We start from the raw sequence: 56739 nt of genomic DNA, 5'->3' as shown, positions 1-56739 counted from the left end.
AACTCCGGTCGGCTGGAGTCCTATCTGATCGAGATCACCGCCGAGGTGCTCGCGCACACCGACGCGGCCACCGGCAAGCCGTTCGTCGAGGTGGTCCAGGACCGCGCCGAGCAGAAGGGCACCGGCCGCTGGACCGTGCAGACCGCCCTCGACCTGGGAGTTCCGGTCAGCGGTATCGCCGAGGCGGTGTTCGCGCGATCGCTCTCCGGCCACGCCGACCTGCGCGCGGCGGCGCAGGGGCTGCCCGGACCGACCCGGAGCACGCTCGACGGGGACGACGCCGACCGCTTCGCCGACGACGTCGAACAGGCGCTGTACGCGTCCAAGATCGTGGCCTACGCGCAGGGCATCCACCAGATCCAGGCAGGCAGTGCCGAATACGACTGGTCGATCGACCCGGGTACGGTCGCCGAGATCTGGCGCGGCGGCTGCATCATCCGGGCCCGCTTCCTGAACCGGATCCGCGAGGCGTACGCGGCGGACCGAAAGCCCGACTCCCTGCTGACCGCCGAATACTTCCGCAACGCGATCTCCGGTGCCCAGGACGCGTGGCGCCGGGTGGTGGCCACCGCCGCCGAACTGGGCATCCCCACCCCGGGCTTCGCCGCCGCGCTGTCCTACTACGACGGCCTGCGCTCGCCGCGGCTGCCGGCCGCGCTGATCCAGGGTCAGCGGGACTTCTTCGGCGCGCACACCTACCGCCGGGTGGACCGCGAGGGCTCCTTCCACACCGAGTGGTCCGGCGACCGCAAGGAACACACGGTCTGACCCGAAGCCGAAGGCCGCCCCCGGCGGGGACGACACACGTCCCCGCCGACCGGCCGAGCCCGCCTTACTCCCGGTGCCCCGTACCCACGCGCGCCCGGCGCCGCCTCACTCCCAGCGCCCCGCCAACAACCGCGTCGTCGCACCGGTCAACACCCCGCGCAACTGCCGCCGCACCGGCGGAGCCAGATGCCGCAGCCACAGGTGCGCCGCCCGGTCACCCATCAACCCCGCACACAGCAACGGATCCTCGAACAGAAACGCCGGAGCGTGCCAGTTCACACACACGTCCGGATCGGGATCCACAGCCGGCACCCGACGCACGCCGACCGCGGCGAGGGCGGTCGTGCAGAGCAGACAGCAGCCGCTCGCGACATCGGTGAACTCGCCCGTCTCCAAGGGCAGTCCGAGCATTCGGGCCTGCTGGAGGCAATCCATCTCGGCGTGCAGTCCGCGCTTCGGCGAGCCCTCGAAGACCCGACGGCCGAAGCTCATCACGCAGTCCGCGCCGGGCTCGGCCGGCAGCGCCCGCCCGGAGGTGACGACCCGCGCCTCGGCGACCCGCGCCCACCCGACCCAGTCACCGGCGATCTTCGGCACGATCATCTCCGCGGGGGGCGTCTGCGCCCGGCCGCCGGAAACCTTCGGACAGTACTCGCAGTGCATGGCGCCTCCCCAGGGACGACATGCCGCAAGCTAGCGCGCGCGAGGTCGGGGTCGCCAGCACAAGACCGGCCGAAAATCACCGGAAAATCACCACTTGTGCGGCCGAAGGGACTCGAACCCTCATATCCTCTCGGACGGCAGGACCTAAACCTGCTGCGTCAACCAATTGCGCCACGGCCGCGCGCGACCGACCTGCGCGACAACGCCCCGAGGTCGACCAGGCTTCATGCTAGTGCCCGCCGCATCGAGCGGCCGGCACATATCCCCCCGCGACCAACCATCCGGCCGAGCCGGAGCCCGAGTCCGAGAGCCCGAGCCGACCCCCAGCCCGCCCCCAGCCCGAGGCGACCCCGGCCGCCCCCGAGCGATCCCCCGAGACGCCCCCTCAGCGAAGAAGCCGCCCGGTCGCCCGCCGCGCCATCGCCAACGCGCCGTCCCGAGTCGTCCCGCCCAACCGGAGCACCGTCCGCGTGCTCAGCCCCTCCAACAACGCGAGCAGCTCGGACGCCTCCGCGACCGGGTCGTCGATCACCAACACGCCCTTGTCCGCGCCCCGGACCAGGACGGTGACCAGGTCGTCCTGCCACCCCCGGTCGATCTCGTCCTGCGCGACCCGCAGTTCCGCGTTGCCGGCGGTCCGCGCCCACAGCTCCACCCACAACATCCAGCGCGGATCGCGCGGGCCGGCGGGCAGGTACAGGCCCAGGAACAGATCGAGCTTGCGGTCCGCCGGCACCCGGCGCGCGAGCAGTCGCGCGCGCTCCTCGGCCAACCGGTCCTCGCTCCAGCGCAGCGCGGCCAGCAGCAGCTGATCCTTGCTGCCGAAGTAGTACAGGATGTGCCCGCCGCTGGTGCCCAGGCGCTCCGCGAGGCCGGACATGGTCAGCTTGGCCAGGCCGTGCTCGGCAATCGCCGCTATGGCCTCCTCGAGCATCCGGTCCTGGGCGATCCGACCGTCGCTCCGCCTCGTGGCCACCACCGACACCCGCCTCTCGACCGCGCGGCCGACCCGCTCGCGCAAGGGCTCGACCCTATCCCGCCGGCGGCGTCGATCTTGAACAACAGTCAAATTCCGGTCCGATTCGTCACGAACTCTTGACACCTCGCCGACCCACAGCGCACCTTGAGTGGCGTTCAAAGTTCTTGAATGACATTCAAGCTTCCGGTCCGGCCGGCGCACGCCCTCGAAGCCGAACCGCACACCACGAAGAGGAGGTCCGGTGACCCTGCCCCACACGGACTCCGCGAGCGACACTCCGAGCGCCGCCACCAGCGCCACCCCGGCCGGCTTCGGTACGGGGGTCGCCTCCGACGAGCTCTTCCAGGTGGAGGTACACGGGATCGACCCGATCCCGGACGCCGAACGACACGGCAGTGCCAAGGATGTCTTCTGGCTCTGGTTCGGCTCGAACCTGTCCTTCACGTTCGTCATCAACGGCACCCTCGCGGTGATGTTCGGCCTGTCCTTCTGGGCCGCCATCGCCGTGGTCGTGATCACCGGCCTGGCCTTCTTCGCGGTCGGCGCGCTCGGCTTCGCGGGCGTCCGCACCGGCACCGCGACCCTGGTCATCTCGCGCGCCGCGTTCGGCGTACACGGCAATTTCCCGGCCGGCCTGCTCAACTGGGTCGTGGGGATCGGCTACACCATCCTCAACACCGTGGTCGGCACCTTCGCCCTGGAAGGGCTGTTCGGCAAGCTCGGCTGGGCCGGCGGCGACCTCGCCCGGGTGGTCGCGCTCGCGATCACCCTCTCGCTCACCTTCGCCGTCGCGATGTGGGGCCATGCCACCGTGCAGGCCGCCGAGCGCTGGCTGGCCTACGTCCTGGGCATCGGCTTCGGCCTGCTGATCCTGTTCGTCGTGCCGGGCCTGGAGACCGGGTCCGCGCCGGAGACCTCGAACAACTTCCACGCGATCTCGCTCGCCGTGCTCGTCCTGGTCGCCGGCCCGATCTCCTACCTGCCGATGCCCTCGGACTACACCCGCTATCTGCCCCGGGACACCTCGCTGCGCTCGATCACCCTGTGGGGCGCGGCCGGCGGCATGCTCTCCTCGGTGCTGCTGGGCGTGGTCGGCGTGGCCGCCGCCACCCAGGCGGACATGACCGACCCGGTGGCCGGCGTGGCCGGTCTGGTGCCCGGCTGGTTCGAGGCGCTGTTCCTGCTGCTCGTGGTGGGCGGCTCGATCACCAACTCGATCCTGACCCTGTACTCCTCCAGCCTGAACCTCCAGGTGCTCGGCATCCCGTGGTCGCGTGCCAAGGGCATCCTGGTCAGCACCGCGTTCATCCTGGTCGGCTCGTTGTGGGCGCTGTTCAACGGCAACTTCACCGACAACCTGACCAGCTTCCTGTCCGTGCTCGTGGTGGTGTTCGCGCCGTGGGGCGGCGTGTTCATCGCGGACACGCTGATGCGCCGCTGTCGCTACGACGACGCCGGACTGCACGACATGCGCGGCGGCGCGTACTGGTACACCAGGGGCTTCCATCCCGCCGGGATGATCGCGCTCGCCGCCGGCATCGTCTTCGCGTGCCTGACCGCCGAGTCCGCGCTGTGGACCGGCGCGCTGGTCGAGACCTTCGACGGCGACCTCACGCTGCTCGGCGCGGTCGTCTCCGGCGTCCTGTACTGGGCACTCGCCCGCCGCGAACCACAATTCGCCAAGCGCTGACCGACCGCGCGCGGCCCACCCGAAGACCCACCCCGCACCACGTTTCCGCACCACCCTGGAGTCACCGTGTCCCACACCGCCGATCTGGTCCTGCGCAACGCCCGCATCCACACCGTCGACCCCGACCTGCCCGAAGCCGAGGCGCTCGCCGTCCGCGCCGGCCGGATCGCCTGGGTGGGTGCGGACGCCGACGCGGCGGCCTGGATCGGCCCGGACACCACCGTGCTCGACGGCGCCGGGCGGCGGGTGCTGCCCGGCTTCATCGACGCGCACAACCACGTCCGGCTCGGCTCGGACGACGCGTGCGTGCAACTGGCCGGCGTGCGCACGCTCGCCGGCATCCACGAGCGGATCGGTGCGTGGCTGGCGGCCAACCCGGACGCCGAGTGGATCGAGGCCGAGGCGTTCGACTACTCGGCGATCCCCGACGGGCGGATGCCGCGCGCGAGCGACCTGGACCCGGTCACCGGCGACGTGCCCGCGTTCGTGCTCAGCTACGACGTGCACACCGCGTGGCTGAACAGCGCGGCGATCAAGCGCCTGGGGATCACCCGGGACAGCGACGTGCTGCCGTTCGGTCGGGTGGACAAGGACCCGGAGACGGGCGAGCCGACCGGCTTCGTCAAGGACTTCGCGATCCGCGGGCTTTCCCGCGAGGGGCACCGGGCACTGCGCGAGCTGGGCCTGCCGTGGGCCTCGGCGGACCGGCAGTACGGCCGACTGGCCAAGAGCCTGGACGACGCGATCCGGTTCGGCATCACCACCGTGGTCGAGCCGCAGAACTCGCTCGACGACCTCGCGCTGTACACCCGCGCCCGGCACGAGGGCCGACTGCGCTCGCGCATCGTGGCGGCGCTGTTCCACCCGCGCGGCACCACCGCCGCGGACCTGGACGAGTTCGCCGAGGCGGCCCGGGCGCACAACGACGACCGGCTGCGGGTGGGCCCGCTCAAGCTGTACATCGACGACGTGGTCGAGCCGCGCACGGCCGCGCTCCTGGAGCCGTACCGCGGCTGCGCGCACCACCGGGGCGAGACGTTCTACCCGGCCGAGGAGTTCGCCGGCCTGCTCGCCGAGTTGGACGGCCGGGGCTTCCAGTGTTTCGTGCACGCCACCGGCGACCGGGGCATCCGCACCGTCCTGGACGCGGTCGAGCACGCCCGTACGGTCAACGGCGCACGCGACGCGCGCCACCAGGTCGTGCACGTGGAGTGCCTGGACCCGGCGGACGTGTCGCGCTTCGCCGAACTGGGCGTGGTCGCGTGCATGCAGCCGCGGCACTGCGCGCCGGAGATCGCCGGGCCCGGTCAGGACTGGGCCGAGAACGTCGGCGAGGAGCGCTGGCACAAGGCGTGGCCGATGCGGAGCCTGCATGCCGCGGGCGCCGTGCTGGCGCTGTCCAGCGACTGGAACGTGGCCGAGATGGACCCGATGGTCGGCGTGTACACCGCGCTCACCCGGGCACCGCTGGCCGGCGGCCCGTCCTGGATCCCGACCGAGACGCTCGACATCGAGACCACCGTGCACGGCTACACGATGGGCTCGGCGTACGCGAACTTTTTGGAGCATGAGCGCGGTTCGCTCACCGTCGGCAAGCTCGCCGACTTCGTCGTGCTCTCCCGCGACATCATGGGCATCGCGCCGGCCGACATCCCCGGCACGGTCTGCGAGATCGTCGCGGTCGGCGGTGAGGTCGTGCACACCGCATAGCGTCGTCGGTCGGGATCACCGCTGCGCGGCGACCAGTTCCCGGGCCTCCTCGACCGTCTCCACCGCCGGTGGCGAACCCATCAGCGGCTTGCGGGCCGTCTCGGCCATCGTGAGCGCGGCGGCCAGGCCGACGGCCGCCGCGAGCATCATGTAGAAGGCCGGCATGTAGTCGTTGCCCGTCCCGTCGACCAGCGCCTCGGCCACGAACGGGGTGGTGCCGCCGAACAGCGAGACCGAGATGTTGAACGAGACGGACAGCGCCCCGGAGCGGATCTCGGTCGGGAACAGGGCGGGCAACGCGGCGGACATGGTGGCCAGGAAGCAGACCAGGACCAGGCCCAGGATGAGCAGGCCGATGAAGATCGGTACCAGGTCGCCCTGCTTGATCAGCACGAAGCACGGGATCGGCAGCACCATGAAGCCCACGCACCCGGCGATGATCACCGGCTTGCGGCCGATCCGGTCGGTCAGCCCGCCCAGCGGGTGGATCACCGCGAGCAGCACGATCATCACCACGACGATCTGCAGCAGGCCGTGCGTCTCGTTGTAGCCGAGGGTGTCGGAGAGATAGGTCGGCATGTACGACAGCAGCATGTAGTCGTTGATGTTGTACGCCGCGACCAGCGCGATACAGATGACCATCGCCCGCCGTTGCCCGAGGAAGATCCGCTTGAACTCGCGCACCGTCTCGTTCCCGTGCTCGCCCCCCTCCGCTTCCGCCTCGGTCGCGGCCGACTGCTCCATCACCTTCGCGAACGCCGGCGACTCCTCCAGCCGCAGCCGCAGGTACAGCCCGATCACCCCGATCGGGCCCGCCACCAGAAACGGGATGCGCCACCCCCACGTGCGCATCTCGTGGTCGCTGAGCACCGCCGTCAGCAGGGTGACCAGGCTCGCCGCCAGGATGTAGCCGATCAGCGTGCCGAACTCCAGGAAGCTGCCGTAGAACCCGCGCCGCTTGTCCGGCGCGTACTCGGCGATGAACGTACTCGCGCCGCCGTACTCGCCGCCCGCCGAGAATCCCTGGAGCATCCGGAACAGGACCAGCAGGATCGGCGCGACGAAGCCGATCGTGCCGTAGCTGGGGATCAGGCCGATGCACAACGTGCCGCTCGCCATCATCAGCATCGTGATCGCGAGCACCTTCTTGCGCCCGATCCGGTCGCCGAGCGGCCCGAAGAAGAAGCCGCCGAGCGGCCGGACCAGGAAGGCCGCGGCGAAGGTCGCGAACGAGGACAACGTCTGCGCGGTGTCGTTTCCCGAAGGGAAGAACACCTTTCCGATCGTGACCGCCATGTAGGCGTAGATGCCGAAGTCGTACCACTCCATGGCATTGCCGAGCATGGTCGCCTTGACCGCGGTGTCCACGGTCTTGGCGTCGACGACCGTGATGTCTTCCTCGCGCACCTGTCTCCCTCGTCCTGGAACCACCCCCGCGCTCCAGGTTGGGGCAGGTGGTCACGCGAAAGGGGACACGACACAGGCTTCCACGCAAAAAGCCCCGATCCACCCGAAGATCGGGCGAATCGGGGCTCGTGGACCCCCGAGCGGAGCGGAGTGTGCCCTCAGGCCGCGTCGAGCTTGAGGTCCTTGATCAGCTTGGCCACGTGGCCGGTCGCGCGGACGTTGTACAGCGCCCGCTCCACCTTGCCGTTCTCGTCCACCACGAACGTCGAGCGGATCACGCCCTTGACCGTCTTGCCGTACATGGTCTTCTCGCCGAAGGCGCCGTACGCCTCCAGCGTGCTCTTGTCCGGGTCGGCGACCAGCGTCACCGTGAGGTTCTCCTTCTCCCGGAACTTGCCGAGCTTCTCCGGCTTGTCCGGCGAGATGCCGACCACGTCGTAGCCCGCGCCCGCGAGCAGGTCCAGGTTGTCGGTGAAGTCGCACGCCTGCTTGGTGCAGCCCGGGGTCAGCGCGGCCGGGTAGAAGTACACGATGACCTTGCGGCCCGCGTAGTCGGACAGCGAGACGTCCTTGCCGTCGGCGTCGGACAGGGTGAAGGCGGGGGCGGTGTCGCCCGCCTGAAGACGGTCGCTCACGAAGAACTCCTCGGATCGCTCGGCACGTACGCCGCAACGCTAGCGCTGCGGTCGGACCCGTCCGGGCCCGGAGCCGCTCGGCACGCACGCGCGTCCCACCGGCGCGTCATTCGTCAACGCGAGGCAAAGAAGCATGCGCGCGCCCCTCTGTTGCCACCATCACCCAATTGCGAGGCTTTTGCAGTTGCGGCCGAAGGCCATAAAATCCCACAGCCGAATCCGGCATTTCGGGAGGGCCACATGCACATACCCAACGGGTTCATCGACGGCCCCGTATCCGCGGGAGCGGGCGTCGTCGCGGTCGCCGGGATCGCCGTCGGCCTGCGTGGCGCACGTCGCGAGCTGGACGAACGCACCGCGCCCCTGGCCGGCCTGGTCGCGGCCTTCGTCTTCGCCGTCCAGATGCTCAACTTTCCGGTCGCCGGCGGGACCAGCGGCCACCTGCTCGGTGGCACCCTGGCCGCGATCCTGGTCGGCCCGTACACCGGCATGTTGTGCGTGGCGGTGGTGCTGCTGATGCAGGGTCTGTTCTTCGCCGACGGTGGCCTGACCGCGCTCGGCCTGAACATCACCATCATGGGCATCGTGACCGTCGTGGTCGGCTACGGGCTCTTCCGCCTGGCGCTGGGCCTGCTGCCCGCGCGGCACTCGTCCGTACCCGTGGCCGCGTTCGTCGGCGCGCTGGTGTCGGTACCGGCCGCCGCCTGCGTGTTCACCGCGTTCTATGCGATCGGCGGGACCACCGACGTGTCGATCGGCAAGGTGGCCGGCGCGATGATCGGCGTGCACGTCCTGATCGGCATCGGCGAGGCGATCATCACCGCGGCCACCGTCTCCAGCGTGCTCGCGGTGCGACCCGACCTCGTCCACGGCGCGCGCGGCCTCGCGCGCCCGCTCGAACTGCGCTCGGCAGGGGGACCCCGATGACCCGCGTCCGTACCCGCACGTTGCTGATCGCGGGCGTCCTGCTCGCCCTGGTGCTGGCCGGCTTCGTCAGCTACTACGCGAGCCAGAGCCCGGACGGCCTGGAGAAGGTGTCCGCCGACAAGGGCATCGACACCAAGGAGCGGGACCACCAGTTCAAGGACGGCCCACTGGCCGACTACAGCGTCAAGGGGGTGCACAACGAGCGGCTCTCCGGCGGCCTGGCCGGCGTGATCGGCGTCGGCGCCACGCTGCTGGTGGGCACCGGCGTGTTCTGGTTGGTCCGCAAGCGCTCCACCGGCACCGACCCGGCGACCGCGCGCACGGCCGACTCCGCCGCCGGTTCCGGGGCCTGACCATGGCGGCGGGACACGGACATCGGCTCCACCGACCCGGCGACTCGCCGATCCACCGGCTGCCGCCGCACTGCAAGCTCCTCGCGCTGGTCGGTTTCGTGGTGGCCACGGTGTCCACGCCCCGGGATGCCTACTGGGCTTTCGCCGGGTACGCCGTGCTGCTCGCCGCGGTCGCCGCGCTCGCCCGGGTGCCCGCCGGATTCCTGCTGCGTCGCCTGCTGGTCGAGCTGCCGTTCGTGGGCTTCGCCGTACTGTTGCCGTTCGTCGCGAACGGGCCGCACGTCGAGGTGCTGGGCCTGTCGCTCAGCCGGGACGGCCTGCTCGGCGCCTGGAACATCATGGCCAAGGGCACCCTGGGGGTGGTCGCGGGCGTGTTGCTCGCGGCCACCACCGAACTGCGCGCCCTGCTCCTGGGCCTGCAGAAGTTGCGGATGCCGCCGCTGCTGATCCAGATCATGTCGTTCATGCTGCGCTACGGCGCGGTGATCACCGCCGAGATGGGCCGGATGCGGATCGCCCGCGAATCGCGCGGCTTCCTCGCGCGCGACCTGCGCCAGACCCCGGTGGTGGCCAAGTCCGCCGGCGCGCTGTTCATCCGCTCCTACGAGCGCGGCGAACGGGTGCACCTGGCGATGCTCAGCCGGGGTTACACCGGGACCATGCCGGTGCTCCTGGACACCCGGGCCACCCGCGCCCAGTGGGCCGCCGCCGCGGCACTGCCGGCGGCGGCGCTCGCGGTGTGGGCGGCGGCGCTGACCCTGTGAGGCGCCGACCCGATGTGCCGACCGACGGCGCCGACCCGATGAACGGAGTCCCCAGGTGAGTGACACCCCGGCCACCGCCCCCTCGCTGGTCGTCCGCGGCCTCGCCTACGCCTACCCCGACGGCCACCAGGCGCTGTACGGCGTCGACCTGACCATCGCGCGCGGCGAACGGGTCGCGCTGCTGGGCCCCAACGGCGCCGGCAAGACCACCCTGGTGCTGCACCTCAACGGCATCCTGACCGCCGGGGCCGGCACCGTCGAGGTGGCCGGTCTGCCGGTGGCGAAGGAGCATCTGCGCGAGATCCGCCGCCGGGTCGGCATCGTCTTCCAGGACCCGGACGACCAGCTCTTCATGCCCACCGTCCGCGAGGACGTCGCGTTCGGCCCGGCCAACCTGGGCCTGCGCGGCGCCGCGCTGGAGGAGCGCGTACAGGACGCGCTGGCCCGGGTGGGCATGGCCGGCTTCGCCGATCGGCCGCCGCACCACCTCAGCTACGGCCAGCGCCGCCGGGTCGCGGTGGCCACGGTGCTCGCGATGGAGCCGGAGATCCTGGTCCTGGACGAGCCGTCCTCGAACCTGGACCCGGCGAGCCGGCGCGAACTGGCCGAGGTACTCCGTTCGCTCGATGTCACCGTACTGATGGTGACCCACGACCTGCCCTACGCGTTGGAACTGTGTCCGCGCGCGACGGTGCTGGCGGGCGGCGTCGTGGTCGCCGACGGCGGCACCCGCGAGCTGCTCCTGGATCGCGACCTGATGGCCGCCCACCGACTGGAACTGCCGTACGGGTTCGACCCGTCGTCGGTCCCGGCCTGACCGCTCCCGGGCCGCCCGCCGGCGCCACGACACCCGGTTGACACGGGTGCGGGGATGTACCTGACAGACTTGGGGAACACACGAGCGCAGGGGCCGGAGAGGACGGGTTGTGAGCGACCACGGGCGGGAACTGTCTCCGGCGGAGTTGGAGCGGGAAGGCCGGGCGGCGTTGGGCCGTCCGGTGACGGCACACGCTGAGCGGAGTCGGGTGGAGTCGGTGAACGGTGCGCACAAGGCTGACGTTTCGAACGCCGAGCACAAGGACGGGAAGGCCGCCGACAAGCACACCGGCGGCGACCAGCCGGACCGGCGCTCGCCGCAGCAGATCGAGCGGGACATCGAGGCGGCCCGGGCCAGCCTGGCGGTGACGCTGGACGAGATCGTCGACCGGGTGAAGCCGGCCAACGTCGCGGCGCGCGCGAAGGACAAGGTGCGGGCCCAGTTCATCGACAGCGACACGGGCGCGCCGCGCAAGGAGCGCATCGTGCCGCTCGCGGGTGGGGTGGCGGGGCTGCTCCTGCTGGTCGTCCTGGTGAAGAGCCGGGGCAAGGCGGACAAGAACGTCAAGCCCGGCAAGGGCAAGAAGAAGCGCTGAGCCCGGGCGCGTCGACCCCGGGCACGTCCGCCGGGTCCGGTCCGGGACCGACCCCGGGCCCGGCCGAGGCCGAATCGACGCCGAACGGATCGGAACACCACACCTCCCGGTGACGCACGTTCGGCGTCGGACGGGTAGCTTGTCGAAGCGTGAGTTCCGACAGGTCCCAGTCTTCGAGCAACACCGCCCACCATCTCGGCGAGAAGCTGCCCATCCGCATGCTGCACGACCGTGTCCTGGTCCGCCAGGACGCGGCGGAGGGTGAGCGCCGCTCCGGCGGCGGCATCCTGATCCCCGCGACCGCACAGGTCGGCAAGCGGCTGGCGTGGGCCGAGGTGGTCGCGGTCGGCCAGAACGTCCGCACCGTCGAACCGGGCGATCGTGTCCTGTACGACCCCGAGGAGCGCGCCGAGGTCGAGGTGCGCGGCGTCCCGTACGTCCTGCTCCGCGAACGCGATCTGCACGCGGTCGCCGCCGAGCGCATCGAGGTCTCGGGCGAGGCCACCGGCCTCTACCTCTAGAACAAGGCCCGGTACCCCGCCCCAGCCCTGGGAACGACCACCGCACGGGCGCCACGAGAGCACCGCCGCATGACCGCCGAGAGATCTCCGAACAGCCGTACCGCCGGGTGGTGAGCCGACTCGCCACCCGGCGGTTTTGTCCTCCGGCGGCGCTTTCGCACGCCCGGAACGCACCCACTCGCACCGAGCGACTCACCCCTTGGGATGAACTCTTCTGCCAGGATGACCCGATCCGCACGAAGAGCCGGCCATGAGGAGAGGGACAGATGCCGCGACGTCGGATCTGGATAGCGGCGCTGTGCGCGGTCGCGCTGATGGGTTTCCTGGGCGGCGGCCTGGTCGGGGTGTTCGGCGGTGGCGACGGCAAGGCCGCCGGCGCGTCGGCGACCACGCCCGGCCCGAGCGGCTCCTCCCCGAGCCCGCCCGCCGCGGTCGCGGCGCAGATAACCACGGCGCCGCCGACCACCGCCGCGCCGACCTCGGCGTCACCGTCGCCGTCCAAGAGCGCGTCCGCCAAGCCGGTCCTGGCCTCGGGCAAGCGCTACGTGCTGACCCTGGCGGACGGCCGGGCGATGGACGTGAGCGGCGGCAGCGACCGGGATCGCGCACCGGTGATCGTGTACCCGGCGGGGCCGGGCAAGGCGAACCAGCAATGGGTGGTGCGCGACGCCGGCGACGGTTTCGTCCGGTTGCAGTCGGCGGACTCGCACAAGTGCCTGGAGGTGGCGGACGGTCGAGGGGCCCGGGCCTATCAGGACGACTGCGGCCGCGGCGACACCCAGTTGTGGAAGCCGCAGACCAGTGGCTCCGGGGTGGTGCTGCTCGCCCGCAACGGCTCCGCGCTGGGGCTGGCCGACCAGGTCAAGGGCCAACAGAGTCTGGCCCTGGTGCCGGCCGGCTCGGGAGCGGTCTGGCAGGCCGGCGCCGCGTGACCGGGCGCCGGACGGCAGGCCGGAATCGGCCGAGCCGCGCCGGCGATCGAACATGCCGAGGGACCGCCCGGGCCGGGCGGCGCCTGGGTGGTTCGCCCGGCCCGAACGGCGTCAGCCGCCGTTGAAGCCCTTCGAGACACGCGCGCCCAGGTCGGCGTCGACCTTCGTCCAGTAATCGATCACCCGGGGCAGCACCTCGGCGCTCACCGGCCCATCGCTCTTCATGTGCCCGACGATGTTGGCGACCAGGTGCTCCCGGTCCGTCTCGGACATCACGTGGCGCCACAGCGTGCCGGGCTGACCGAAGTCGTCGTCCTCGGCGTGCGGCCTGTAGGCGGAGCGCATGATCTCGCCGGTGACCGCGTAGTTCTCGTCCGTGTACAACTCCGGATTCGCCACCGGGCCGCCGTAGCTGTTCGGCGCGTACACCGGGTCGCCGTAGTTCTCGAACCGCATCGCGCCGTCCTTGTTGTACGAGTGGACCGGCACGATCGGGCGGTTGATCGGCAGCTGGAGGTAGTTCGGGCCGATCCGGTAGCGGTGCGTGTCCGGGTAGCTGAACAACCGGCCCTGGAGCATCTTGTCCGGGCTCGCGCCGATCCCGGGCACCAGGTTGGCCGGTTCGAACGAGGCCTGCTCGACCTCGGCGAAGTAGTCCGAGGGGTTGCGGTTCAAGGTCATCCGGCCGACCTCGATCAGCGGGTAGTCGCCGTGCGGCCACACCTTGGTCAGGTCGAACGGGTTGAACCGGTAGTTCGCGGCGTCCTCGAACGGCATCACCTGTACGTGCAGCGTCCAGGACGGGTGGTCGCCGCCGGTGATCGCGTCGCGCAGGTCGCGGATGTGGAAGTCGCGGTCCTCGCCGGCCTGCGCGGCGGCCTCGGCGTCGGTGAAGTTCTCGATGCCCTGGTCAGTCAGGAAGTGGTACTTGATCCAGAACTTCTCGCCGCCGGCGTTGACCCACATGAAGGTGTGGCTGCCGAAGCCGTGCATGTTGCGCCACGTCCTCGGGGTGCCCCGGTCGGACATCAGGAAGGTGACCTGGTGCGCGGACTCGGGCGAGAGCGTCCAGAAGTCCCACTGCATGTTGTGGTCGTGCAGGTGGGTGTCCGACCGGCGCTTCTGCGAGTGGATGAAGTCGGAGAACTTGCTCGGATCCCGGATGAAGAAGATCGGCGTGTTGTTGCCGACCAGGTCGTAGTTCCCGTGCCGGGTGTAGAACTTGATCGCGAAGCCGCGCGGGTCGCGCACGGTGTCGGGGAACCCGAGCTCACCGGCGACCGTCGAGAAGCGGATGAACATCGGCGTCTCGCGACCGGGCTGGAACAGGTCCGCCTTGGTGAATTGGCTGACGTCCCGGGTGACCTGGAAGATCCCGTGGGCGCCGCCCCCCTTCGCGTGCACCACCCGCTCCGGCACCCGCTCACGGTTGAACTGCGCCATCTTCTGGATGACGTAGTGGTCCTGGAGCAGCAACGGGCCGTCGGGTCCGACGGAGAGCGAGAACTCGTCGCTCGGGGCCGCGATACCCGCGTCGGTCGTGGTGGTCGGGCGTTCGGTCATCGCCAGTGTCCCTTTCGTGTGGTTCACGTGCCGGGTCTTGGAGCGCCGATTCCAACCTGGGTCCGAAATTGGAATGGGTCAAGACCTGTATGGCATCCAGTCCATGATCTTTCCGACTGTCCTTTATGCCCCGTGTGATCGTCTGCACGCCTGAGCCCTGGAACAGCGCGCAGTGCCCGCGGGTTGCAACTCAAAGCACCGGAGCGCAATCGGGTGGGCGGGAAACGGGCGAGAAAGAGGGACGCGGAGTGGACGCTGTGAAGTTGTCGGTACTGGACGTGGCGCCGGTGGGAACCGGGTACTCGGCGACCGAGGCGCTGCGTACGAGCACCGAGTTGGCGAAGCTGGCCGAGCGATGGGGATTCCACCGGTTCTGGGTGGCGGAACACCACAACATGCCCGGCATCGCCAGTTCGTCGCCGCCGGTGCTGCTCGCCCACCTGGCCGCGCACACCTCGACCCTGCGGCTGGGCTCGGGCGGCGTGATGTTGCCCAACCACGCGCCGCTCGTGGTCGCCGAGCAGTTCGGCACGCTCCAGGCGCTGCATCCCGGGCGAATCGACATCGGCATCGGCCGGGCCCCGGGCACCGATCAGGTCACCATGCGCGCGCTGCGGCGCGGCGGCGGGGCCGAGTCGGTCGAGGAGTTCCCGCAGGCGCTCGGCGAGCTGATCGGGTTCGTCACCGGGTCGTTCGCGGCGGACCACCCGTACGCGCGGATGCACGCGGTGCCCGGTCCCGCGTCCGGGATCGAGGCGGGAGGCGAGTTCGCGTCCGCCGAGGCACCGGTGTGGCTGCTGGGGTCCAGCGGCTACAGCGCGCAGTTGGCCGGGATCCTGGGCCTGCCGTTCGCGTTCGCGCATCACTTCAGCGGGCAGCACACGCTGCCCGCGCTCGAGTTGTACCGCGAGTCGTTCCAGCCCTCCGAGTCGCTCAAGGAGCCGTACTCGATGATCGCGGCCGGGGTGATCGCGGCCGACACGCACGAGGAGGCCGAGCGGCTCGCGTTGTCCCAGGCGTTGTCGATGTTGCGGCTGCGCGGCGGCAACCCCGGTCGGATGCCGTCGCCGGAGGAGGCCGAGGCCTACCCGTGGACGCCCGCCGAGCGGGAGTTCGTGGCGAACTACCGGCGCCAGCACATCTCGGGCGACCTGGCCGAGGTGCGGGCCGGCATGCGCGAACTGCGCGAGCGCACCAAGGTGGACGAATTGATGGTGATCAGCAACGTATACGGCCACGACGCGCGGATCCGCTCGTACGAGCTGATCGCGAAGGCGTGGGGACTGATCGAGGAGTGAGCGGCACCGGCCGGGTCGTGGGGGCGACCCGGCCGGTATCGGTGGCCTTCCCCGAAGGGCCCGGCCCGCCGCGGCGTGGTTCGCGTCGGGCGGCCCGAAGTCGCGCCGTTCACCGCACCGTGACGCCGATCCGGTGGTAGCCGGTCGCGCCGTCGGGGACCACGTCGGCGTTCTTGGCGGTCTGTACCGCGCCGGTGCCGTCCGTGGCCCGCACCCGCAGTACGTGCCTGCCCGGCGTCGCGTCCCACATCCAGCGGTATTGGCGCCAGGTGTCGGTGGTGGTCTGCGGCGCGAGCTCGGCGGGCTGCCACGGGCCCTCGTCGACTTGGATCTCGACCGCGGCGATGCCCCGGTGTTGCGCCCACGCGACGCCGGCGACCGGGACCCGGCCGGCGTTCACGGTGCCCCCGTCCCTGGGCGTGTCCAGCCGCGACTGGGTCTTGATCGGGGCCTGCCGGGCCCAGCCGAGCTTGACCCAGTAGGCGCTGAACGCGTCGAACCGGGTCACCTCGAGGTCCACGATCCACTTGCACGCGGACACGTAGCCGTACAGTCCCGGAACCACCATCCGGACCGGGAAGCCGTGCTTGATCGGCAGCGGCTCGCCGTTCATCGCGTACGCCAGCATCGCGTCACGCCCGTCGAGCACCTCGCGCAGCGGCGTGCCGATCGTCATGCCGTCCGGCGATCTGGAGACGATCTGATCGGCACCGGGCCGGATTCCCGCCTCACGCAGCAGGTCGGCCAGTGGGGTGCCCAGCCAGCGGGCGTTGCCGATCAGGTCGCCGCCGACCTCGTTGGACACGCAGGCCAGCGTGATGTCCCGCTCGATCGCGAGGCGGGCCCGCAACTGCGGGTAGTCCAGCCGGATTTCCCGGTCCACCAGGCCGTGGATACGCAACTGCCAGTCCTCGGCCCGAAGCTGCGGCACGGTGAACGCGGTGTCGATCCGGTAGAAGTCGGCGTGCGAGGTCAGGTACGGGGTCAGGCCGGGCTCGATCAAGCCGGGGCCGGCCGGCGCGGCCGCGCTGATCGGCGCGGGCAGGTTCCCCGCGACGGACGCGCGGGACCGCTCCGCGTTGAACCGGGCGTGCTGGAGCATCCGTCCGCCGAACCCGGTCACCGCGGCGACCGCGGCGGCGCCGACCAGGATCACCGTACGGCGCGAGGTGTCCGGGGCCGGTTCGCGCACGTCGTCCTCGGACGCGCCCGGCAGCGGGCGGGCGAGCGGGCGTCGGTCGACCAGGTCGGGCCGGGTCGACAGGATCAGCGCGAGCATCCCGAACAGCGTGCCGACCAGCACCGGGGCCAGGTCGGCGGGTGTGTACGAGGGGCGGTCGACGGCGGTCCAGGCCACGAAGGCACCGAGCGCGAGCACGCCGACGATCCCGTAGCGCAGCCGCCGGGCGGCGAGCGCACCGAGTCCGGCGGCGAACAGCGCGAGCAGCACGGTGATCACGGTCAGCAGGAACGCCTTGTCCGCGGTCCCGAAGGTGCGGATCGCCCATTCGCGCGGCCCCTGCGGCGCCCGGTCGGTGACCGCGCCGCTGATCGTCACGAACGGTGTGGCCTCCGGTCGCACGAACGCCGCGATCGCCTCGGCCACGCCGACCGCCACGGCCGCCGAGAGCACGCCCGCCAACGCGGCACCGGGCCATCCAGAACGCCGCACGACGCCACCTCACGCTCGGGAAAATCGGTTCGCGGAACAGCTCCTCCATCCTGACCCGCACGTGTCCTGGACGGGGGAATCCGCTGCTTACCGTTGTATGACGAAGCGTCAGGAGTCTGCCGGCCTTATTGCAAGTCGCTTGCAATACGCTTTCCGGGTTCCAGTCGCCGATCCGTCGGGAGAAGCCGTGAGCACCATCGACCGGGAGCGGTCCATATCCACCGCCGAACTGATCCGGGCCTGGGTCACCGGTTGGGCGGCGGCCCGATCGGTACCCGCGCCGGTCGAGGCGGCGGGCGGCTTCCGGCTCGACGTCGGATTGCCCGAGCACCGCGTGCGCTACGTGTTGCACGACGTCGGGCACGTGGCCGAGACGGCCCGGACCCGGACCGATCCCGGCACCTGGATCAAGAGCTTCGGCCCGCCCGAGCGGATCGGCCCCGAACTGACGCCCGCGTGGACGATCGGCGATCCGGAGTACGTGATGACCGGGCCCCTGCGGCAGGCCGCGGTGCTCCCGCCGAGCGGGTACACGATCGAGGTCGAGCCGGTGGGCGCGGTCGTGTTCGTGCGGTTGCTCGCCGGCGACGGCGCGGTCGCCGCGAGCGGGCGAATCGGGGTCACCGGGGAGACAGCCGTGGCCGACCAGATCCGGACCGACCCGGCGCACCGGCGTCGAGGACTGGGCAGCGTGCTGATGACCGCGCTCGGCGACGCCGCCGCCGAGCGCGGCGCCCGCACCGGGGTGCTGGTCGCCACCCCTGCCGGCCGGGCGTTGTACACCCGCCTGGGCTGGACGCTGTACGGCGTGCTCACCCCGGCCTGGATTCCGGAACCGGCGATCGCACCCGAGGCGGGGGTACCCGCCGCCGAGCCGAGCCTCGCGTCCTCCCCGGTTCAGGCCCGGCCCGCCCGGTAGGCCCGCTTCACCTCGGCCCAGCGTTCCCGGTCCGCCGGGCCGAGCAGGCCGCGCAGTTCGGCCAGCTTGAGCAGGTTGGCCTCGGCATCGGTGGTCAGCGTCTGTGCCTGCGCCGTGTAGTGGTCGTCCACGAGTGTGTCGACCTCGGCGTCGTCGAGCACCCGCAGGAGCCGCTCGGCCGGTCTGTTGGTGTCGTCCGGCCACGGGAAAAGCGCGGTCAAAGCGGAGTACTGGGCCAGCCCAGGATCCGGGCGCCCAGCGCGGCGGTCTCCAGGGTGTAGCGCTGGATCGCGTCGCCGGGGTCGTATCCGGTCAGCGTCCGGATCCGCTCCAGCCGGTAGGAGAGTGTGCGTACGCTGATCCGCAACCGGCGCGCGGCCTCGGCGTTGACGTAACCCGCCGCCGCACACGCGGTGATCGTCTCCAGGAGCGGGACCGCGCCGCCACGCGCCTGCACCAGCGGCCCCAGCGCGCTGCGAACCAGGTCGGACATCGCCGCGCGGTCGCGCATCAACACCGGGAAGACCAGCAGATCGGCCGCGTCGAGCACGGTCCCGGGCAGATCCAGCCGCACGGCCAGGTCGAGCGCGCCCAGCGCCTCCTCGTAGGAGAGCACCACGCCGCCCGCACCGGCGTGCGGCCGGCCCAGTGCGACCCGGTCGGCGCCCTCGCGGCCCGCGCCGCCGGCCGTCGCGTACTTCGCAAACGCGGTCAGCACCGACTGCTCGTCGTCCGCCGCGACGCACACGAGCCGGCCGTCCTTGGTGGTCAGCAACACGTCCCGTTCGCCGAACCGCCCGATCAGCTCGCGCTCGACCCGGCGGACCAGGGGGTGCGCCTCGTCATAGTCCGTCCCACCCACGGCGACCGCGACCACGTGCGTCCGGGCCAGCCGCAGCCCGAAGCGTTCGGCACGCTCGGCCAGCCGACCCAGGTCGCTGCGCCCGTACAGCAGGTCGTCGATGAACTCGCGCCGCGCGGCCTCCTCCTGGCGGACCGCCAGCCGTCGCGCGTGCTCGTGGCCGGCGCCGAGCGCGGCGATCGCCGCGTCCAAAGCGGCCAGCGCCGCGTCCCCGCCCCGGGCCGCCTCGGTCACACTCGCCGCCCGACCGATGCCCGGCAGCGTCCCCCAGGCCCGACGCGTCTCGCGCAGATACAGCCCGACCAGCGGACGCCAGTCGTACCCGGCCTCCCCGGCCCGCTCCCCCATCTCGGCCAGCGCGTGCAACTCGGCCCGCCGCAGCAGCCGTCCGGTCGCGGAAACCTCCCGCAACAACTCGGCCCATCCACCCACGAACTCGACGGGTATCCCCTCGTCGCTCTTCACGCCGCGTCCCCCCGAGGCCCCACCACGTTGCCGAATAGCAGCCAGGAAAACGCTACCAACCTTGCCGATTCCCGGCAGAGCGATGGCGATGGGGCAGCGGGGCACGCACCGACACGGTCCACGCGCGGATTGCCTCGACAGCGCGGCTGGGGCGACGCGCATTCCGGAGCGGCGGGCCGAACATCGAAGTGGTCGCCGAGACGGGCGACAAGAGGGCGACGAGACAGGCCACCCGACCACGACGCCGGCGTCGGCGTCGGCCTCGGCGCAGAGGTCGGATTCGGCGCGACCCGTCGGCCCGACCCCCGCCCGGTCGTCAGCCGATCAGTTCGGAGACGATCGGCGCCAGGGCACGAAACGCCTTGCCCCGGTGGCTGATCGCGTTCTTCTCGGCGGCGGTCAGCTCGGCGGCGGTGCGAGTGTCGTCGGCGACCAGGAGGATCGGGTCGTATCCGAAGCCGCCGGTGCCGCGCGGCTCGCGGGTCAAGGTGCCTTCGAACCGGCCCTCGACCACCCGCTCGGTGCCGTCCGGCAGCGCGAGCGCCGCCGCGCAGGCGAACCACGCGGCGCGGTGTTCGTCCGCGATGTCGGACAGTTGCGCGAGCAGCAACCGCAGGTTGGCCGTGTCGTCGCCGTGCGTGCCGGCCCAACGCGCGGAGAAGATACCGGGCATGCCGTTGAGCGCGGCCACGCACAGGCCCGAGTCGTCGGCGATCGCCGGGAGCCCCGTGGCCCGCGCGATGGCGTGGGCCTTGAGCAGGGCGTTGGCCGCGAAGGTGAGGCCGGTCTCGGGCACGTCGGGGACGTCCGGGTAGGCGTCCATGCCGACGAGTTCGACGTCGAGCCCGACGTCCCGGAGGATCTGCTGGAGCTCGACGACCTTGTTGGCGTTGCGGGTGGCGAGTACGAGACGGCTCATACGGCAAGCCTAGGACTCGTGGCGGCCGCGGATCGAATCCGGGCCGCCCTCGCGGACCGGTTACTTGACGCAGATCGTGGTCAGGTTCTTCGCGCCGTTGATCAGCGGCTGCACGTCGCTCGCGCCCAGACTGTCACCGTTGGCGGCCTTGGTGCTGAGCTGGGTGATCACGTCGCCGAGGCTGTTCGCGGCGTTCTTGGCGTCGTCCGAGTCCAGGTCCTTGGTCTTGTCGTCCAAGGTCTTCTGCAGGTTGTCGAGCGACTTCCGGGCAGCGGCCGGATCGTTGAGCACATTGCTCAGGTTGGAGATGTCGTTGGTCAGGTTGGTGGCCAGTTCGGCACACGAGATGGCCTGCTGCGCCTGCTCGCACGCGACGGTGGCGAACAGCGCGCCCGCCATGGCGGTGGCCGCGATCGTGGTGCGCAGGACCCGGCGGGGACGGAACGTGGCGCGGAACATGGAGCTCCTCGTCAGGGACGGGCTGATCGGCCCGGTCGTGGCGGGTGCTGATCGGGATGACCAGATGCCATGACCGTACTGGTGACCGGGCCCGCGCCGGGCCGACCGTGGCACACCCGGTGCGTGCCGGTTGCGCGTACGTGACACTCGCAACCGGCACGTGACCACCATTTGCAGTGGTATGCCCGGGAAAGCGAATTCGCGGTCGCGCCCGGACGGTTGCCGTATCGGTTCGGCTCAGGACTCCAGCGCGAGCTGCTGAAGCACCGTCAGTTCCTCGCAGCCCCGCGCACCGAGGTCGAGCAGGTTGTTCAGCAGCGCGCGATCGAAGGGCTCCTTCTCCGCGGTGCCCTGCACCTCGACGAAGCGTCCGTCACCGGTGCACACGATGTTCATGTCGGTGTCGGCCCGAACGTCCTCCTCGTAGGGAAGGTCGAGCATCGGCACGCCGTCGATGATCCCGACGCTGACCGCCGCCACCGAACCGACCAGTGGGTTGGCGCCTTTGCGGGTGAGCTTGTGCTCGCGCGCCCAGGTCACCGCGTCGGCCAGCGCGACGTACGCGCCGGTGATCGCCGCGGTCCGGGTGCCGCCGTCCGCCTGGAGCACGTCGCAGTCGAGGTGGATCGTGGTCTCGCCGAGCGCCTTGGTATCGATCACCGCGCGCAGCGAACGGCCGATCAGCCGCGAGATCTCGTGTGTACGCCCGCCGATCCGGCCCTTGACCGACTCGCGATCACCGCGCGTGTGGGTGGCGCGCGGCAACATCGAGTACTCGGCGGTGACCCAGCCCTCCCCACTGCCCTTGCGCCAGCGCGGCACGCCTTCGGTGACGCTCGCGGCGACCAGGACACGGGTACGGCCGAACTCGACGAGGACCGAGCCCTCGGCGTGGTCGAGCCACTTGCGCTGGAACGTGACGGGGCGAAGCTGGTCGGGGGTACGGCCGTCTACTCGTGACATGGACCCAGCCTAAGCGGTGGCACACACCCCTTCGGACCGGACACCCGGGCGGGCTCAGACCGTGTGCGAGGCGTCCGGCAGGGCCAGCTCGACGGCGCCGGTGAAGGTCTTGCGGGCGTCCTCGAGATTGCGCCCGCGGCTCGTCCACGGCGGGATGTGGGTAAGCAACAGCCTTCCCACGCCCGCCCGTTCGGCGTGTTCGCCGGCCTGGCGGCCGTTCAGGTGCACATGCGGCAGATTCTCCCGGCCGTGCTCGAACGACGCCTCGCACAGCAGCAGGTCGGCGCCGCGCGAGATCCGGACCAGGTCGTCGCTGACCCCGGTGTCGCCGGAGTAGACCAGCGACCGGCCGCCGGCCTCGATCCGGTAGGCGTACGACTCCACGGGATGCGGCATGCGGTCGGCGGTGATCCGGAACGGGCCGACCTCGAAGGTGCCGGTGACCACCGTGCGGAAGTCGAACACGTCGCCCATCCGCCCGTTGTCGATGGCGCCCTCGACGTCGTACGCGCGCGCGATCCGCTCGTGCGTGTCGGCCGGTCCGTACACCGACAGCGGGGGCAGTTCGCCGGACGGGCAGTATTTGCGGGCCACGAAGTAGCAGGCGAGGTCGAGGCAGTGGTCCGCGTGCAGATGGCTGAGCAGCACCGCGTCGATCGAGCCGAGCGTGGTGTGCCGTTGCAGCGCGCCGAGCGCGCCGTTGCCGAGGTCGATCAGGATGCGGACCCCGTCGGCTTCCAGGAGGTAGCACGAGCAGGGACTGTCCGGTCCGGGGAAGCTGCCGGAGCAGCCGACGACGGTGAGTTTCACGTGAGGGCTCCGAGCGCGTCGACGTGCGCGAGTTCGGGGCCGAGGAACCGGCGACCCACGTCGCGGAACTGGGCGGGATCGCCCGTGGTGAGGAATTGGTGCTCGGGCGCGGCCCGTCCGGTGTCACGCATCAGGCCGCCGGCCGCGAGTGCGCGGTAGACGTCCTTCGCGGTCTCCTCCGCGCTGGAGATCAGCGTGACCTGCTCCCCCACGACGTAGGAGATGACACCGGTGAGCAGCGGGTAGTGCGTGCAGCCGAGGATGAGGGTGTCCACGCCCTCGGACACGACCGGGTCGAGGTAACCCCGGGCGACCTTGAGCAGTTCGTCGCCGTTGGTCACCCCGCGCTCGACGAACTCGACGAAGCGCGGGCACGCCTGGGTGGTGAGGTTGATGTGCGGTGCGGCGGCGAACGCGTCCTCGTAGGCCATCGAGGTCTTCGTGGCCTGGGTCGAGATCACCCCGACCCGCCCGTTGCGAGTTGCCGCCGCGGCACGCCGGGTGGCCGGCTTGATCACCTCGACGACCGGCACCGCGTACCGCTCGCGCGCGTCCCGCAACATCGCGGCGGACGCGCTGTTGCAGGCTATGACCAGGAGTTTCACGCCCTCGTCCACGAGCCGGTCCAGGCATTCCAGCGCGTACCGACGAACCTCCGCGATCGGCCTCGGCCCGTAGGGCTGCCGCGCGGTGTCGCCGAGATAGCGGATCGGCTCGTTCGGAAGCTGGTCGAGCACGGCCCTGGCCACGGTCAGGCCACCAAAGCTCGAGTCGAAAATCCCGATCGGCGCGTCGTTGGATGCGAATGCCACCCCCTGAGAGTACGCAGAGGAGGGGTACGTCCCGGTGCACAACGGGCATGGGGGTGACCGACGTCATATCCAACCGCGCTGCGCGCGAGGCGGCTTCGCCACGCGGCCTCCGGCCGCCTGATCAAACGCGCTACGCGCGAACCGGCGGTTCCACCGCTCGTGGGCACGGATGAACGCGCTACGCGCGAACCGGCGGCCCCGCCGCTCTCTTCGCAAGCTCGTCGATCACTGGTCGACGATCAAGTCGTCGGCGCTGACGCGCCGGGGGGTGTGCCGAGTTGGCGTCGCGGTCGGGGCGGCCGCGTGTGTGGGCGGCCGCCCCGTCGTTTCGGCGTCGCCGGCCGGCAACGGGGCGGGCCGGTGGACGAGTTGTCGCGATGTCCAGAACGAACCGGTGACCCCGCGGTGGGTCGGCCCGTTGCCCCGACGCGCGAGCGGCTCAGCCGGCGTTGATCGCGCCGGCGGCGAATACGCGGGCGGGCGGACGGGAGAGCCACCACGCGGAAGCGAGGTGCACGGTCGCGCCCAGGCTGCCGCCGATCGCCATGCCGGTGATGCCCTGTTCGATCCCGATCATCGCGTCGCCCAGTTGCGCGACGCCGGCCACGACCAGGATCGGCGTCAGGCCCCGGTCGGCGCGCCGGGCGAGGAGGTAGAGCAGGCCCGCGGCGAGCGGGACGGCGCGAACGCCGTACGCCTGCGCGTACATGTGCATTCCGTCGCTCACCTCGGTCCCGGGCACCGACAGGATCCCCGGGTCGACCATGCCGAGCACCGCCGAGCCCGCCGAGCCCAGCGCCATCACCGCATTGAGAAGCAGCACCGCACGCCGCATGACTTCACTTCCTGAATGATTCGAACTCTGAATGATTCTCCCAGGTTATTATGCAAACCATGAAAGATGTCAAGGGTCAGGGTCCGCTGACGAGCACGGTCACGTTCCGCCTGGGCACCATCGGCGCGATCGTCACCGAGCGCTTCACCGAACAGGTCCAGGCGTACGGCCTCAAACCCAAACAGGTCGGCCTGATGGCGGTCCTGGCCGCCGGCGCCGCCGACTCACAGCAGGAGATCGCCCGCACGATGGGGGTCGCACCCAGCCTGGTGGTCAGCCTCGCCGACCAACTCGAAGAGCTCGGCGCGATCCGCCGCGAACGCGACCCCGCCGACCGCCGCCGCCAAGTCCTGACCCTCACCGACCACGGCCATACCCTCCTCGCCGAGTGCACCACCGCCGCCCACATCCTCGACGAGGCCCTCACCGCCCACCTGACCCCCGCCGCCCGTCAGGCCCTACAGCAGGCCCTGACCACCCTCGCCGCCCAATCCGGCCTCCCCACCTGACCGATTCCCAAGCGCCTCGCGCTCCAGGAGTGCCATGCGCAAGTTCGTCGCCGCCCCCGACATCACCGAGTTCTTCAAACTCGGCGATGAACCGCGACGACATCGATGAGCATGCGACGCGGGGGGACGCCGGTATGGGCCTCCGCCGATGCAACGACCTTGCGCACGACCGGCGGCACGCAGACCGTCCGGCACGGCCCACCCACCGGCACGTCCTGGCCCGTCCCCCCTGAACCCGGGTCCGCCCGTCCCGGATGCCCCATCGGCCGCGAGCAGCCGTCCCCCGCACGACCCGAAGCGATCCCTTTGTCGCTGTCCACCACCCGATGCGCCTCAACCGCCTCCGTGAGCGGCAGCCGCACGTGCGCGTGCCCCGCAGCCAAACCCGCCGGAGCGCGCCACCACGGCCCACCCGCGGCACACCCCCGAAAAACCGAACGCCCCCGGCGCCCGAAGGCGGCCCGGGGGCGATCGAAGAAGACCCGGCACGAAGAAGACCCGGCACAAAGGCTCAGTCGGAGCCTCGGACCACGCTACTCAAGCCCAAAGCTGACCCTGAAGACCCTCCACCGCGGCCTCCGTGCTCTCGGCCGTGTAGATGCCGGTGGACAGATACTTCCAACCCGCGTCCGCGATCACGAAGGCGATGTCGGCCGACTCCCCCGCCTTGACCGCCTTGCGCGCGATCCCGAGGGCCGCGTGCAGCACCGCGCCGGTCGAGATGCCCGCGAAGATGCCTTCCTTCTCCAGCAGTTCCCGGGTACGCCGGACCGCGTCGGCGGAGCCCACCGAATAGCGCGTGGTCAGCACGTCGGCGTCGTACAGCTCCGGCACGAAGCCCTCGTCGAGGTTGCGCAGGCCGTACACGACGTCGTCGTAGCGCGGTTCGGCCGCCACGATGGTCACTCCCGGGACCTTCTCGCGCAGGTAGCGGCCGACCCCCATCAGCGTGCCGGTGGTGCCCAGACCGGCCACGAAGTGGGTGATCGTGGGCAGGTCCTCGAGCAGTTCGGGGCCGGTCGTGGCGTAGTGCGCGTCCGGATTGGCCGGATTGCCGTACTGGTACAACATCACCCAGTCGGGATTCTCGGCCGCGAGTTCCTTGGCCACCCGGACCGCCGTGTTGGAGCCACCCGCCGCGGGCGACCCGATGATCCGCGCGCCCCACATGCGCAGCAGTTCGCGGCGCTCCTCGGAGGTGTTCTCCGGCATCACGCAGACGATTTGATAGCCCTTGAGCTTGGCCGCCATCGCCAACGCGATGCCGGTGTTGCCCGAGGTCGGCTCCAGGATCGTGCAACCGGGGGTGAGCAGCCCGTCGCGCTCGGCCGCCTCGATCATGTGCAGGGCCGGACGGTCCTTGATCGAACCGGTCGGGTTGCGGTCCTCCAGCTTGGCCCACACCCGCACGGTCGGCGACGGCGACAGCGTCGGCAGGCCGACCAGCGGGGTGCGGCCGACCGAATCGAGCAACGATTCGTAACGCATCAGATCGCGCCGCCGGCGACCGCCGGAAGAATGGTGACCGTGTCGCCGTCGTCCAACTTGGTGCCGAGGCCGCCGGTGAAGCGCACGTCCTCGTCGTTGAGGTAGACGTTGACGAAGCGGCGCAACTCGCCGTTCTCCTCCACCAGTCGTCCCCGAACTCCCGGGTGCCGGGCCTCCAGGTCGACCAGCAGGTCGGCGAGGGTGGCACCCGCGCCGGGCACCGCCTTGGCGCCGTCGGTGTAGGTACGAAGGATGGTCGGGATGCGGACCTCGATGGCCATGGATGCGCTCCTCTGGTGGTGACGCGTACGGAGAGAACGCAGTCCGGACGCGGGCCGCACCCTTGACGCTCCAGCGGGGACGGTGGAGACCGTGGGGCGGGGATCGTTCGCGTGCGCCGGTGCTGCGGGACGTGCCTGCTGCCTGGGGTGCCTGGTGGGCCGATCCGGTAGCGGATCAGCTCACGCGCGCAGCGCGACAGAGGGCGCTGGAGAGTCGGCACAGATCGACGTGCAGGCGTGCGACGAGAAGCGCGCCCGGGGCACCGCCCGCTACCGCTTCCGTCATATTCACGCCCGCATAACGCATATGGTCATGCTAGCCATTCCATCGAGAGGCTCCGATGTGATCTCGCATGCCGGAACATGCCATACCGACAGGTGAGACACAGCCCGACGGCAATACCCGACGAATCGGGCATTCGCTCCGAAATAACCCGTCCCTCGGCCTTCGAACAGTCGCCGAACAACCCGCGAAGGGCCGTCGGCCGGATCAATAGGCCTCGACCACGTTGACCTCCTCCTCGGTGATCACACCGTCGACGATCCGGTACGACCGAAACTCGTACGTCTCCTCCTCCCGCGTCGACACGAGCACGTAGTGCGCGTTGGGCTCGGACGCGTACGACACGTCCGTGCGCGAGGGGTACGCCTCGGTCGCGGTGTGCGAGTGGTAGACGATCACGGGCTCCTCGTCCCGGTCGTCCATCTCGCGGTAGAGCTTGAACAGGTCGGCCGAGTCGAACTCGTAGAACGTGGGCGACCGCGCGGCGTTGAGCATCGGGATGAACCGCTCGGGGCGGTCGGTGCCCTCGGGGCCCGCGACGACGCCGCACGCCTCGTCGGGGTGGTCGGCACGGGCGTGGGCGACGATCCGATCGCGCAGGGCTGCGGTGATGGTGAGCATGCCCCGAGCGTACTGAGCGGCTTTGGGACCCGCGCGACACCTCACCCCGCCCCACCCCACGCACCGGGCCGGCCCGTCCGCCGCTCAGACCCTCACCGGCTTCCCGCGCCGCGCCGAGACGTACGCCGCCACCAGGAACGCCACCCAGATCGGCACCACGTACAGCGCGATCCTGGTGTCCGCCGAGAACCCGAGCAGGACCACCACCATCAGCAGGAAGGCCAACACCGCCCAGCCCGTGTACGGCGCGCCCGGCATCCGGAAGCCGTGTCCCGCCAGCCGTCCCCGGTTCACCGCGCGCCGGTAGCGCATCTGGCACGCGACGATCATGCCCCAGGTCCACAGCGCGCCCACGGTGGCCACCGAGGTGATGTACATGAACGCCTTATCCGGCACCAGCGCGTTGATCAGCACGCCGACGCCCATCACGATCGCCGACACGGTGACTGCCATTGCCGGCACCCGATGCGAACTGAGGGTGCTCACCTGCGACGGCGCCTGCCCCTCGACCGCGAGGGTGCGCAACATCCGGCCGGTCGAGTACAGGCCCGAGTTGCACGAGGACAGCGCGGCGGTGAGCACCACGAAGTTGATGATCGCAGCCGCGGCCGGGATGCCCACCCGGTCGAAGACGAGCACGAACGGGCTCTCCTTGGCATGGAAGTCGGTCCACTGCGCGAGCGAGAGGATGATCACCAGGGCGCCGATGTAGAACAGCCCGATCCGGAACGGGATGGTGTTGATCGCGCGCGGCAGCACCTTCTCCGGGTCCTGCGCCTCCCCCGCGGTGACACCGATCAGCTCGACGCCCAGGAACGCGAACATCACGATCTGGAGCACCATCAACGTCTCGCCGACGCCGTTGGGCGCGAACCCGCCGTCCGACCACAGATGCGAGACGGACGCCTGGTCACCGGCCTCGCCGAAGCCGAAGATCAGCACCCCGATGCCGACCAGGATCATCCCGACGATCGCGGTCACCTTGATCATCGAGAACCAGAACTCGAACTCGCCGAACAGCTTGACCGAGATCAGGTTGGCGGCGAACAGCACCAGCAGGACAGCCAGCGCGGTAACCCACTGCGGGATCCAGGACCACCAGTACTGCACGTAGACGCCCGCCGCGGTGATCTCGGCCATCCCGGTGACAACCCACATGATCCAATACGTCCACCCGGTCACGAACCCCGCGAACGGCCCGAAGAACTCCCTGGCGTACTCGGCGAAACTGCCCGCCACCGGCCGATACATCAGCAGCTCGCCCAGCGCGCGCATGACGAAGAAGATCAATACACCGGCCACCGCGTAGGCCGCGATCAACGACGGCCCGGCCTTCTCGATCGCGCCGCCCGCGCCCAGGAAGAGCCCGGTGCCGATCGCGCCGCCGATCGCGATCATCTGGATCTGACGGCCGTTCAGTCCCCGTTCGTACCCCTCGGCGTCGACACCCGGTTCGACCGCCCGCGCGCTCGACTCGGCCTTGATGTCCGTCATGATCGCTCCCGTTCGTTGGTACGGAGGCCGTATTACCAACGAAAACGAGCGGAAACCCGAATGCCGAACGATCCGGCGTGTCCCTTTCGCCGGATGTGCTCCTGCGGTACGGCGCTACAGCGCCCCGAGCAGCGAGTCCTGCAACCCGCCCAGCCAGTGGAAGACCGCGAACAGCCAGCGTCGCGGATCGTCGTCGGCCAGTTTGGCCTCGAATTCCTCCATGTCCTCGGTGACTTCGAGCCGGGTACCGATCACCAGGCGCAGGTCGTTGAGCGTGCCGAGCCAGGCCTGGATGCCCTGCTCGTCGAGCACCACGCGGTGTTCGCCGCCCTGCGCGCGCAACTCCTCGGCGCCCGGCGGTTCGGTGAGGTCGACCAACTCGGCCAGGTCGGCCAGCACGATCCGCGCGTTGTCGCGCTTGCGCAGCCGCAGGTCGGTCTCGGTGTAGCGGCGGAACTCGGCCGCCGCCTCGGCGTCCTCGGCGTAGGCGTCCGGCAGCAGGCGGGCGAGCGCGGGGTCGTCCGGGGTGACCGGTGTGTCGGTCGAGCCGAGCCCGGTCAGGCCCAGCTCGGCGGCCAGCGGGTCGCTCGCCTCGTCGTCGGGCGAGACCATCTCGACCAGTTGACCGCACAGATCGGCCAGCACTCGCACGTGCATGTCCTCCAGGACGATCTCGGGTCGTCCCGAGCGTCCGCGCATGAAGAGGCCGTTCACAGGCTGTGCAACTCCCGGGGAATATGGGGCGGAAACCGGAGGGGCCGGCCGGGCCGAGCGAACCGAGCGGGTGTCACTTGTCGTGCTGGATGGTGGCCCACAGGCCGAATCCGTGCATCGCGGTGGTGTCGCGCTCCATCTCCTCGCGCGTCCCCGACGAGACCACGGCCCGACCCTTGTTGTGCACGTCGTGCATGAGCTTCTCCGCCTTCTTCTTCGGATAGCCGAAGTAGGACTGGAAGACGTAGGTCACGTACGACATCAAATTGATCGGGTCGTTCCAGACGATGCACACCCACGGGGTCTCCGCCCGGACGTCCTCTTCGGGCTTCTGCTTCTCGACCTCGATGGGAGCGACACTCATGGGTCCCATGCTGCCATCAGCCCAGGGCCCGGGCGAACCGGCTCGGCGGTGGTGTTCGGGCCCGGATGTGACCCGGGGCGTACACGTCACCCCTCCGGTACGGCAAAATCCCGCCCATGTCCTCTGCACCCGCACCGGGTTGGTACCCGGATCCGGAGATCACCGGCCACATCCGCTACTGGGACGGCGGTGCCTGGGTGCCGGACAGCAGCCGACCGGCCGAGGAACCCGGCCGGCCCGCCGCCGAACAACCGGACCGGGCCGGAGAGTCCGGCGGCCCCGAGGCGATCGAGCAGGGCGGCCGGGTGATCCAGGGCGAGGTGTTGTCCGCGCGCATCGGCGCTCCGTACGACATGTCCTCGACCGGCGTGTACGCGCCGCCGGCCGGCTCACCCGGCCCCGGTGCCGCCGGCTCGTCCGACGCGGGCCCGTCGTGGTCCGGCCCGACCGCCCCCACCGGCCCGGCGGGCGGCGCGACGCCGCCACCGGCGGGCGGGGTGCCGCCACAGCGCGCGGCCGAGGAGCCGGGGCCGTGGCGACCGGTCCAGGCCGACATCTTCGGCAGCAACGAACGGCGCCCGGCGAACCTGGGCCGACGGCTGCTGGCCCGGATCGCCGACGCCCTGGTGCCGCTCGCGGCCGGCGTCGCGGTCGGCATCCCGCTCGTCCCGGACGCGGTCGAGCACATCCGGGACAAGATCGACCGGGCCCGCTACGAGGGCCGCGACACCACGGTCTGGCTGATCGACGGCACCACCGGGACCGCGATCGCGATGGTGCTCGGCACCGTGCTCGTGGCCGCGCTGCTGTACGAGGCGCTGCCCACCTGGAAGTGGGGCCGCTCGCTCGGCAAGACCCTGTTCGGCCTGCGCGTCGCGGACCTGGACAGCCACGACACCCCCTCGCTGTGGCAGTCGGTGCGACGCTGGCTGGTCCTGTACGTACCGGGCGTGTTCGTGGTCGGCGTGCTCGGCGCGTTGTGGGGTCTCTTCGATCGGCCGTGGCGGCAGGGGCTGCACGACAAGGCTGCGCGCACGTTCGTCGCCCGCGACTGACGCCGGGCGCGGCCCGCCCGCCACCCGGTCCCCACCCCGTCACCCGTACAGACGCGACACGACCGGATTGGTCGAACACGTCACGGTCGCGTCGCCTTATGTCCGGTTTACTCGGCTTTATGACAGGTAGTGCACCGCCTCCGCCGCCCGACCCGTTCGGAGACGACCCCTCGGGTCGAAACCCCTACGGGCAGCAACCACCGCCCGGTCAGCCGCCCCACGGACAGCAGCCGCCGTACGGCGGGCAGCAGCCGCCTCCCGGATCGGACCCGTCCGGACGGGGGCAACCTCCGTACGGCGGGAATCCCTCCGGGCAACCGCCGTACGGGCAGGACCCGACCGGGCAGTATCCGTACGGTCAGGGCGGCCCGTACGGCCAAGACCCGTCCCACGGCACGGGTGGCGGCACGGGCGGGTACGGGGCCGGGCCGGAGCTCGGCGGCCCGTGGCGGCGGCTGCTCGCGCGGATCATCGACAGCATCATCGTCGGCGTGGTCGCGGGCCTGCTCTCGTGGCCGGTCACCGACTACGACTACGACGACATGAGCTTTGGCTCTCAGTTCACCTCGGGTCTGATCTTCTCACTGCTGTACTTCCTCTACGAGGGCTTCCAACTCGACCGCTACGGTCGCACGCTCGGCAAGCGCGTGCTGCGCATCCGGGTGGTGCGGGTGGCCGACGGCGGGCCCATCGCCGGATCGCCCGCATGGACCCGCGCCGGCGTGTTCACGCTGCCCCCGATCGTGCCGTGCCTGGGCACGATCTTCTGGCTGGTCAACGTGTTGTGGCAGTTCTGGGATCAGCCGTGGCATCAGTGTCTGCACGACAAGGCGGCCAAGACCACCGTCATCCGCGGGTCGTGACCCGAGGCTGGTGATGCCGAGCGCGAATGCCGAGCACTGCCGTCGTCGTGCCCAGCGCGACCCCGATGCCCATGGCGACGGCAGCTCCCGCCACGGTGCGCGGCTCCCAGGCCGCCAATAGTGAGACCGTCAAGACGATCGTGACGAATACGCCGTAGCCGAGTCGGAAGAAATCTCCTCTTGCCACGACGCACCACCTCCCCTGCACCCCTTTGTGCACGCCCCCCGCTCTCACGCTACTGCTCACGCCGCGCAATGTAACCAGTCGATTGCGATCGGGATTTATCGGTCCCGGCTCCGGGCACCCTCCCGCGACGGTCGGAGCACCGATCCCGCGCATGAAGACAGCCCCAGGACCGCCCGCCCCGGAGAGTCCACGTGAACCGCAGGCACGTCACCCCCGTCGTCACCGCGTTGTGCGCACTGCTCGTGCTGGCCGCCGCCCCGGCCGCGCCGGGCCGGATCGCGGACGTCCCGGGCGAGCGCACCGAATCCGGCCCCTTCGTCGAACGCGACGACGACCTAACGCACCCCTTCACCGAGCGGCGCAGACAACGACGCGACGCGGCGGTACGGGCGATGACCGAGGACCCGGCGCTGACGGCGCGCACGGTGCCGGCCGGCGAAGCGGGCGCCGCGGAGACCCGGCCACCCGCCGAGGCGCGGGTGTTCGTGGTCCTGGTCGAGTTCGGCGATCGCCTCGACGCGCCGAACGGGCATCGCTACAGCTCGCGGCCGGGTCCTCGACACGGCACCATCCCGGCGCCGAACCGGGCCGAGGACACCACGACGCTGTGGCGATCGAGCTACGAACGCGACCACTTCCGGGACCTGTTCTTCGGCCCGGGCACCGACTCGCCCTCGTTGGCCTCGTACTACCGCGCGCAGTCCTCGGGCCGCTACTCGCTCGACGGCGAGGTCACCGAGTGGGTCCGGGTGCCCTACAACGAGGCGCGCTACGGCAACGATGGGTGTGGCCGCAACGTGTGCCAGGACGTGTGGGCTCTGGTCCGGGACGCGATGAAGGTCTGGTACGACGGGCGGATCGCCGGGGGGCTGACGGCCGCACAGGTCCGCGACGAGCTCGCGTCGTTCGACCGCTGGGACCGGGACGACTTCGACGGCGACGGCGACTTCGACGAGCCGGACGGCTACCTCGACAACCTGGAGATCGTGCACGCCGGCGTGGACAAGGCCCAGGGCGGCGGCGAACAGGGCCGGGGCGCGGTGTGGTCGCACCGCTGGTACGCGTACGCCGACCGGGTCGGTCGCACCGGGCCGACGAGCAACCGCGCGGGGGGCACACCGATCGGCGACTCCGGGATCTGGGCCGGGGACTACACGATCCAGTCGGAGAACGGCGGACTGGGCGTGATCGCCCACGAGTTCGGTCACAACCTGGGCCTTCCGGACCTGTACGACCGAGGCAACTCGACCGACGGCCCGCCGGGGTTCTGGTCGCTGATGGCGCTCGGCGGCTACCTCGGCGACGAGGACGGCGCGGGCTCACTGCCGGGCTCGCTGTCCGCGTGGGACAAGCTGCAACTGGGCTGGCTGGACGTACGCATCGTGGACCCGACCCGCAAGACCGTGGCCCAACTCGCGCCGAACCAGTCCACGGGCGACCCACAGGCACTGCTCGTCCCATTGCCACCACGCCGCGGAAGCAACGCCAAACGCTGGTACATCGTGGAGAACCGGCAATACGTCGGCGCGGACACCACCCTCGTGAACGGCCCCTACCAAATCACCGGCAACAAACGCGTGGCCGCCCACTTCCCGTACGGCGAGGGCGTCCTGATCTGGCTGTGGGACACCTCCTTCACCGACAACGACGTCTCCCGTCACCCCGGCGAGGGCCTGATCCTGCCCGTCGACATCCACCCGGACCCCCTCCTGGACCGGACCGGAAAACCACTCCCCGCCCGCTTCCAGACCGCCGACGCCGCCCTGACCTCCACCACGGAAGAAACCTCGGCGATCACCCTGGGCCGCCTGGGCACCTTCCCCTCCCGCCCAGGCGTCCCCACGTTCACCGACAGCGCCGAGTACTGGTCCGCCGCGTCCCCCAACACCGGCGTAAAAGTCCCCCACACCGGCACCACAATCACCACGGAAGGCCCCACCCGCACCGGCACCGCCGCCCGAGTAACAGTCGGGCCCACCACCCCCTGATCACCGCCCCAGGCCACCCTCAACAAACACCACACCCCCACAACCAGCCCCCACGCCACCCTCAAGACCCAACCAGGCAAACCCAACAGCCTGCCCGGCGCTTGAGGGCAACCAGCCCGGCCGGCGCTTAAGGCCACCCAGCCCGCCCGGCGTTTGAGGCCACTCAGCCCGCCCGGCGCTTGAGGGCAACCAGCCCGCCCGGCGCTTGAGGCCACCCAGCCCGGCCGGCGCATGAGGCCACCCAGCCCGGCCGGCGCTTGAGGCCACCCAGCCCGGCCAGCGCATGAGGCCACCCAGCCCGGCCAGCGCATGAGGCCACCCAGCCCGGCCGGCGCTTGAGGGCAACCCAGCCCGCCCGGCGCATGAGGGCAACCAGCCCGGCCGGCGCTTGAGGCCAAAAAAGCCCACCCAACCACCCACGGCCCGCCCGGCCTCAGGGCAATGCCGGCTCGCCCACCAGAACCGCCCCCGCCCCCCGAAGCTCGGCGAGCGCCGAAGAGGTCGTCCCCGCCGCCACCCCCGCCGTCAGCCCCAACAACACCCGCGTCGCAAACCCCTCCCGCACCGCGTCCAACGCGGTCGCCCGCACGCAGTGGTCCGTGGCGATCCCCACCACGTCCACCTGGGTGACGCCGCGCTCCCGCAGCCACTCGGCCAACGACGTCCCGTCGGCCGCCGCCCCTTCGAACCCGCTGTACGCGGCCGCGTGTGCGCCCTTGGAGAAGATCTCCTCGACCCGCCCCGACTCGACCGCCGACGCGAACGCCGGGTGGAAGCGCGCGCCCTCGGTACCGGCCACGCAGTGCGTCGGCCAGGTCTCCTCATAGTCCGGCGTCGCCGAGAAGTGCGCCCCGGGATCCACGTGGTGGTCCCGCGTGGCCACGATGTGCGCGTAGGCCGGTGTCTCCGCGTGCACGGGGTCCGGCGGCTGCTCGGCCGCGTTGGCCGCGATGTGGTGTCGGATCGCCTCGGCGACCGCCGCCCCGCCCGCGACCGCGAGGCTGCCTCCCTCGCAGAAGTCGTTCTGTACGTCGACCACGATCAATGCCCGGGTCATCGCCGCCTGCCTCCTCGTGGCGGGTCCGTCGAGTCCGACGAACCGCTCGCGTCTACTCGTAGATGGTCGGAAGTACCGGTTCCCCGCGCGAGAGCTGCGTAGCCGAAAGCGGCAGTTCCTCACGCGAACGCGCGTGTCGGTCCCGCGCCGCCGACAGCGGCTCGCGGCCCACGATCTCCCCGTTCACCACCAGCGGGACCAGCAATTCCCGCTCGCCCGGTACGACTTCCGCGTCGGCCCGGAACGGCCGCAGCACCTCGGCCTCGGCCACCCCGTCCGCGTCGTAGCGCCGCACGGCGCTCTTGCGGCCGCCGTGGCTCGGCTTGCCCGGCGACTTCTTGGCCACCGGCACCAGCGGCGCGTCCGGCGCGTCGCTCATCGCCCGCGCGACCAGCTTGTACACCAGCGACGCGGTCGGCTGCCCCGAACCGGTGACCAACTGGGTGCCAACCCCGTAGGCGTCCACGGGAGCCGCCCGCAGCGAGGCGATCGCGTACTCGTCGAGGTCGCTGGTGACCACGATCCGGGTTTTGACCGCGCCGAGCTCGTCGAGTTGCGCGCGCACCCGGTGGGCGAGCAGCAGCAGGTCGCCCGAGTCGAGCCGGACCGCCCCGAGTTCGTGCCCGGCCACCTCCACCGCCGTGCGTACCGCGCTCGCCACGTCGTAGGTGTCCACGAGCAGCGTGGTGTCCGCGCCGAGCGCGGCCACCTGCGCCGCGAACGCCTCGCGCTCGTCGTCGTGCAGGAGCGTGAACGCGTGCGCGCTGGTGCCCCGGGTCGGGATGCCGTACCGCTGCCCGGCGCGCAGGTTCGAGGTGCTCGCGAACCCGCAGATGTACGCGGCGCGCGCGGCGGCCACCGCGGCCTCCTCGTGGGTGCGGCGCGAGCCCATCTCGATGCACGGCCGCCCGGCGGCGGCCGAGGTCATCCGGGAGGCGGCGGCGGCCACCGCGGCGTCGTGGTTGAGGACCGACAGGATCAGCGTCTCCAGCACCACCGCCTCGGCGAAGCTGCCCTCGACCACGATCAGCGGCGACCCCGGGAACCAGCACTCGCCCTCGGCGTAGCCCCAGATGTTGCCGGTGAAGCGGTAGCCGGCCAGCCAGTCCAGCGTCGCCGGGCCGACCACGCCGGCCTCCTCGAGGAAGCGCAGCGTCTCGTCGTCGAAGCGGAAGTTCTCGATGCCGTCGAGCAGCCGCCCGGTGCCGGCGGTCACGCCGTAGCGCCGGCCGTCCGGCAGTCGGCGGGCGAAGACCTCGAACACCGAACGGCGGTGCGCCGCACCGCTGCGCAGTGCGGCTTCGAGCATCGTCAGCTCGTAGTGGTCCGTCAGCAAGGCCGTGGTTGCGGTGTCCATGTCGTCAGCATAACACGATTACTCGTCAGTTTGACGATTACTCGCAAGGGTGGTGGGCGTCACGGGATTTCGACCGATTATGACCGGATATCCAGGACATCGACGGCTAGCCGAGCCGATCCTCCTCCGGCGTCGGCGCCCAGGTCGACCCGTTGATGTGCGTCCCGCCGCCGACGAACAGCGTGTTGCCGGTGACGTAGCGCGCATCGTCACTGGCCAGGAACAGCGCCGCCCCGCCGATGTCGGTCTCCGGGTCGCCCATCCGACCCATCGGGTTGGCCGCCTCGGCGGTCGCGGCGGCCTCCGGGTTCACCCTGGCGAAGGCGGCGAACGCCTCCGTCTTCGCCCCCGGGCAGATGACGTTGGCCCGGATCTGATGCGGCGCCCACTCGCGCGCGGCCGAGCGGGTGAGCGCGCGCAGCGCCTCTTTGCCGACGTTGTACTCGGCGGTGAACCGGTGCGCGTTGACCCCGTTCAGGCTGGCGATGTTGATCACGCTGCCGCCACCCGCGTCCCGCATCGGCTCGAACGCCGCGCGCATCGTCCACCACCCGGCCCACAGGGCCATGTCCAGACCGTGCCGGAACATCTCGTCCGTCTTGTTCTCCAAGCGGTTGATCCGCCCACCGCCCCACGCGTTGTTCACCAGCGTGTCCAATCGGCCCCACCGGGCCAGCGCGGCCTCGACCAGACCGACCGCGTCCGCCTTGACCGTGACATCGGCGACGACCGCGAACGTCTCGACACCGAACGCCTCGGTGATCTCGGCCGCGACCCGATCCGCCGACTCCGCTTTGATGTCGTTGACCAGGATCCGGCACCCCTCGGCCGCGAACCGCCGGGCGATCCCGCGCCCGATGCCCGCCCCGGAGCCGGTGATCACCGCGACGTGGTCCTGAAGACGTCCTGCCATGGCGCTGCCTCCCACGTTGATCGTTCGACCTCGTGGGTATCCGCAACAGCCATGGAAAACAAGGGCTCCCCGGCCCGACAAGACCCGGGCTCCCCTGTGGAACCGCAGGTCAGCTCGGCCGCCACTGATGATCACAGTCCCGGCACTTGCGGTCCCCGTACGGCATCGAGGACACCTTGCCCGAGCCGCACTCCGGGCACGTGGGACCGTCCGCGGCGGTCGGCGGACGCCAGCGCGCGGCGCACGAGCCGCACACGTAGTCACCGACGATGTCGGTGCTCACCTTGGTCGAACCGCACTTGCCGCACTGCACCTCGACGTGCCGGCGCTTGCGCGGCGCGGCCCGCCCGATCGCCGCCTGGCGTTCGCGCTGCGCGGAGAAGCCCCAGTAGGAGCGCAGCCGATCGGCCATGTCCGGACGCAGGTCGGCGCCCGGGCCGACCGGTACCTCACCGCGTGGCTGCTCGCTCATGACCGTCACGGTAGGGCATGCCGGCCGGCGCGCGGCGCGGGTGCGCGGCGCGGAAATCCACTCGACTCCGATGCGGGGTCGGGTATCGTCGAGGCATGCGGATCCACGGGCAGCGAGCTACCGGCGTCGGGCCGGCAAACCGAGCGCGATAGCGCGGCTCGGCCCGGCTCGGCGTGTGTGTACCCCCACCGCCCGCTGCTCTCGCGAAGGCCGATTCGCCATGCTCTCCCCACAGATCCGTTCCACCTTCCTCGATTTCTTCACCACGCGCGGCCACCGCCTCGTACCGTCCGGGTCGCTGCTGCCGCCCGATCCGAGCCTGCTCGTGTCCAACGCGGGGATGAACCAGTTCAAGCCGTGGTTCCTGGGCGACGTCGAGCCCGGATTCCCCCGGGCGACCTCGGTACAAAAGTGCGTGCGCACCGTGGACATCGACAACATCGGGCACACCCGCCGGCACTCGACCTTCTTCGAAATGCTCGGCAACTTCTCCTTCGGCGACTACTTCAAGGAGGAGGCGATCGGGTTCGCGTACGACCTGCTGACCGGACCCTTCGACCTCTCCCCGGACCGGCTGTGGATCACCGTGTACGAGGACGACGACGAGTCGGCGCGGATCTGGCGCTCGGTCGGCGTCCCGTCCGGGCGGATCCAACGCCTCGGCGCGGCGGACAACTTCTGGTCGATGGGCGTACCGGGACCGTGCGGACCCTGCTCCGACGTCACCTACGACCGGGGCCCGGCGTTCGGGCGTGAGGGTGGACCGGCGGTCGACCCCGAGCGCTTCGTCGAACTGTGGAGCCTGGTCTTCATGCGCAGTGTGCGCGGCGAGACCGAGCCCGGCGGCGGCTTCCCGGTACTGGGCGACCTCCCACGCACCGGCGTCGACACCGGCCTGGGCCTGGATCGACTCGCGACCGTACTCCAAGGCGTCGACGGCGTCATCGGGACCGACCTGCTGCGCCCCACCCTCACGAGCGTGGAGGAACTGGCGGGCCGGGACCACTCCCGCCTCGACCGCGACGACCCCGGCCGAGTGTCCTTCGAAGTGGTCACCGACCACGCCCGGGCGATCGCGTTCCTCCTCGCGGACGGCATCCGACCGAGCAAGGAGGGCACCGGCTACGTGCTGCGCCGGCTGATGCGCAGAGCGATCCGACACGGCCGTCGCCTCGGCATCCAGGGCCCGATCCTGCCGCCGACCACCGCGAGCGTGGTCGCGAACCTCGGCCCCACCTGGCCCGAACTCAGCCAAGCGGCGTCCCTGATCGAATCCGAGACCACCCGCGAGGAGGATTCCTTCGACCGCACCCTCACCCGAGGCACCCGCCTCCTCGACAAGGCAATCCGCCGCCGCCTCGAAGCGGGCGAACCCGACCTCCCCGCGGAAACGATCTTCACCCTCTACGACTCACACGGCTTCCCACCCGACCTGAGCATCGAAGCAGCCCAGGAATCCGGCCTGACCGTGAACCGATCCGACCTGACCACCCTCCTCCCGCACCACCCCTGACCCCACCCCGAGCACCCACCTCAGCCCGCCCGGGCACCGAACAACTCGGCCCGGGCGGGGCGTGAGGCCACTCGACCCGGCCGGCGCATGAGGCCACCCGGTCCCACCGGCGCTTGAGGCCAACCGCGTCACTCGACCCGATTCGCATCCGGGGCCACCGCCCCGAACAAGACCTGCACGCCCACCACCCGCAGCAACGCCAACCGATCCGCCGCCGAACTCCCGGGCGCCGCCGTGTACACGACCATCCGCTGCGCCGCCTCCACGGCATCGAGCACCTGGCACCGCAAGGCGATCTCCCCGACCTCCGGATGCCGAATCGTCTCCTCCGCCTCACGCCGCCCAGCCACCCCACGCACATCCGCCCCGGGCGGCCACGCCCGCCCCGCATCCCACAGCGCCGCGAACTCCGCCGACTCCGAGCGCAATCGCGCCACCAGCGCCGCCGGCCGAGCGCCGTGCCTCCGCAGCTCACCCGCGGCGCGCAGATCCGCCACGTAAGCCCGGGACATCCCCTCCACGTCCACCGCCCGATAGCGCACCCGCGAAGCCGGCTCGGTGAACCACCGCACCAGGAGGTTGCGCCCGACGTTCGGCCCCATCAGCGCCATCGCCATCGCGTTCTGCGCCAGCACGTCGCCCAGATCCGACAGCACCTGCGCCGGTACGTCGTGCAACCGGTCAAGCATCAGCAGCAGCGCCGGCGACACGTGCTCGTCGCACCCCGACGACCGTCCCGGCGGCACCTGCCCGGCCAGGTGGAAGAGATGATCGCGACCGGCCCGGTCCAACCGCAGCGCGCGGGCCAGCGCGGCGAGAAGTTGCGGCGACGGGTTGGGACCCCGGTTCTGTTCCAGTCGCGCGTAATAGTCGACCGACATCCCGGCAAGTCGCGCGACCTCCTCACGCCGCAGCCCGGCGGTTCGCCGTCGGGCCCCGTCGGGCAGCCCCACATCCGCCGGGGAGAGCCGGCCGCGGCTGCACACCAGGAAGTCGGCCAGTTCGCGTCGATCGTTCATGCCCTCAGGATCGGCGCTCCCGAGCCCGGTAACCAGGGACCACTTGTCCCTGGATCGGCAGTCCCCGGTTGAGCGATCCACAGGGACGCACGCGGTGATCGAAGGCCGCATGCATGCGCCGTGATCGCGCGGCCCGGTCCGGGATCAGGCGGCGCGGCGGATCGCGGTGACGAGTCGGGCGGTGGCCTGGGCGCGTGCCTGTCGACGCCGGCGCAGCGCGATCGCCGCGACCCGTACCTCTCGACTGTCCCGCTTCTCCACGACCGCCACCTCCATCCGAACCCGCCCCGCCCGAGAGGGCGGCACCGTACGCCCCAACAGGAGCGACACCAACGAATCTAGGCGCCGTACCCCCATCCGGGCGTCGGCCGGGAGTGCCGATCGGGCCTACTACCCCAGGACGACCCGAACCCCGAGCTACCCCCAAGGCATGCCCCCTCAGGAGTACATGGTGGGGCTTCCAAAGGACCAACACCGTCCCGAACCACCACATCCGGCCATGCACCCCGACCCACCGCACCGAGCCCCGACGGAGCCGCGACCAGGCCGGTGACCGAGCCCGTGTCCGAGAGCCACGACCGGGCCGCTACCAAGCCCGTACCCCAGCCGCTCGCGTGCCCGAACCGCATCCCAGCCAAGGGCCGGCCCCGTCCCGACCCCGCCCCGGGCCAAGCCTCGCCACCCACGTCACCACAGCCCCGCGCACCACGTCCCGGCGACCCCACGTCCCGGCGACCCCGCCCGCTCAGATCACCTTCCCCGGGTTGAGAATCCCCAGCGGATCGAACGCCGCCTTGACGCTCCGATGCACCCGTACGCCCACCGGCCCCAGCTCCTCGGCGAGCCAGTCCCGCTTGAGCATGCCCACACCGTGCTCGCCGGTGATCGTGCCGCCGAGATCCAAGCCCAGGCGCATGATCGCGTCGAACGCCACCTCGGCCCGCTCGACCGCCGCCGGGTCGGTCGCGTCGAAGATCACGATCGGGTGGGTGTTCCCGTCCCCCGCGTGCGCGCACACCCCGATCACCGTGTCGTGCCGCTCGGCGATCGCGGCCACCCCGTCGAGCATGTCCCCCAGCCGCGAGCGCGGCACCGCGACGTCGTCGATCATGCTCGTGCCCAGCCGCTCCAGCGCGGGCAGCGCGAGCCGGCGGGCCTGCATGAACAGCGCCGAGTCCTCGGCGTCCTCGGCGGTGAACGCCTCGAACGCGCCGGCCTCGGTACAGATCGCCTCGATCGCGGCCAACTCGGCCGCGGGCTCCGGGGTGTCCACCGCGATCAGCAGCAGCGCGGCGCTGTGCTCCGGCAGACCCATGTTGGCCATCGCGTTCACCGCGCGCAGCGTGGTGCCGTCCATCAGCTCCATCAGCGAGGGGGTGTGCCCGGCCGCCATGATCGCCGAGACCGCGCGGGCCGCCGAACCCGTGCTCGCGAACTGGGCCACGGTCACCAGCGCGGGCGGCGGCGTGGGACGCAGCGCGAGCGTGGCCCGGGTGACCACGCCGAGGGTGCCCTCCGCACCGACGAACAGCCGGGTCAGGTCGTAGCCCGCGACGCCCTTGGCGGTCCGCCGTCCGGTGCGCAGCAGTTCCCCGTCGGCGAGCACCACGTCCAGGCCGAGCACGTACTCGGCGGTCACCCCGTACTTGACGCAGCACAGCCCGCCCGCGCCGGTGCCGATGTTGCCGCCGATCGTGCAGGTCTCCCAACTGGACGGGTCCGGCGGGTAGACCAGGCCGTACTCGGCGGTCGCCTTGGACAGATCGGCGTTGATCACACCCGCCTCGACCACGGCCGTGCGGTCGACGGGATCGATCCGCAGGATGCGGTTCATCCGGACCAGCGAGAGCACGATGCAGCCGTCGACGGCGTTGGCGCCGCCGGACAGGCCGGTGCGCGCGCCCTGCGGGACCACCGGTACCCGCAGTCGCGTGGCGACCCGCATGACGTGTCGGACCTGCTCGGTGGTCTCGGCCAGGACCACCACCGCAGGGTTACCGGCCGCACACAGGCCGGCCATGTCGCGCGCGTACGATGCGGCGATGTCCGCGTCCGTCACCAGGGCGTGCGCGGGTAGCTCCTCCCGCAATGCCTCGATCAGGTCGGTGGTCATGCTGCCTCCCGGTGTGGCCGTGAATGGCCCCAGGGTAGGCACCGGGAAACCAGTCCCCCGAGGGAGGGCACCTTGCAGATCGACCGGTTGGATGCCGCGCTGATCCGGCTGTTGGTGGAAACACCGCGGATCGGTGTCGTGGAGTGTTCGCGCCGGCTCGCGGTGGCACGCGGAACCGTGCAGGCGCGCCTCGATCGCCTGCGCGAGGCAGGGGTGATCAGGGGCTTCGGGCCGGACGTGGATCCCGCCACACTCGGCTTCTCGGTGACCGCGTTCGCCACTCTGGAGATCCGCCAGGGGCAGGGACGCGACCTGCGCAAGGACCTGGAGTGTGTGCCGCAGGTGCTCGAAGTGCACGCGATCACCGGTCGGGGCGACCTGCTGTGCCGGATCGTCGCGCGCTCGAACGCGGACCTGCAACGGGTGATCGAGCAGATCATCGAACTGGACGGGGTGGTCCGCGCGTCCACCACGATCGCTCTGGAGAACCCGGTGCCCTACCGGGTGTTGCCCCTGGTGGAATGTGCGGTGACAGACGGCTGACGGCGGCGCCCGCGCGGGTGAACGCCGGGCCGGGAAGACGGGTGCGGGTCACGGGCGGCGGAACCGAGCCGGACGGGTGACAGCGCACCGGAACGGGTGACGAATCGGACCCGCTCGGCCCATCCCGCGTTTCCCGCACGTCCGGCGACGGTAACCGACCGCGGTCACCACCGGGTTCGCGGGAAGGGCTGTGTTGAGCTTCTGGGACTACGTCTCCAGCCGCCGCGAGCAGCTTTGGATCGAGACCTGGACGCACGCGAGCACCGTGCTCCAGTGCATGGTGATCGCGACGCTGATCGGGATCGTGGTGGCGATCGCCGCCTACCGCAGCGCGCTCGCGTCCCGGATCGCGATCGGCACCACCGCGACCATCCTGACCATTTCCTCGTTCGCGCTGCTCGGCCTGCTGATCCCGCTGCTCGGCCTGCTGATCCCGCTGCTCGGCCTCGGTGTCGCACCGACCGTGGTCGCAGTGGTCGCGCTGCTGCCGATCGTGCGCAACGCCATCGTGGGTTTGGCCGGCGTGGATCCACAGCTTGTGGACGCCGCACGCGGAATCGGGATGAACCGGGCGGTGATCCTGCTCCGCGTCGAATTGCCGCTCGCGTGGCCCGCGCTGCTCACCGGCATCCGGGTGTCCACCCGGATGATCATGGGCATCGCGGCGATCGCCGCCTATGTGTCGGGTCCGGGACTGGGCAACGGGATCTTCACCGGACTGGCCCGCCTGGGCAGCGAGAACGCGATCGACGCGGCCTGGGTGGGCACCCTGGGCGTGGTCGTGCCGCTCCTCCTCTTCGACGCCGCGTACGTGCTCCTCGGCCGGCTGACCGTTTCCGGGGGAATCCGTGACTGACGTCACCGGCGCGACGATTCGACTCGAAGAGCTCACCAAGCACTTCCCCGGGCAGCGGACGGCCGCGGTCGATCGGCTCACCCTGGAGATCCCGGCCGGCCAACTCGTGGTGTTCGTCGGGCCGTCCGGCAGCGGCAAGACCACCACGATGAAGATGATCAACCGGCTGATCGAGCCGACCTCGGGGCTGATCTCGATCGACGATCGGGACGTCACCCGCCTGGATCCGGTCAAGTTGCGCCGCAAGATCGGCTACGCGATCCGGAACAGCGGCCTGTTCCCGCACATGACGGTCGGTCAGAACATCGCGCTGGTACCGAGGATGCTCGGCTGGAGCCGGTCGAAGGTGTCCACCCGGGTGGACGAACTCCTGGAGACCGTGGGCCTGGACAGCGCCGAGTTCCGCAACCGATATCCGCGCCGACTCTCCGGCGGTCAACAACAGCGGGTCGGCGTCGCGCGAGCACTCGCGGGTGACCCGCCGGTGTTGTTGATGGACGAGCCGTTCGGCGCGGTGGACCCGATCACACGCGGCCACCTCCAGGACCAACTCATCCGGATCCAGCACGAGTTGCACAAGACGATCGTGTTCTTCACGCCCGACTTCGACGAGGCGGTCAAGCTCGGCGACAGGATCGTGGTGCTGCGCGAGCAATCGCACATCGCCCAGTACGACACCCCCGAGGCGATCCTGACCAACCCGGCCGACGAGGTCGTGGCCGGCTTCGTCGGGCGGGCGCCGCGCTGAAGCGGCTGACCCTGTCCCGGGTGCGCGACGTCGAGGTGAAGCCGTTCGCCACAGCGGGAATGCGCGACGACATCGAGACGATCCGCACGTCCGCGCGCGAGCACGGGGCCGACGAGGTGCTCCTGTTGGACGACCGGCGCCACACAGCCCCCAGCCCAAGCTCCAACCCGACCACGTGAGACCACTCAGCCAGACCGGCACTCGCGGCCACCCCAGCCAAGCTCGACTCAGCCCGACCGGCGCTTGAGGCCAACCCAGCCCGACCGGCGCCCGAGTCAGCCGAACACAATCCAGCCCGGCCGGCGTTTGAGGCCACTCAGCCCGGCCGGCGCTTGAGGCCAACCCAGCCCACCCCCCGCATGAGGTCAGCCGAACCCAATCCAGCCCAGCCGTCGCAGGAGGCCAAAATCAACACGAGGCAACCTTGCCCCCCGCGTTCAACGCGTTGAGAGCGTCGACCGCCCCCGAGAGCGTCTCGACCGGAACCAATCGAAGCCCACCGGACCCCACCCGCCCAGCCTCCCCGCACTCCCCCTTCGGCAGCACGAACACCGTCGCCCCCGCCCGCTTTGCCGCCAACAGCTTCATCGGCAGCCCACCGATCTCGCCGACCCTGCCATCGCCGTCGATCGACCCCGTGCCGGCGATCGTCCGCCCGCCCGTCAGTTGACCCTCGGTCAGCTTGTCCACGATGCCCAGCGCGAAGAACAGTCCCGCACTCGGCCCGCCGACATCGCTCAGATGCAGCGTGACCTTGACCTGGTCCGGCGTCTTGCCGAGGTACTTCAGCGCCGCGACGGTCGCGCTGTCCTGCGACTTGACCATGTCCTTGGTGTTGGTCTCGACGACCTGCTCGATCGATTTGCCGTCCGGGTAGACGGACTTCCTCGGGACAACCGCCTCTTCCGTGTCCCACCACGCACCGAGCAGCGACGCCAACCGGTGCTTCTCGTCGCGTCCGCTCGCGTGGATCGTGGTCAACAACAGGTGCCCGGTCGTCGGGTACACCGTGGCGGGGCCGGAGATCTCGACCACCGGCCGCCCCGCGTCGTCGCCGAGCGTGTCGGCCACCGATCCCGGAGTGATCAGGACGTACGGCATCGGCACCAGAAACGCGAAGCCGAACAGGATCGCGACGAGGAGCAGAGACACCGGGAGGGTGAGCTTGGTACGGGCCACGCCTGGCATTAAACACGGCCCCGCCCGACGCGCCGTACCGGACTCGCCCCACCCGCGCCGCGACCCGGGCCGTCCGCCGCGTCGCGCCGTCCGACCTATGCGGCGGAGACGCGCATTCCGCCCAGTTCGTTGGACAGCTCCGCCGCCGCCTCGGCCACCCGGCGGCCCAGTCGTTCGGTGTCCAGGTTGCCCAGCGAGACGATCCCGACGCTCGACTCGACGGCGGCGAGACCGGGCACCGGGGCCGCGATCCCGGGCACCGTGTGCCGACCGTCGCCGGGCGCGTACACGTAGGACCTGGGCCCGTCCAGCCCCGCCACCACCCGGCGCGCGGCCAGGATCGCCAGTCCCGCCGCGCCCGCGTCCAGCGCATGCCGCGAACCGACCCGGTAGGCCACGTGATAGTCGGTCCAGGTGGGCTCGGCCACCGCGACCACCAGGGCCTCCATGCCGTCCACGATGGTCAGGTGCGCGGTGGCCCCGGTCTCCTCGGCGAGCCGGCGCAGACACGGCACCGCCGCGTCGCGGACCAGCGGATGCGCCCGCCGGGCCAGTTGCAGCGCGCCCAGGCCGAGTGTGGTGCGGCCGCTGTCGTCGCGCCGGACCAGGCCGTGCTGTTCGAGTGTGGCGAGGATGCGATAGACGACGGTGCGGTTGACGCCGAGTGCGGCGGCGATGTCGTGTACCGACAATCCGTCCGAGGCATCGGCGAGCAGTTCGAGGACCTTGAGCCCTCGGTCCAGGGTCTGTGACGTTTCGGCGACCACCGGCCCCCCTCCCTTCGCGTGACGTTGCATTACGTCCAGCGGCGCTCGATCCCCGAACGGAACGCCACATTCGCGAGGCTGTGCGGCGCCAGGTCATGGGGCCAGGACACGTACTCGTCACCACTCGGCGGGCAGGCCGAACGGATTCCCACGTCCGAGCAGGACGGTTTCTCCTGCTCGGCGCGTCGGAGGATCACGCTAACCAGAGGGGGCACTTTTGGCACCGGATATCCGGGATACGGACAGGAAAAATAACAGATCTTTCGGGACATATAGCACGTAATGTGTAATTCGCCAAATGCGATCCTCGCCACGTCCTCCCGAGAGCATGGCCGGACGACTCCGTACTCACCAGTCGGACACACCGTCCCAACCAATGAGATAGCCACCTCGACCGACACCTCGACCGACACCCGGATCAACACCCGGATCGACCGCAATCGGCCCCGAACCCGCAGCCAGATCGCATCCGGACCGGACTCGTACCGACACCCGGGCACCAAAGCACAATCGAGCCCGAGATCGCGACCCGATGATCTGGTGACCGATGATCCAGCGACAAACGATCCGGTGGCCAATGATCCGGTGACCCGCGACCCTCAACCGCGGCCCATGACCCGACGACCGATTGACCCATGACCCGACGCCCCCGTGACGACCCCGGCCACCCGGCAACCCGCCCCCGCGCGACTCAGCGCCCGGACGTGGCCCACTCGCGGATCTTGCCGATCCGCGCCTCCAACTGTCCGGCCGACGCCTGTGCCACCGCCGGCCCGCCGCATACCCGGCGCAGCTCGTTGTGGATCTGCCCGTGGGTCTGCCCGGTGCGGTGGTGCCAAGCGGCCACCATCGTGTTGAGTTCCTTGCGCATCGCCGTCATCTGACGGTGCGTCACCACCGGGCGCTGGTCGGCCGGCTTCTCCGACAGGTCGGCCTGGTGGTCCGGCTTGCGCCGGCTCTTGGCCACCTGCTTGGCCTGCCGGGACTGGAGCAGCATCTGGACCTGGTCGGGTTCGAGCAGCCCGGGAAGGCCGAGGTACTCCTCTTCCTCCTCGCTGCCCACGTGCGCCTGAAGCCCGAACTCCGCGCCGTCGAACAACACCCGGTCGAAGCGCGCCTCGCTCTCCAGCGCCTCGAACGCGAACTCCTCCTGCTGCCCCGGCTCGTCCTTCTGCGCGTTGGCCTGCGCGAGGAGGGCGTCCTCCTCGTCGTACATCCCGCCCTCCTTCTTCGGGCGGTCCAGCACGTGGTCGCGCTCGATCTCCATCTCGTTCGCGTGCTGGAGCAGCGTCGGCACGGAGGGCAGGAACACCGACGCGGTCTCGCCCCGGCGTCGGGCCCGGACGAAGCGCCCCACGGCCTGCGCGAAGAACAGCGGCGTGGAGATCGTGGTGGCGAACACGCCCACCGAGAGGCGGGGTACGTCCACGCCCTCGGACACCATCCGCACCGCGACCATCCAGCGGTCCTCGGACGCGGAGAAGTCCTCGATCTTCTTCGACGCGCCGACGTCGTCGGACAACACCAGGGTGGCGCCCTGTCCGGTGATCTCGCGGATCATCCGCGCGTACGCCCGAGCCGACTCGTGGTCGGTGGCGATCACCAGGCCGCCGGCGTCCGGGATGGCCTTGCGTACCTCGCCCAGCCGCTTGTCGGCGGCCCGCAACACCTGCGGCATCCACGAGCCCTGCGGATCCAGCGCGGTACGCCAGGCCTGGCTGATCGCGTCCTTGGTCATCGGCTCGCCGAGCGAGGCCGCGATCTCGTCGCCGGCCTTGGTCCGCCAGCGCAGGTCGCCCGAGTACGACAGGAAGATGACCGGGCGCACCACGCCGTCCGAGAGCGCGTGGCCGTAGCCGTAGGTGTAGTCGGCGGACGAGCGGCGGATCCCGTCCTTGCCCTCCTCGTACGCGACGAACGGGATCGGGTTGATGTCCGAGCGGAACGGCGTGCCGGTCAGCGCGAGCCGGCGGGTGGCCGGCTCGAACGCCTCCATGCACGCCTCGCCCCACGACTTGCTGTCGCCCGCGTGGTGGATCTCGTCCAGGATCACCAGCGTCTTGCGGTTCTCCACCCGGCGGCGGTGCAACATGGGATGCACGCCCACGCCCGCGTAGGTGACCGCGATGCCGTGGTACTCGCGGGACACCGGGCCCGACGAGCTCGAATAGTTCGGGTCGATCCGCAGGCCTATGCGCGCGGCGGCCTCGGCCCACTGCTTCTTGAGGTGCTCGGTCGGCGCGACGATGGTGATCTGGTGGATCACGTGCGCGTCCAGCAGTTCGGAGGCGATCCGCAGCGCGAACGTGGTCTTGCCGGCGCCCGGCGTGGCCACCGCGAGGAAGTCGCGCGGTTGGCGTGCGAGGTAGGTGTCGAGGGCCCCCTGCTGCCATGCGCGCAGCTTGTTCGCGGTGCCCCAGGAGGCACGGTTCGGGAAGGCCGGGGACAGATGGGACGCGGCTGCGGTACTCACTGCGACGGGTCTGCTCCAGGCCGAGGGGGCGATCGAGGGCAAGCGATCAGGCTACCCGAGCCCCTGCCCGATTCCGCGCGCCCACGACTCCCACGCCCCGAAACCCGGGCCACCGAACGGCGATTCCACTGGGAACACCGACCAGACCGGCCCCTCGAACCCACCCTCCCGGCCGATCTCCGGCGCGTCCCGACCACGCCCCGACAAACCACGACTCACTCACCCACGCCCGCCCCGCCTCGCCCCGAGCGCGAGCCACCCGGCCACTTCGCCCGCTCCGCCCCCAGGACCGCACGCCCACATACCCGCCTGCCCTGCCCGGCGCACTCGCCGCGATCGCCCTCGGCCGCCTGCCGCACGGGGCCGCGCCCCCGCCCGCCTCGCCCTCCTCACACACCCGCGCCCTCGACACGATCCCCCTCCCACCCCTCACGGGAGCCCCGTCCACCGACCTGAACGCCGGCCCGCTCACGACGCCCTCGACCCACACTCCCGCGCCCAACCCGACACCCACCCACTGCTCGCCCTCTGGGCGCCGAGGTCGGCCTCATCGCAATCGCCCCACTCCCCCGAGCCCCCACCCGGAGTGCTTTCGGGCAGGTGGGGTGGCTTGGGTTGGGTCAGGAGGGGGTGTGGGGGCGGACTCTGGGGGCCAGGAGGGCGCCGAGGAGGGAGATGGTGAGCATGATGGCGAAGATCAGGGTGAAGACGCCCGCGTCCTGGCCGGTGCCCTCGTGGAGTGCGGCGAAGATGGCGCCGGCCAGGCCGACCATGACGATCGTGCCGAGCGAGTCGGCGACCTGGAGCGATGAGGAGTTGGTGCCGGACTCCTCGGGTGTGGACAGGTCGAGGGTGAGCACGCTCACCGAGGAGACGGCCATGCCCATGCCCGCGCCGCCGAAGAACCAGCCCACGGTGACCGTGTACGGGGACATGCCCGGGATCAGGGCCAGCAGCGCCCCGCCGATCGCGATCGCCACGAACAGGAAGCCCAGTTGGACCAGGCGCGGCCGGCGCTCGTGTGGTGAGCGGCCCTGGTACCAGGAGCCGACCGCCCAGGACAACGCGCCCACGGTCAAGGTCAGTCCCGCCTGGGTCGGCGACAGGCCGTGTTCGCTGATCAGCATCAGTGGTACGAACGACTCGACCGCGAAGAAGGCACCGGCCAGCACGCCCCGGGACAGGATCACCGTCGGCAATCCGCGTACCGCGCGCAGCGTGCCCGCCGGCAGCAGCCGGGGTACCGTCACCGCCATCAGCGCCAAACCCGCGACCAGCAGCAACACGCCCACCACGCTCAGGTGTTGGCCGCCGTACTGCAACATGCCCGCGCCCACCGAGGCGCCGACCGCCGCGCCGATCCGGCGGCGGTTCATCCGCGCGTCCGGGTCGGGCTCGCTCGCCATCCGCTTGAGCTGCGGCAACATCATCACGATCGGCAGCGCCACGAGCACCGGGATGGCCAGGAACACCCAGCGCCAGCCCAGGTGATCGGTGACCAGGCCGGACACCGGCGGCCCGACGATCGAGGGCAGCACCCACGCCGCCGAGAACGCCGAGAACACGCGGGGGCGCAGCGCGGACGGGTACGCCTTGCCGACCACCACGTACAGCGACACGATCACGAGCCCGCCGCCGAGGCCCTGCACGGCCCGGCCCACGATGAACGGCCACATCGACTGCGCCGTGCCGGCCAACACGAGTCCGGCCGCGAACGCCCCGATTCCGCCGAACAGCGGCAGCCGGGGTCCACGCGCGTCACACCATTCGCCGGAGACCACCATGGCGAGCAGGCTCGTGGTGAAGAACGCGGAGAAGGCCAGGGCGTACAGCGGCACGCCGTCCAGTTCCTCGACCGCCACCGGCATCGCGGTGCCGACCGCCATCGCCTCGAAGGCGATCAGCAGGACGACCGACACGATCCCGAGGGTGAGGTGGAGATAGGGCCGGGTCAGTACACCGGGCTCCCCGTCGTCGGATTTCCCAACACTGCGTCGTGCGGACTTCGACTCTCCCAGGGCTGTCACCGAGACAGCCTAGACCCTGCCATATGGAAGTACTTATCAATACGATCCGCCCACCTCTCGGGCCGACCGGCGGGCACGGAACGCAGGCCCGGCAGGCAAGCGGAACGCCCGCCCGCCGGCCCGCGGAACGCACACGCCCTAGTCCAACACCACATCCCGAGGCCGCAGCGGCAATCGCGGCAGTTCCAACCCGGTCGCGTCCCGGACCGCCGCCGCGACCGCCGCCGGGACCGGCACGATCGCCGCGTCGCCCAGGCCCTTCGCGCCGAACGGCGCGCCCGGCTGCGGCTCCTCGATCCACGCGGCCACCCGCACCGGCGGCACGTCCCAGGTCCCCGGCGGCGTCCACGCCGACTCGATGTCCTCCATCAGCGCGAGCCCGACCCCCATCGCCACCGAGCTCTCCACCCGCACCCGGGCCTGCGCGGGGTCCAGCACCCGCCCCGCGTCGTATGCCCCGGTCACGTCCACCACCCGGATCGTGCCCAGCTCCGGATCCAGGTCGACCACCACCCGACACGCCGAGAAGGCCACCGCCGGATACGCGTTGCCCTGCCCCGCGTCGTCCAGCGGCTCGGTGCTCGGCGCCCGGCACGCGCCCGCCGTGGTCACCGTCGCGGTGTCCTGGTACATCACGTCCACCGACAGGTCGATCAAGCCGTCGTAGGACCTGATCCGCCCGTCCCGCACATCCAACAACCGCGCCGTCATCCCGTACCGCGCCGCCACCGGCGCCAACAACCGCTCGCGGATCTCCCGCGCGGCCTGTTCCACCGCCCCCGCCGTCAGCCACGTGTGTCGCCCCACCCCGGGCGCCCCCGCCGTCGGCAACGCGGTGCCCGCCTGGAGCACGATCGCGTCCGGCACGCCCAGCACCTCGTCCACGATCTGCCGGACCAGCGTCACGAAGCCCTGCCCGACCTCGACCGCCGCGCAGGTCACCGTCACCACGCCGCCGTCGAGCCGCACGGTCGCCGTCGAGGACTCGTCGGCCCCCTCGATCCCGAGCAACGGCATCAGCCCGACCGCGTACCCGGTCCCGCGCAACGTCCCGGGCGCCGGCGGCGCGGCCGGCGGTGCCGCCTCGGCCACCGCCCGCAGCGCGGCCCCCACCGGAACCGGCCCGTCCAGCACCTGACCCGTCGTCAACATCGTTCCGGAGCTGAGCGCGTTGCGCAGCCGCAGCTCCACCGGGTCCATCCCGAGCGCGTCCGCGAGCTTGTCCATCTGCGCCTCGTGCGCGAAGCACACCTGCACCGCGCCGGGCCCGCGCATCGCCCCCGCAGGCGGGTTGTTGGTGCGCACCGCCCACGCGTCGACCACCGCGTACGGCACCATGTACGGCCCGGCGGCGCACCCGATCAGCCGCCCGATCACCTCCGGCGAGACACCCGCGTACGCGCCGCCGTCCAGGATGATCTGCGCCTCCACCGCAAGCAGCCGACCGTCCCGGTCCGCCCGGTGGGTGTACTTCATCCGCGCCGCGTGCCGATGCCCGCCGACCCGCAACGACTCGTCCCGATCGAGCACCGCCTTGACCGGCCGCCCGGTGCGCAGCGCCAGCAGCCCGACCACCGCGGTCAGCCCGATGTCCTCGCGCGTGCCGGAGGAGCCGCCCGCGCCGGTGGGCATCAGCCGGACCATGCCGGCGGGCAGCCCCAGGCACTCGGCGACCTGGTCGCGGTCCGCGTGCGGGTACGGCGAGGCCACGTGCAGCTCGACCCCGCCGTCCGGCGAGGGCAGCGCGAGCGCGGCATCGGTGGCCGGGTTGGCCTGGTACTGCGCGGGCACCTCGTACAGCCCCTCGACCACCACCTCCTCCACCGGCGTGCCGTCCCGGCGCAGCTTGACCGGCCGGCCGTGGCGCAGCGCGATGTGCCGCAGCACGTTGCCGTCGGGATGCAACGGCGGCCCCGCGAAAGCGTGTTCGGGATCCGAGGCGATCTCCAGCGGCTGGTACGACACGAGCACCGCCGCGGCGCCGGCCCGCGCCGCCTGGAGGGTCTCGGCCGCCACCGCCGCGACCGCCTCGCCGGCGAAGCGCACCACGCCGTCCGCGAGCACCGGCCGGTCCGCCACGATCGCACCGTGGCACGCGCCCGGCGGCAGGTCCGCCGCGGTGACCACACCGCGCACCCCCGGCACGGTGTAGGCCGGGGCCGCGTCCACGCCCAGGATCCGCGCGTGTCGATGCGGCGAGCGCACCAGCACGCACCACAGCAGGCCCGGCGCCCACAGGTCGCCGGTGTAGGAGAAACGTCCCCGTGCCTTGGCGTCCCCGTCCGGACGCGGTGCGGACTCGCCGATCACCGGTTCACGCCGATCACTCGTTCTCGCCGATCACTCGTTGCCGCCGGCCGTCGGCGGCGCGATCACGTTGAACATCATCGTCGTGTGGGTCTCCCGCGGCGCCCGCCTGCGCGCCGCCGCGCGAACCGCGTCCACCATCGGATGCGGTCCGGCGCATCGGCACGGGTGTCCGTCCAGCGCGCGCCGGATCTCCACCTCGCCCGGCTCCGCCACATGGGCCAGCAGCGCGCACGCGGACGCGACCACTCCCGGCACGCAGTAGCCGCACTGGACCGCGCCGGACTCGACCAGCGCGCGCTGCACGTCGACGGTCTCCGGGTCGTTGTCCAGGTCCTCGATGGTGCGCACCTCGCGGTCGCCCAGGGTGGCCGCCGCGATCAGACAGGCGGACACCGCGACTCCGTCCAGGTGCACCGTGCAGGTCCCGCACACGCCCTGACCGCAGCCGTCCTTGGCACCGGGCAGGCCCAGCCGCTCGCGCAGCACGTACAGCAGGTTTTCGCCGATCCAGGCGTTCTCGATCAGCCGCGCCTCGCCGTTGACGCGCAGGACGTACGACGTCGTCGGGGTCGCGTCGGCGTCGAACCCGAGGCCGCTCATCCGCCGAACGCCCGTTGTACCGCGCGTCGCGCGCACACCGCGACCACGTGCCGCAGGTGGGCCCGGGCGGCGCGCTGTTCCGCCTCGGGTCGGACCTCGTCCGCGACCAACCGGCCGAAGTCGGCCGCGTCGCGCGCGTCCAGGAGCCGCCCCGTGTGCGCGTCCATCCGCCCCGCCAACCACTGTTCGGCCTCGAACGCGCGAACCGGGCCGGGGTGCGCCCCGCCGACCGCGCAGCGCACGTCGCCGACCACGGGGCCGGCCACCAGGGCCAGGGTCAGGTATCGCCCGCCGCCCACCGGCGCCTTGACGAACTCCTGTACGCCGCGCAGCAGCGGCACCCGCACGCCGGTGATCAACTCCCCCGGACGCAGCAGTTGTTCGGCGATCGCACCTTCCTTGGGCGCGAGCAGATGCGGGGCGACCTCACGCACTCCGCCCGGCGAACGGCACGACACGGTGGCCTCCAGGGCCGCGAGTACGGGCAGCGAGTCGGCGGCCGCGCCGCGGCTGAGGATGTTGCCGCCGAGAGTGCCCATCGCGCGCACCTGCGCGGTGCCCACCTCGTTGGCGGCGGCGGCCAGTGCGGGCACGAGCGAGGCCAGGTCGGCGTCCGCGAGCCGGGCCCAGGTGAGCCCGGCACCGAGCATGGCGAAGCCGTCCTCGTAACCCCACCGCCGCAGGTCGGCGACCTTCGCCAGACCCACCAGGGCCGGCGGTCGCACCGTTCCGGCGTTGACGCGGGGCATGAGGTCGGTCCCCCCGGCCACTGGCAGTGCCCGGGGATCGCGCGCGAGGGCCTCAACGGCCTCGTCGAGCGACAGCGGCATCAAGATCGTCGCGTCCACAGCGCCGCCCACCCTATTGCCACGCACCCCGCGAATGGACCGCTTGGACCGAGATTTGAGCCAACCCGAAACCCCACCCCGCCCGGAGGCCCACCAGGCCCCCACAGACCCACCCCGAAGCCGTAAAACCCCAGCCTCGAACCAAAACGAAACGGGTGGGCGAGTGGATGAACACTCCCGAGCCGGCCAAGACGCGACGCAAGAGGCGCCGGCCAAAGCAACCGACGCCTCCGCAACCGTCAACGCACCCTCAGCGACTACTTGCCGCCGCTCTTGCCACCGCTCTTGTCCTTGTCCCCACCGGCCCCGCCGGCCGGCATCGTCTCGTAGATCTCCTTGCACATCGGGCAGACCGGGTACTTCTTCGGGTCGCGACCCGGTACCCAGACCTTCCCGCACAAAGCGATGACCGGGCTCCCGGACATCGCGCTTTCCATGATCTTGTCGCGCTGGACGTAGTGCGCGAAGCGCTCGTGGTCACCGTCGCCGTGGGAGAGCTTCGGCGTCTCCTCGATCAGCGTGCCGGTGCCCGTCCCGTGCTCCGGCTCCGGGAAGCTCTGGGGAGTGGTCATGCCCACCAGGATAGCCAGACACCGGCGGCGCCGAACGGCGCGTTGGATCGTGCCGGCGAGGCGCCCGCCCGAGGTCGGTCGGGGCGCCGGCCCGAGGTCAGTTCAGCGTCGGATCCTCCGGGTACGTGGCGACCATCGCCAACTCGCCCACCTGCCGCCGCAGTACCGCCCGCCACAGCCGATCCGGCGTGGGCGAGAACGCGTCGCCGGGCTCGGAGTCGACCACGTACCACGCGCCCGACTTGAGCTCGGTCTCCAACTGCCCCGGTCCCCAGCCCGCGTAGCCCGCGAAGACCCGCATCGAGCCGAAGTCGGCGGCGACCAGTTCCGGCGGCACGTCCAGGTCGACCAGACCCAGCCCGCCGTGCACCCGGCGCCAGCCCAGCGGCTCCGCGCCGCCCGGTACCGACGCGATGGCCAGCGCCGAGTCCATCGCGACCGGGCCGCCCTGGAACACCACCGGCGGCTCGCTGACGATCTTGGACCACGGCACGAGCACGTCGTTGACGTCCACCGGGCTGGGGCGGTTGATCACCACGCCCAGGGTGCCGTCCTCGTCGTGCTCCAGGAGGAAGACCACACACCGGTCGAAGTTGGGATCGGCCAGCGCGGGCGTGGCCACGAGCAGGCGTCCGGTGAGCGATACCTCGGTCATGCGCTCATGATCCCGCAACCGCCGGGTCGTGGTGCGCCACCCGGCGAGGAAGTCGCCCGGCCAGGAGCAGCGCGCAGGAGGTACCGAGCAGGTCGGCGACCACGTCCCACGGGTCGCCGCTGCGATGCGGGAGCACGAAGTGCTGGATCAATTCACTCTCCACCGCGTGTGCCGCGAGCGCCACACCCAGCACGGTCGGACCGATTCCGACACGCCGACCGGTCCAGGCAATGGCGGCGAACGAGAGAAAATGCACGATCTTGTCACGATGCGGAACTATCGGCGCCGGGTCGCCCGGGCTGCCCGGATTGAACAGGAGTACCAGGTTCACCAGCACCGCTCCCGCGAACACCCAGTACGCAAGCTTGTTGGCGGCCATCCCAACCCTTCGTCCACGGGCCGAACGACCCTTTGTCCCGGGCCCTTCGGCGCCGCGAGCCGGCAACGGGAGCGGTGGGTGTCCGACTACCGTGTAGCGCTGTCGGCCCATCTCCCCTGTCGGCTTCGGTACCCACAGAAGTGCGAGGATTCA

At 71.0% G+C, this 56739-nt stretch carries 57 protein-coding genes, 1 tRNA gene and 2 pseudogenes (2 of these 60 running past the window's edge); 21 read left to right on the top strand and 39 right to left on the bottom strand.

Going from position 1 to position 56739, the window contains the following annotated elements:
• A protein-coding gene (gndA, locus tag ACZ4FV_RS14900) for an NADP-dependent phosphogluconate dehydrogenase (RefSeq protein WP_395863279.1) crosses the window boundary here: on the top strand, positions 1-768 show its 3' portion. The gene continues 669 nt to the left of window position 1, outside the view; the window shows 768 of its 1437 coding nt (coding positions 670-1437); the start codon falls outside the window, past its left edge; it ends in the stop codon at positions 766-768.
• Positions 769-873: 105 nt separating this feature from the next.
• On the opposite strand, the gene ACZ4FV_RS14895 is transcribed toward gndA, so the two are convergent.
• From ACZ4FV_RS14895 to ACZ4FV_RS14885, 3 genes are all read right to left on the bottom strand, one after another.
• Entirely contained in the window at positions 874-1365 is a 492-nt protein-coding gene (locus ACZ4FV_RS14895) for a hypothetical protein (protein WP_402234148.1), read from the bottom strand.
• 163 nt (positions 1366-1528) lie between these two features.
• Positions 1529-1612, bottom strand: a tRNA-Leu gene (locus ACZ4FV_RS14890).
• A 204-nt stretch (positions 1613-1816) separates the two neighbouring features.
• A complete protein-coding gene (locus ACZ4FV_RS14885) occupies positions 1817-2452 on the bottom strand; it encodes a TetR/AcrR family transcriptional regulator (RefSeq protein ID WP_465322731.1) in 636 nt (211 codons plus the stop codon).
• A 199-nt stretch (positions 2453-2651) separates the two neighbouring features.
• On the opposite strand from ACZ4FV_RS14885, the gene ACZ4FV_RS14880 reads away from it, so the two are divergent.
• Positions 2652-4100, top strand: coding sequence for a purine-cytosine permease family protein (locus ACZ4FV_RS14880; RefSeq protein WP_395863284.1), 1449 nt, complete (start codon positions 2652-2654; stop codon positions 4098-4100).
• Between the two features lie 66 nt (positions 4101-4166).
• A complete protein-coding gene (locus tag ACZ4FV_RS14875) occupies positions 4167-5810 on the top strand; it encodes an amidohydrolase (protein ID WP_395863286.1) in 1644 nt (547 codons plus the stop codon).
• A gap of 15 nt (positions 5811-5825) precedes the next feature.
• Here ACZ4FV_RS14875 and proP read toward each other — a convergent pair whose 3' ends face one another.
• Both proP and bcp read right to left on the bottom strand, forming a co-directional pair.
• Complete coding sequence (gene proP / locus ACZ4FV_RS14870; RefSeq protein ID WP_395863288.1) at positions 5826-7241, bottom strand: glycine betaine/L-proline transporter ProP; 1416 nt, start codon at positions 7239-7241, stop codon at positions 5826-5828.
• A gap of 134 nt (positions 7242-7375) precedes the next feature.
• Positions 7376-7852, bottom strand: coding sequence for a thioredoxin-dependent thiol peroxidase (gene bcp, locus ACZ4FV_RS14865; RefSeq protein ID WP_395863290.1), 477 nt, complete (start codon positions 7850-7852; stop codon positions 7376-7378).
• 240 nt (positions 7853-8092) lie between these two features.
• On the opposite strand from bcp, the pseudogene ACZ4FV_RS14860 reads away from it, so the two are divergent.
• From ACZ4FV_RS14860 to ACZ4FV_RS14835, 6 genes and pseudogenes are all read left to right on the top strand, one after another.
• Positions 8093-9132 (top strand): annotated as a pseudogene (locus tag ACZ4FV_RS14860) (energy-coupling factor ABC transporter permease).
• 2 nt (positions 9133-9134) lie between these two features.
• Complete coding sequence (gene cbiQ, locus ACZ4FV_RS14855; protein ID WP_395863292.1) at positions 9135-9896, top strand: cobalt ECF transporter T component CbiQ; 762 nt, start codon at positions 9135-9137, stop codon at positions 9894-9896.
• Positions 9897-9951: 55 nt separating this feature from the next.
• Positions 9952-10713, top strand: coding sequence for an energy-coupling factor ABC transporter ATP-binding protein (locus ACZ4FV_RS14850; protein ID WP_395863294.1), 762 nt, complete (start codon positions 9952-9954; stop codon positions 10711-10713).
• A gap of 109 nt (positions 10714-10822) precedes the next feature.
• Entirely contained in the window at positions 10823-11308 is a 486-nt protein-coding gene (locus ACZ4FV_RS14845) for a DUF3618 domain-containing protein (RefSeq protein ID WP_395863296.1), read from the top strand.
• 218 nt (positions 11309-11526) lie between these two features.
• Positions 11527-11829: a GroES family chaperonin gene (locus ACZ4FV_RS14840; protein WP_052173837.1), complete on the top strand. Its 303-nt coding sequence runs from the start codon at positions 11527-11529 to the stop codon at positions 11827-11829.
• A gap of 266 nt (positions 11830-12095) precedes the next feature.
• On the top strand, positions 12096-12761 hold the full coding sequence (locus ACZ4FV_RS14835; RefSeq protein WP_465322730.1) for an RICIN domain-containing protein: 666 nt from the start codon (positions 12096-12098) through the stop codon (positions 12759-12761).
• Between the two features lie 111 nt (positions 12762-12872).
• Here the strand turns inward: ACZ4FV_RS14835 and ACZ4FV_RS14830 are convergent, their stop codons facing one another.
• Entirely contained in the window at positions 12873-14324 is a 1452-nt protein-coding gene (locus ACZ4FV_RS14830; protein WP_465322729.1) for a catalase, read from the bottom strand.
• Between the two features lie 257 nt (positions 14325-14581).
• On the opposite strand from ACZ4FV_RS14830, the gene ACZ4FV_RS14825 reads away from it, so the two are divergent.
• Positions 14582-15622, top strand: a complete 1041-nt coding sequence (locus ACZ4FV_RS14825; protein ID WP_395863478.1) for an LLM class flavin-dependent oxidoreductase — start codon at positions 14582-14584, stop codon at positions 15620-15622.
• Positions 15623-15731: 109 nt separating this feature from the next.
• On the opposite strand, the gene ACZ4FV_RS14820 is transcribed toward ACZ4FV_RS14825, so the two are convergent.
• Entirely contained in the window at positions 15732-17294 is a 1563-nt protein-coding gene (locus tag ACZ4FV_RS14820) for a molybdopterin-dependent oxidoreductase (RefSeq protein ID WP_465322728.1), read from the bottom strand.
• Positions 17295-17481: 187 nt separating this feature from the next.
• Here ACZ4FV_RS14820 and ACZ4FV_RS14815 point away from each other — a divergent pair, with 187 nt between their 5' ends.
• Positions 17482-18213, top strand: coding sequence for a GNAT family N-acetyltransferase (locus ACZ4FV_RS14815; protein ID WP_395863305.1), 732 nt, complete (start codon positions 17482-17484; stop codon positions 18211-18213).
• On the opposite strand, the gene ACZ4FV_RS14810 is transcribed toward ACZ4FV_RS14815, so the two are convergent.
• From ACZ4FV_RS14810 to ACZ4FV_RS14775, 8 genes are all read right to left on the bottom strand, one after another.
• On the bottom strand, positions 18192-18434 hold the full coding sequence (locus ACZ4FV_RS14810; RefSeq protein WP_465322727.1) for a hypothetical protein: 243 nt from the start codon (positions 18432-18434) through the stop codon (positions 18192-18194). The two genes, ACZ4FV_RS14815 and ACZ4FV_RS14810, sit on opposite strands and share 22 nt — an antisense overlap.
• Positions 18431-19540, bottom strand: a complete 1110-nt coding sequence (locus ACZ4FV_RS14805; RefSeq protein WP_465322726.1) for a PucR family transcriptional regulator — start codon at positions 19538-19540, stop codon at positions 18431-18433. Before ACZ4FV_RS14805 ends, ACZ4FV_RS14810 begins: the two co-directional genes overlap by 4 nt.
• 316 nt (positions 19541-19856) lie before the next feature.
• Positions 19857-20459: an RdgB/HAM1 family non-canonical purine NTP pyrophosphatase gene (rdgB, locus tag ACZ4FV_RS14800; RefSeq protein WP_395863314.1), complete on the bottom strand. Its 603-nt coding sequence runs from the start codon at positions 20457-20459 to the stop codon at positions 19857-19859.
• Between the two features lie 60 nt (positions 20460-20519).
• Complete coding sequence (locus ACZ4FV_RS14795; protein ID WP_395863316.1) at positions 20520-20918, bottom strand: hypothetical protein; 399 nt, start codon at positions 20916-20918, stop codon at positions 20520-20522.
• A gap of 237 nt (positions 20919-21155) precedes the next feature.
• Positions 21156-21881, bottom strand: coding sequence for a ribonuclease PH (rph, locus tag ACZ4FV_RS14790; RefSeq protein ID WP_395863318.1), 726 nt, complete (start codon positions 21879-21881; stop codon positions 21156-21158).
• A gap of 54 nt (positions 21882-21935) precedes the next feature.
• On the bottom strand, positions 21936-22691 hold the full coding sequence (locus ACZ4FV_RS14785; RefSeq protein WP_465322725.1) for an MBL fold metallo-hydrolase: 756 nt from the start codon (positions 22689-22691) through the stop codon (positions 21936-21938).
• Positions 22688-23503 (bottom strand): glutamate racemase, encoded by an 816-nt coding sequence (gene murI / locus ACZ4FV_RS14780; RefSeq protein ID WP_395863322.1) that lies wholly within the window; start codon positions 23501-23503, stop codon positions 22688-22690. The genes ACZ4FV_RS14785 and murI overlap by 4 nt, the downstream gene beginning before the upstream one ends.
• Before the next feature lie 439 nt (positions 23504-23942).
• Complete coding sequence (locus ACZ4FV_RS14775; protein WP_465322724.1) at positions 23943-24326, bottom strand: hypothetical protein; 384 nt, start codon at positions 24324-24326, stop codon at positions 23943-23945.
• 71 nt (positions 24327-24397) lie between these two features.
• On the opposite strand from ACZ4FV_RS14775, the gene ACZ4FV_RS14770 reads away from it, so the two are divergent.
• Positions 24398-24847, top strand: a complete 450-nt coding sequence (locus ACZ4FV_RS14770) for a MarR family winged helix-turn-helix transcriptional regulator (RefSeq protein WP_395863326.1) — start codon at positions 24398-24400, stop codon at positions 24845-24847.
• Between the two features lie 537 nt (positions 24848-25384).
• Here ACZ4FV_RS14770 and ACZ4FV_RS14765 read toward each other — a convergent pair.
• The 7 genes from ACZ4FV_RS14765 to clpS all read right to left on the bottom strand — a co-directional run bounded on the left by ACZ4FV_RS14765 (position 25385) and on the right by clpS (position 30092).
• A complete protein-coding gene (locus ACZ4FV_RS14765) occupies positions 25385-26335 on the bottom strand; it encodes a PLP-dependent cysteine synthase family protein (RefSeq protein ID WP_395863329.1) in 951 nt (316 codons plus the stop codon).
• Positions 26335-26616 (bottom strand): MoaD/ThiS family protein, encoded by a 282-nt coding sequence (locus ACZ4FV_RS14760; protein ID WP_395863331.1) that lies wholly within the window; start codon positions 26614-26616, stop codon positions 26335-26337. The genes ACZ4FV_RS14765 and ACZ4FV_RS14760 overlap by 1 nt, the downstream gene beginning before the upstream one ends.
• A 175-nt stretch (positions 26617-26791) precedes the next feature.
• Positions 26792-26902, bottom strand: coding sequence for a putative leader peptide (locus ACZ4FV_RS14755; RefSeq protein WP_395863480.1), 111 nt, complete (start codon positions 26900-26902; stop codon positions 26792-26794).
• Between the two features lie 204 nt (positions 26903-27106).
• Complete coding sequence (locus tag ACZ4FV_RS14750) at positions 27107-27520, bottom strand: M67 family metallopeptidase (RefSeq protein ID WP_395863333.1); 414 nt, start codon at positions 27518-27520, stop codon at positions 27107-27109.
• Between the two features lie 84 nt (positions 27521-27604).
• Complete coding sequence (locus ACZ4FV_RS14745; RefSeq protein WP_395863335.1) at positions 27605-29014, bottom strand: amino acid permease; 1410 nt, start codon at positions 29012-29014, stop codon at positions 27605-27607.
• Positions 29015-29128: 114 nt separating this feature from the next.
• Positions 29129-29728: a DUF2017 domain-containing protein gene (locus ACZ4FV_RS14740; RefSeq protein WP_402234127.1), complete on the bottom strand. Its 600-nt coding sequence runs from the start codon at positions 29726-29728 to the stop codon at positions 29129-29131.
• Between the two features lie 73 nt (positions 29729-29801).
• Complete coding sequence (gene clpS / locus ACZ4FV_RS14735; RefSeq protein WP_391588984.1) at positions 29802-30092, bottom strand: ATP-dependent Clp protease adapter ClpS; 291 nt, start codon at positions 30090-30092, stop codon at positions 29802-29804.
• A 116-nt stretch (positions 30093-30208) separates the two neighbouring features.
• On the opposite strand from clpS, the gene ACZ4FV_RS14730 reads away from it, so the two are divergent.
• Both ACZ4FV_RS14730 and ACZ4FV_RS14725 read left to right on the top strand, forming a co-directional pair.
• Complete coding sequence (locus ACZ4FV_RS14730) at positions 30209-31147, top strand: RDD family protein (protein WP_395863339.1); 939 nt, start codon at positions 30209-30211, stop codon at positions 31145-31147.
• Positions 31148-31266: 119 nt separating this feature from the next.
• Positions 31267-32010: an RDD family protein gene (locus ACZ4FV_RS14725; protein ID WP_395863341.1), complete on the top strand. Its 744-nt coding sequence runs from the start codon at positions 31267-31269 to the stop codon at positions 32008-32010.
• Here the strand turns inward: ACZ4FV_RS14725 and ACZ4FV_RS14720 are convergent.
• Positions 31994-32197: a hypothetical protein gene (locus ACZ4FV_RS14720; protein ID WP_395863343.1), complete on the bottom strand. Its 204-nt coding sequence runs from the start codon at positions 32195-32197 to the stop codon at positions 31994-31996. The genes ACZ4FV_RS14725 and ACZ4FV_RS14720 overlap by 17 nt on opposite strands.
• Positions 32198-32388: 191 nt before the next feature.
• On the opposite strand from ACZ4FV_RS14720, the gene ACZ4FV_RS14715 reads away from it, so the two are divergent.
• The gene (locus tag ACZ4FV_RS14715) at positions 32389-34185 is read left to right on the top strand and encodes an immune inhibitor A domain-containing protein (protein WP_465322723.1); all 1797 of its coding nucleotides are present in this window, start codon (positions 32389-32391) and stop codon (positions 34183-34185) included.
• Positions 34186-34618: 433 nt separating this feature from the next.
• Here ACZ4FV_RS14715 and ACZ4FV_RS14710 read toward each other — a convergent pair whose 3' ends face one another.
• The 4 genes from ACZ4FV_RS14710 to ACZ4FV_RS14695 form a co-directional block, all read right to left on the bottom strand.
• Entirely contained in the window at positions 34619-35242 is a 624-nt protein-coding gene (locus ACZ4FV_RS14710) for an isochorismatase family protein (RefSeq protein WP_465322722.1), read from the bottom strand.
• 52 nt (positions 35243-35294) lie between these two features.
• On the bottom strand, positions 35295-36599 hold the full coding sequence (locus ACZ4FV_RS14705) for a nicotinate phosphoribosyltransferase (RefSeq protein WP_395863349.1): 1305 nt from the start codon (positions 36597-36599) through the stop codon (positions 35295-35297).
• 106 nt (positions 36600-36705) lie between these two features.
• A complete protein-coding gene (locus ACZ4FV_RS14700) occupies positions 36706-37512 on the bottom strand; it encodes an SDR family NAD(P)-dependent oxidoreductase (RefSeq protein WP_395863351.1) in 807 nt (268 codons plus the stop codon).
• A gap of 109 nt (positions 37513-37621) precedes the next feature.
• Positions 37622-37984: an FmdB family zinc ribbon protein gene (locus ACZ4FV_RS14695; RefSeq protein WP_395863353.1), complete on the bottom strand. Its 363-nt coding sequence runs from the start codon at positions 37982-37984 to the stop codon at positions 37622-37624.
• A gap of 220 nt (positions 37985-38204) precedes the next feature.
• Here ACZ4FV_RS14695 and alaS point away from each other — a divergent pair, with 220 nt between their 5' ends.
• Positions 38205-39497, top strand: a complete 1293-nt coding sequence (gene alaS / locus ACZ4FV_RS14690; RefSeq protein WP_395863355.1) for an alanine--tRNA ligase — start codon at positions 38205-38207, stop codon at positions 39495-39497.
• 128 nt (positions 39498-39625) lie between these two features.
• Here alaS and ACZ4FV_RS14685 read toward each other — a convergent pair whose 3' ends face one another.
• Both ACZ4FV_RS14685 and ACZ4FV_RS14680 read right to left on the bottom strand, forming a co-directional pair.
• On the bottom strand, positions 39626-40516 hold the full coding sequence (locus ACZ4FV_RS14685) for a helix-turn-helix domain-containing protein (protein ID WP_395863357.1): 891 nt from the start codon (positions 40514-40516) through the stop codon (positions 39626-39628).
• A 745-nt stretch (positions 40517-41261) separates the two neighbouring features.
• Positions 41262-42629 carry an FAD-binding oxidoreductase gene (locus ACZ4FV_RS14680; protein ID WP_395863359.1) on the bottom strand — a complete coding sequence of 456 codons (1368 nt, stop codon included), beginning with the start codon at positions 42627-42629 and terminating at the stop codon, positions 41262-41264.
• Positions 42630-42701: 72 nt separating this feature from the next.
• On the opposite strand from ACZ4FV_RS14680, the gene ACZ4FV_RS14675 reads away from it, so the two are divergent.
• From ACZ4FV_RS14675 to ACZ4FV_RS14660, 4 genes and pseudogenes are all read left to right on the top strand, one after another.
• Positions 42702-43172: an Lrp/AsnC family transcriptional regulator gene (locus tag ACZ4FV_RS14675; protein WP_395863361.1), complete on the top strand. Its 471-nt coding sequence runs from the start codon at positions 42702-42704 to the stop codon at positions 43170-43172.
• 193 nt (positions 43173-43365) lie between these two features.
• Positions 43366-44028, top strand: coding sequence for an ABC transporter permease (locus ACZ4FV_RS14670; protein WP_465322737.1), 663 nt, complete (start codon positions 43366-43368; stop codon positions 44026-44028).
• Positions 44021-44815, top strand: a pseudogene (locus ACZ4FV_RS14665) (ABC transporter ATP-binding protein); the annotation flags it as partial. The gene ACZ4FV_RS14670 and the pseudogene ACZ4FV_RS14665, both read left to right, overlap by 8 nt.
• Entirely contained in the window at positions 44797-44955 is a 159-nt protein-coding gene (locus tag ACZ4FV_RS14660; RefSeq protein WP_402234323.1) for a hypothetical protein, read from the top strand. The pseudogene ACZ4FV_RS14665 and the gene ACZ4FV_RS14660, both read left to right, overlap by 19 nt.
• A 229-nt stretch (positions 44956-45184) precedes the next feature.
• Here the strand turns inward: ACZ4FV_RS14660 and ACZ4FV_RS14655 are convergent, their stop codons facing one another.
• From ACZ4FV_RS14655 to ACZ4FV_RS14610, 10 genes are all read right to left on the bottom strand, one after another.
• Positions 45185-45964 (bottom strand): YlbL family protein, encoded by a 780-nt coding sequence (locus ACZ4FV_RS14655; protein ID WP_395863363.1) that lies wholly within the window; start codon positions 45962-45964, stop codon positions 45185-45187.
• Between the two features lie 86 nt (positions 45965-46050).
• Positions 46051-46722 (bottom strand): IclR family transcriptional regulator, encoded by a 672-nt coding sequence (locus ACZ4FV_RS14650; protein ID WP_395863365.1) that lies wholly within the window; start codon positions 46720-46722, stop codon positions 46051-46053.
• Between the two features lie 691 nt (positions 46723-47413).
• A complete protein-coding gene (locus tag ACZ4FV_RS14645) occupies positions 47414-49195 on the bottom strand; it encodes a DEAD/DEAH box helicase (RefSeq protein WP_395863367.1) in 1782 nt (593 codons plus the stop codon).
• A 620-nt stretch (positions 49196-49815) separates the two neighbouring features.
• Positions 49816-51222: an MFS transporter gene (locus ACZ4FV_RS14640; RefSeq protein WP_395863371.1), complete on the bottom strand. Its 1407-nt coding sequence runs from the start codon at positions 51220-51222 to the stop codon at positions 49816-49818.
• Between the two features lie 138 nt (positions 51223-51360).
• The gene (locus tag ACZ4FV_RS14635; RefSeq protein ID WP_395863372.1) at positions 51361-53532 is read right to left on the bottom strand and encodes a xanthine dehydrogenase family protein molybdopterin-binding subunit; all 2172 of its coding nucleotides are present in this window, start codon (positions 53530-53532) and stop codon (positions 51361-51363) included.
• A 30-nt stretch (positions 53533-53562) separates the two neighbouring features.
• Positions 53563-54132 carry a (2Fe-2S)-binding protein gene (locus tag ACZ4FV_RS14630; RefSeq protein ID WP_402234114.1) on the bottom strand — a complete coding sequence of 190 codons (570 nt, stop codon included), beginning with the start codon at positions 54130-54132 and terminating at the stop codon, positions 53563-53565.
• Positions 54129-54962 (bottom strand): FAD binding domain-containing protein, encoded by an 834-nt coding sequence (locus ACZ4FV_RS14625; protein WP_395863483.1) that lies wholly within the window; start codon positions 54960-54962, stop codon positions 54129-54131. Before ACZ4FV_RS14625 ends, ACZ4FV_RS14630 begins: the two co-directional genes overlap by 4 nt.
• Before the next feature lie 275 nt (positions 54963-55237).
• Positions 55238-55552 carry a DUF3039 domain-containing protein gene (locus ACZ4FV_RS14620; protein ID WP_395863376.1) on the bottom strand — a complete coding sequence of 105 codons (315 nt, stop codon included), beginning with the start codon at positions 55550-55552 and terminating at the stop codon, positions 55238-55240.
• Positions 55553-55649: 97 nt separating this feature from the next.
• Positions 55650-56207, bottom strand: coding sequence for a YqgE/AlgH family protein (locus tag ACZ4FV_RS14615; RefSeq protein WP_395863378.1), 558 nt, complete (start codon positions 56205-56207; stop codon positions 55650-55652).
• Between the two features lie 4 nt (positions 56208-56211).
• Positions 56212-56586 carry a VanZ family protein gene (locus tag ACZ4FV_RS14610; protein ID WP_402234112.1) on the bottom strand — a complete coding sequence of 125 codons (375 nt, stop codon included), beginning with the start codon at positions 56584-56586 and terminating at the stop codon, positions 56212-56214.
• 152 nt (positions 56587-56738) lie between these two features.
• Between ACZ4FV_RS14610 and murA the strand changes: the two genes are divergently transcribed.
• Position 56739, top strand: partial view of a UDP-N-acetylglucosamine 1-carboxyvinyltransferase gene (gene murA, locus ACZ4FV_RS14605; protein ID WP_395863382.1) — a 1-nt sliver only. It continues 1343 nt past the right edge of the window; a 1-nt sliver of its 1344-nt coding sequence is all that appears in the window; the start codon is cut by the window's right edge — 1 of its three bases falls inside, at position 56739; its stop codon lies off the right edge, out of view.

Source organism: Embleya sp. NPDC025285, from assembly GCF_055558835.1.
Note: the sequence above shows the minus strand (reverse complement) of the source record. Positions and strands in the feature narration are given on the sequence as shown.

Bases quoted from the DNA above. Each gene is read 5' to 3' on its own strand.
- ACZ4FV_RS14705 (WP_395863349.1), bottom strand. From the start codon at position 36,599: ATGGACACCGCAACCACGGCCTTGCTGACGGACCACTACGAGCTGACG.
- ACZ4FV_RS14615 (WP_395863378.1), bottom strand. From the start codon at position 56,207: ATGACCGAGGTATCGCTCACCGGACGCCTGCTCGTGGCCACGCCCGCG.
- ACZ4FV_RS14760 (WP_395863331.1), bottom strand. From the start codon at position 26,616: ATGGCCATCGAGGTCCGCATCCCGACCATCCTTCGTACCTACACCGAC.
- ACZ4FV_RS14620 (WP_395863376.1), bottom strand. From the start codon at position 55,552: ATGACCACTCCCCAGAGCTTCCCGGAGCCGGAGCACGGGACGGGCACC.
- ACZ4FV_RS14685 (WP_395863357.1), bottom strand. From the start codon at position 40,516: ATGAACGATCGACGCGAACTGGCCGACTTCCTGGTGTGCAGCCGCGGC.
- clpS (WP_391588984.1), bottom strand. From the start codon at position 30,092: ATGAGTGTCGCTCCCATCGAGGTCGAGAAGCAGAAGCCCGAAGAGGAC.
- ACZ4FV_RS14835 (WP_465322730.1), top strand. From the start codon at position 12,096: ATGCCGCGACGTCGGATCTGGATAGCGGCGCTGTGCGCGGTCGCGCTG.
- rph (WP_395863318.1), bottom strand. From the start codon at position 21,881: ATGTCACGAGTAGACGGCCGTACCCCCGACCAGCTTCGCCCCGTCACG.
- ACZ4FV_RS14610 (WP_402234112.1), bottom strand. From the start codon at position 56,586: ATGGCCGCCAACAAGCTTGCGTACTGGGTGTTCGCGGGAGCGGTGCTG.
- ACZ4FV_RS14695 (WP_395863353.1), bottom strand. From the start codon at position 37,984: ATGAGCGAGCAGCCACGCGGTGAGGTACCGGTCGGCCCGGGCGCCGAC.
- ACZ4FV_RS14730 (WP_395863339.1), top strand. From the start codon at position 30,209: ATGTCCTCTGCACCCGCACCGGGTTGGTACCCGGATCCGGAGATCACC.
- ACZ4FV_RS14755 (WP_395863480.1), bottom strand. From the start codon at position 26,902: ATGACGGAAGCGGTAGCGGGCGGTGCCCCGGGCGCGCTTCTCGTCGCA.
- ACZ4FV_RS14765 (WP_395863329.1), bottom strand. From the start codon at position 26,335: ATGCGTTACGAATCGTTGCTCGATTCGGTCGGCCGCACCCCGCTGGTC.
- cbiQ (WP_395863292.1), top strand. From the start codon at position 9,135: ATGGCGGCGGGACACGGACATCGGCTCCACCGACCCGGCGACTCGCCG.
- ACZ4FV_RS14655 (WP_395863363.1), bottom strand. From the start codon at position 45,964: ATGCCAGGCGTGGCCCGTACCAAGCTCACCCTCCCGGTGTCTCTGCTC.
- ACZ4FV_RS14830 (WP_465322729.1), bottom strand. From the start codon at position 14,324: ATGACCGAACGCCCGACCACCACGACCGACGCGGGTATCGCGGCCCCG.
- ACZ4FV_RS14745 (WP_395863335.1), bottom strand. From the start codon at position 29,014: ATGACGGACATCAAGGCCGAGTCGAGCGCGCGGGCGGTCGAACCGGGT.
- ACZ4FV_RS14770 (WP_395863326.1), top strand. From the start codon at position 24,398: ATGAAAGATGTCAAGGGTCAGGGTCCGCTGACGAGCACGGTCACGTTC.
- ACZ4FV_RS14840 (WP_052173837.1), top strand. From the start codon at position 11,527: ATGCTGCACGACCGTGTCCTGGTCCGCCAGGACGCGGCGGAGGGTGAG.
- ACZ4FV_RS14750 (WP_395863333.1), bottom strand. From the start codon at position 27,520: ATGCTCACCATCACCGCAGCCCTGCGCGATCGGATCGTCGCCCACGCC.
- ACZ4FV_RS14680 (WP_395863359.1), bottom strand. From the start codon at position 42,629: ATGACCACCGACCTGATCGAGGCATTGCGGGAGGAGCTACCCGCGCAC.
- ACZ4FV_RS14725 (WP_395863341.1), top strand. From the start codon at position 31,267: ATGACAGGTAGTGCACCGCCTCCGCCGCCCGACCCGTTCGGAGACGAC.
- rdgB (WP_395863314.1), bottom strand. From the start codon at position 20,459: ATGAGCCGTCTCGTACTCGCCACCCGCAACGCCAACAAGGTCGTCGAG.
- ACZ4FV_RS14710 (WP_465322722.1), bottom strand. From the start codon at position 35,242: ATGACCCGGGCATTGATCGTGGTCGACGTACAGAACGACTTCTGCGAG.
- ACZ4FV_RS14630 (WP_402234114.1), bottom strand. From the start codon at position 54,132: ATGAGCGGCCTCGGGTTCGACGCCGACGCGACCCCGACGACGTCGTAC.
- ACZ4FV_RS14795 (WP_395863316.1), bottom strand. From the start codon at position 20,918: ATGTTCCGCGCCACGTTCCGTCCCCGCCGGGTCCTGCGCACCACGATC.
- alaS (WP_395863355.1), top strand. From the start codon at position 38,205: ATGCTCTCCCCACAGATCCGTTCCACCTTCCTCGATTTCTTCACCACG.
- ACZ4FV_RS14625 (WP_395863483.1), bottom strand. From the start codon at position 54,962: ATGCCGCTGTCGCTCGACGAGGCCGTTGAGGCCCTCGCGCGCGATCCC.
- ACZ4FV_RS14700 (WP_395863351.1), bottom strand. From the start codon at position 37,512: ATGGCAGGACGTCTTCAGGACCACGTCGCGGTGATCACCGGCTCCGGG.